At 67.5% G+C, this 48,734-nt stretch carries 37 protein-coding genes, 1 tRNA gene and 2 pseudogenes; 31 read left to right on the top strand and 9 right to left on the bottom strand.

Features of this window, described 5'->3' with window-relative positions; all coding sequences use genetic code 11:
* The 8 genes from ACU0BR_RS08795 to ACU0BR_RS08760 all read left to right on the top strand — a co-directional run.
* A partial coding sequence (locus ACU0BR_RS08795) for a metallopeptidase TldD-related protein (protein ID WP_446156464.1) occupies positions 1 to 345 on the top strand: 345 nt, incomplete at its 5' end.
* A 189-nt stretch (positions 346 to 534) separates the two neighbouring features.
* Positions 535 to 1,746, top strand: a complete 1,212-nt coding sequence (dprA, locus tag ACU0BR_RS08790) for a DNA-processing protein DprA (protein WP_446156463.1) — start codon at positions 535 to 537, stop codon at positions 1,744 to 1,746.
* Positions 1,747 to 1,835: 89 nt separating this feature from the next.
* Positions 1,836 to 4,559, top strand: coding sequence for a type I DNA topoisomerase (topA, locus tag ACU0BR_RS08785; protein WP_446156462.1), 2,724 nt, complete (start codon positions 1,836 to 1,838; stop codon positions 4,557 to 4,559).
* A 139-nt stretch (positions 4,560 to 4,698) separates the two neighbouring features.
* Entirely contained in the window at positions 4,699 to 5,394 is a 696-nt protein-coding gene (locus tag ACU0BR_RS08780) for a CoA transferase subunit A (protein ID WP_446156461.1), read from the top strand.
* 68 nt (positions 5,395 to 5,462) lie between these two features.
* Entirely contained in the window at positions 5,463 to 6,092 is a 630-nt protein-coding gene (locus tag ACU0BR_RS08775; RefSeq protein WP_446156460.1) for a 3-oxoacid CoA-transferase subunit B, read from the top strand.
* A 223-nt stretch (positions 6,093 to 6,315) separates the two neighbouring features.
* The gene (locus ACU0BR_RS08770) at positions 6,316 to 7,248 is read left to right on the top strand and encodes a lysylphosphatidylglycerol synthase transmembrane domain-containing protein (RefSeq protein ID WP_446156459.1); all 933 of its coding nucleotides are present in this window, start codon (positions 6,316 to 6,318) and stop codon (positions 7,246 to 7,248) included.
* A complete protein-coding gene (locus tag ACU0BR_RS08765; RefSeq protein ID WP_446156458.1) occupies positions 7,238 to 8,551 on the top strand; it encodes an FAD-binding oxidoreductase in 1,314 nt (437 codons plus the stop codon). Before ACU0BR_RS08770 ends, ACU0BR_RS08765 begins: the two co-directional genes overlap by 11 nt.
* Entirely contained in the window at positions 8,548 to 9,300 is a 753-nt protein-coding gene (locus tag ACU0BR_RS08760; protein ID WP_446156457.1) for an SDR family NAD(P)-dependent oxidoreductase, read from the top strand. The genes ACU0BR_RS08765 and ACU0BR_RS08760 overlap by 4 nt, the downstream gene beginning before the upstream one ends.
* A gap of 121 nt (positions 9,301 to 9,421) precedes the next feature.
* Here ACU0BR_RS08760 and ACU0BR_RS08755 read toward each other — a convergent pair whose 3' ends face one another.
* Entirely contained in the window at positions 9,422 to 11,617 is a 2,196-nt protein-coding gene (locus ACU0BR_RS08755; protein WP_446156466.1) for a primosomal protein N', read from the bottom strand.
* A 94-nt stretch (positions 11,618 to 11,711) separates the two neighbouring features.
* Between ACU0BR_RS08755 and fsa the strand changes: the two genes are divergently transcribed.
* From fsa to ACU0BR_RS08735, 4 genes and pseudogenes are all read left to right on the top strand, one after another.
* Positions 11,712 to 12,365, top strand: a complete 654-nt coding sequence (gene fsa, locus ACU0BR_RS08750) for a fructose-6-phosphate aldolase (RefSeq protein WP_446156456.1) — start codon at positions 11,712 to 11,714, stop codon at positions 12,363 to 12,365.
* Between the two features lie 41 nt (positions 12,366 to 12,406).
* Positions 12,407 to 13,117, top strand: a complete 711-nt coding sequence (locus ACU0BR_RS08745) for a DUF484 family protein (protein WP_446156455.1) — start codon at positions 12,407 to 12,409, stop codon at positions 13,115 to 13,117.
* Entirely contained in the window at positions 13,114 to 14,043 is a 930-nt protein-coding gene (locus ACU0BR_RS08740) for a tyrosine recombinase XerC (protein WP_446156454.1), read from the top strand. The genes ACU0BR_RS08745 and ACU0BR_RS08740 overlap by 4 nt, the downstream gene beginning before the upstream one ends.
* 39 nt (positions 14,044 to 14,082) lie before the next feature.
* Positions 14,083 to 14,783, top strand: a pseudogene (locus ACU0BR_RS08735) (CDP-alcohol phosphatidyltransferase family protein).
* A gap of 51 nt (positions 14,784 to 14,834) precedes the next feature.
* Here the strand turns inward: ACU0BR_RS08735 and ACU0BR_RS08730 are convergent.
* From ACU0BR_RS08730 to ACU0BR_RS08715, 4 genes are all read right to left on the bottom strand, one after another.
* Positions 14,835 to 15,557: a Crp/Fnr family transcriptional regulator gene (locus ACU0BR_RS08730; RefSeq protein ID WP_446156453.1), complete on the bottom strand. Its 723-nt coding sequence runs from the start codon at positions 15,555 to 15,557 to the stop codon at positions 14,835 to 14,837.
* Positions 15,558 to 15,908: 351 nt separating this feature from the next.
* On the bottom strand, positions 15,909 to 18,911 hold the full coding sequence (ileS, locus tag ACU0BR_RS08725) for an isoleucine--tRNA ligase (RefSeq protein WP_446156452.1): 3,003 nt from the start codon (positions 18,909 to 18,911) through the stop codon (positions 15,909 to 15,911).
* A 339-nt stretch (positions 18,912 to 19,250) separates the two neighbouring features.
* Positions 19,251 to 20,345: a YcjF family protein gene (locus ACU0BR_RS08720; RefSeq protein ID WP_446156451.1), complete on the bottom strand. Its 1,095-nt coding sequence runs from the start codon at positions 20,343 to 20,345 to the stop codon at positions 19,251 to 19,253.
* A complete protein-coding gene (locus ACU0BR_RS08715) occupies positions 20,342 to 21,757 on the bottom strand; it encodes a YcjX family protein (RefSeq protein WP_446156450.1) in 1,416 nt (471 codons plus the stop codon). Before ACU0BR_RS08715 ends, ACU0BR_RS08720 begins: the two co-directional genes overlap by 4 nt.
* A gap of 116 nt (positions 21,758 to 21,873) precedes the next feature.
* On the opposite strand from ACU0BR_RS08715, the gene truA reads away from it, so the two are divergent.
* Positions 21,874 to 22,641: a tRNA pseudouridine(38-40) synthase TruA gene (gene truA, locus ACU0BR_RS08710; protein ID WP_446156449.1), complete on the top strand. Its 768-nt coding sequence runs from the start codon at positions 21,874 to 21,876 to the stop codon at positions 22,639 to 22,641.
* Between the two features lie 37 nt (positions 22,642 to 22,678).
* On the opposite strand, the gene ACU0BR_RS08705 is transcribed toward truA, so the two are convergent.
* Positions 22,679 to 23,398 (bottom strand): arylesterase, encoded by a 720-nt coding sequence (locus ACU0BR_RS08705; protein WP_446156448.1) that lies wholly within the window; start codon positions 23,396 to 23,398, stop codon positions 22,679 to 22,681.
* Here ACU0BR_RS08705 and ACU0BR_RS08700 point away from each other — a divergent pair.
* The 8 genes and pseudogenes from ACU0BR_RS08700 to ACU0BR_RS08665 form a co-directional block, all read left to right on the top strand.
* Positions 23,397 to 24,080, top strand: a pseudogene (locus ACU0BR_RS08700) (ABC transporter ATP-binding protein); the annotation flags it as partial. The gene ACU0BR_RS08705 and the pseudogene ACU0BR_RS08700 overlap by 2 nt on opposite strands.
* Positions 24,081 to 24,190: 110 nt before the next feature.
* The gene (locus tag ACU0BR_RS08695; RefSeq protein ID WP_446156447.1) at positions 24,191 to 26,725 is read left to right on the top strand and encodes an ABC transporter permease; all 2,535 of its coding nucleotides are present in this window, start codon (positions 24,191 to 24,193) and stop codon (positions 26,723 to 26,725) included.
* 92 nt (positions 26,726 to 26,817) lie between these two features.
* Positions 26,818 to 27,243 (top strand): globin domain-containing protein, encoded by a 426-nt coding sequence (locus ACU0BR_RS08690; RefSeq protein ID WP_446156446.1) that lies wholly within the window; start codon positions 26,818 to 26,820, stop codon positions 27,241 to 27,243.
* Between the two features lie 135 nt (positions 27,244 to 27,378).
* Positions 27,379 to 28,740: an FIST signal transduction protein gene (locus tag ACU0BR_RS08685; protein WP_446156445.1), complete on the top strand. Its 1,362-nt coding sequence runs from the start codon at positions 27,379 to 27,381 to the stop codon at positions 28,738 to 28,740.
* Positions 28,741 to 28,758: 18 nt separating this feature from the next.
* The gene (locus ACU0BR_RS08680; protein WP_446156444.1) at positions 28,759 to 31,575 is read left to right on the top strand and encodes a hybrid sensor histidine kinase/response regulator; all 2,817 of its coding nucleotides are present in this window, start codon (positions 28,759 to 28,761) and stop codon (positions 31,573 to 31,575) included.
* A gap of 4 nt (positions 31,576 to 31,579) precedes the next feature.
* Positions 31,580 to 32,197 carry a response regulator transcription factor gene (locus tag ACU0BR_RS08675; protein WP_446156443.1) on the top strand — a complete coding sequence of 206 codons (618 nt, stop codon included), beginning with the start codon at positions 31,580 to 31,582 and terminating at the stop codon, positions 32,195 to 32,197.
* Positions 32,198 to 32,751: 554 nt separating this feature from the next.
* A complete protein-coding gene (locus ACU0BR_RS08670; RefSeq protein WP_446156442.1) occupies positions 32,752 to 34,389 on the top strand; it encodes a long-chain-fatty-acid--CoA ligase in 1,638 nt (545 codons plus the stop codon).
* Positions 34,386 to 34,823, top strand: a complete 438-nt coding sequence (locus ACU0BR_RS08665) for a PaaI family thioesterase (protein ID WP_446156441.1) — start codon at positions 34,386 to 34,388, stop codon at positions 34,821 to 34,823. Before ACU0BR_RS08670 ends, ACU0BR_RS08665 begins: the two co-directional genes overlap by 4 nt.
* Before the next feature lie 34 nt (positions 34,824 to 34,857).
* Here the strand turns inward: ACU0BR_RS08665 and ACU0BR_RS08660 are convergent, their stop codons facing one another.
* Complete coding sequence (locus tag ACU0BR_RS08660; RefSeq protein WP_446156440.1) at positions 34,858 to 35,700, bottom strand: SseB family protein; 843 nt, start codon at positions 35,698 to 35,700, stop codon at positions 34,858 to 34,860.
* Positions 35,693 to 36,316 carry a uracil-DNA glycosylase family protein gene (locus tag ACU0BR_RS08655; protein ID WP_446156439.1) on the bottom strand — a complete coding sequence of 208 codons (624 nt, stop codon included), beginning with the start codon at positions 36,314 to 36,316 and terminating at the stop codon, positions 35,693 to 35,695. Before ACU0BR_RS08655 ends, ACU0BR_RS08660 begins: the two co-directional genes overlap by 8 nt.
* A gap of 173 nt (positions 36,317 to 36,489) precedes the next feature.
* Between ACU0BR_RS08655 and ACU0BR_RS08650 the strand changes: the two genes are divergently transcribed.
* From ACU0BR_RS08650 to ACU0BR_RS08630, 5 genes are all read left to right on the top strand, one after another.
* Positions 36,490 to 37,752 carry a Na+/H+ antiporter NhaA gene (locus tag ACU0BR_RS08650; RefSeq protein ID WP_446156438.1) on the top strand — a complete coding sequence of 421 codons (1,263 nt, stop codon included), beginning with the start codon at positions 36,490 to 36,492 and terminating at the stop codon, positions 37,750 to 37,752.
* A gap of 270 nt (positions 37,753 to 38,022) precedes the next feature.
* Positions 38,023 to 38,682, top strand: coding sequence for an ABC transporter ATP-binding protein (locus tag ACU0BR_RS08645; RefSeq protein WP_446156437.1), 660 nt, complete (start codon positions 38,023 to 38,025; stop codon positions 38,680 to 38,682).
* Positions 38,666 to 40,393 (top strand): capsule biosynthesis protein, encoded by a 1,728-nt coding sequence (locus tag ACU0BR_RS08640; RefSeq protein WP_446156436.1) that lies wholly within the window; start codon positions 38,666 to 38,668, stop codon positions 40,391 to 40,393. The genes ACU0BR_RS08645 and ACU0BR_RS08640 overlap by 17 nt, the downstream gene beginning before the upstream one ends.
* A 2-nt stretch (positions 40,394 to 40,395) precedes the next feature.
* Complete coding sequence (kdsA, locus tag ACU0BR_RS08635; RefSeq protein WP_446156435.1) at positions 40,396 to 41,229, top strand: 3-deoxy-8-phosphooctulonate synthase; 834 nt, start codon at positions 40,396 to 40,398, stop codon at positions 41,227 to 41,229.
* A gap of 15 nt (positions 41,230 to 41,244) precedes the next feature.
* Positions 41,245 to 42,780 carry a phosphomannomutase/phosphoglucomutase gene (locus ACU0BR_RS08630; protein WP_446156434.1) on the top strand — a complete coding sequence of 512 codons (1,536 nt, stop codon included), beginning with the start codon at positions 41,245 to 41,247 and terminating at the stop codon, positions 42,778 to 42,780.
* Here the strand turns inward: ACU0BR_RS08630 and ACU0BR_RS08625 are convergent.
* Complete coding sequence (locus tag ACU0BR_RS08625; RefSeq protein WP_446156433.1) at positions 42,772 to 43,260, bottom strand: GbsR/MarR family transcriptional regulator; 489 nt, start codon at positions 43,258 to 43,260, stop codon at positions 42,772 to 42,774. The two genes, ACU0BR_RS08630 and ACU0BR_RS08625, sit on opposite strands and share 9 nt — an antisense overlap.
* Before the next feature lie 159 nt (positions 43,261 to 43,419).
* Between ACU0BR_RS08625 and ACU0BR_RS08620 the strand changes: the two genes are divergently transcribed.
* The 5 genes from ACU0BR_RS08620 to ACU0BR_RS08600 all read left to right on the top strand — a co-directional run bounded on the left by ACU0BR_RS08620 (position 43,420) and on the right by ACU0BR_RS08600 (position 48,648).
* Complete coding sequence (locus ACU0BR_RS08620; protein ID WP_446156465.1) at positions 43,420 to 44,490, top strand: efflux RND transporter periplasmic adaptor subunit; 1,071 nt, start codon at positions 43,420 to 43,422, stop codon at positions 44,488 to 44,490.
* Positions 44,487 to 44,834 carry a hypothetical protein gene (locus ACU0BR_RS08615; protein WP_446156432.1) on the top strand — a complete coding sequence of 116 codons (348 nt, stop codon included), beginning with the start codon at positions 44,487 to 44,489 and terminating at the stop codon, positions 44,832 to 44,834. The genes ACU0BR_RS08620 and ACU0BR_RS08615 overlap by 4 nt, the downstream gene beginning before the upstream one ends.
* Positions 44,831 to 47,881, top strand: a complete 3,051-nt coding sequence (locus ACU0BR_RS08610) for an efflux RND transporter permease subunit (protein ID WP_446156431.1) — start codon at positions 44,831 to 44,833, stop codon at positions 47,879 to 47,881. Before ACU0BR_RS08615 ends, ACU0BR_RS08610 begins: the two co-directional genes overlap by 4 nt.
* Positions 47,882 to 48,049: 168 nt before the next feature.
* Positions 48,050 to 48,124, top strand: a tRNA-Gln gene (locus ACU0BR_RS08605).
* 311 nt (positions 48,125 to 48,435) lie between these two features.
* Positions 48,436 to 48,648, top strand: coding sequence for a hypothetical protein (locus ACU0BR_RS08600; RefSeq protein ID WP_446156430.1), 213 nt, complete (start codon positions 48,436 to 48,438; stop codon positions 48,646 to 48,648).
* Positions 48,649 to 48,734 lie beyond the last annotated feature (86 nt).

Genomic DNA, 48,734 nt, shown 5'->3' with positions numbered 1-48,734 from the left:
CTGGGCGGCGACAGCGCGCCCGCCGACATCGTGGCGGATCTGAAGGACGGGATCTATGCCGTGGGCTTTGGCGGCGGGCAGGTGGACATCACCAATGGCAAGTTCGTCTTCAGCTGCACCGAGGCCTATCGCGTCAAGGACGGCAAGATCGGCGCGCCGGTCAAGGGCGCCACGCTGATCGGCGACGGGGCAACCGCGCTCCAGCAGATCCGCGCCATCGGCAACGACATGGCGCTGGACCCGGGCATCGGCAATTGCGGCAAGGCGGGCCAATGGGTGCCGGTGGGCGTGGGCCAGCCGACGCTGCTTATCGGCGGGCTGACGGTAGGCGGCAGCGCCACCTGACAGCGCGCCGGTCGAGCGGGGACGCGCGCCCGTCCCCCTCGGCCCGAGACTCAGCGACAAATCCGCGCTCAACTGGAATTATCGACAACAAAACCAACAGCTTGCCTGCACATTAACTTTTCGCAACCTTTGCTTCATGCCTGATTAACCAGTGGCGTGCCAATTTGAGACGACTCACCTGGCGGGCACATGACCGAAGACCTCTTCCCTCGTCCCCCTCTCACCCCCCCTCGATCGGAGGAGGAGCATATCAGTCAATTACGGCTGTTCCGGTCCCGCCGGGTGGGTCCCTCCACTTTCTTCCGACTGCTGCGCGAACATGGCAGCGCCACGGCCGCGTTGGCCGCCCTGCCCGAGCTGGCACGCCGGTCGGGCGTTCGCGGCTACGCCCCCTGCCCACCGGACCAGGCGGAGGCGGAATACCGCGCCGGGCGCAGGGCGGGCGCGCGATTGCTGCTGTACGGCGCGCCGCCCTACCCTGCGATCCTGCGACAATTGCCCGATGCGCCGCCGCTGCTGTGGGCGCGCGGGCGGATGGACCTGCTGGAGCGGCCCGCCATCGCGCTGGTCGGCGCACGCAACGCGTCGTCGCTGGGGCGGCGCATGGCGCGGCGGCTGGCGCAGGATCTCGGGCAGGCGGGCTATGTCGTCGTCTCGGGGCTGGCGCGCGGCATCGACGCCGCCGCGCATGACGCCGCGCTCGCCACCGGCACAATCGCCGTGGTCGCCGGCGGTGTCGACGTCCACTACCCGGCGGAAAACGCCGCGCTGGCGGAGCGGATCGCCGCAACCGGCCTTTGCCTCTCCGAGGCCGCGATGGGCTTGCAGCCGCAGGCGCGCCATTTTCCGCCGCGCAACCGCATCATATCGGGGCTGGCGCATGTGCTCGTGGTGGTCGAGGCCGCCGCCAGATCGGGCAGCCTGATCACCGCGCGCATGGCACTCGATCAAAACAGGGAGGTGCTGGCCGTTCCCGGCCATCCGTTCGACGCGCGCTCGGCGGGCGCGAACATGCTGATCCGCGACGGCGCGCTGCTGGTGCGCGATGCCGCCGATGTGATCGAGGCGCTGGCGCCGCTGTGCCCTGCCCCGCACGGGGCCGCGCCCCCCGCCCCGCCCGGCGCAACGACGTCAGCGTCGGCGCCCCCCGCATCCTCGTCACCGCAGGCGTCGCCGGCACCATCGCCCCCGGTTCCCGCCACCTGCCCACCGCAGGGGCGCGGCCAAGACGGCCGCGTCGAAAGCACTATCCTCAAGCATCTCGGCCCCTCCCCGGTGGCGGAGGATGCGCTGATCCGCGATCTGGGACTGCCCGCGCATCAGGTGGCCTCCTGCCTGCTGGATCTGGAACTTTCGGGACGCGTGCAGCGCCATTCCGGCGGGCTGGTCTCGCGGCCCTGAGGGCGTGCAAAAATCGCCGGCCATTGACATTCCTCCCCCGGCGCTCACATCTAGCGCCGCCCAGACCCCTGATCGTTACGAGGAATTTCATGCCAGTCGTTGTCGTCGAGTCGCCGGCCAAAGCCAAGACAATCAACAAGTATCTTGGAAACAACTACACCGTCCTTGCCTCCTACGGCCATGTGCGGGACCTGCCGCCCAAGGACGGCTCGGTCGATACCGACAACGCGTTCGACATGAAATGGGAGGTTGCCAGCGACAGCAAGAAGCACGTCAAGGCGATCGCCGACGCGCTCAAGGAAGACGGCGAACTGATCCTCGCCACCGACCCCGACCGCGAGGGGGAGGCGATCAGCTGGCACCTGGAGGAGACTCTGCGCAACCGCAAGGCGATCAAGAAGGACACGCCGGTCAGCCGAGTCGTGTTCAACGCGATCACCAAATCCGCCGTCACCAAGGCGATGGGCGAGCCGCGCCAGGTCGACATGGAACTGGTGGAGGCCTATCTGGCTCGCCGCGCGCTGGATTACCTGGTGGGTTTCAACCTCAGCCCCGTGCTGTGGCGCAAGCTGCCGGGCGCCAAGTCCGCCGGGCGGGTGCAATCGGTCTGCCTGCGCCTGATCGTCGAGCGCGAGATGGAGATCGAGGCCTTCGACGCCCGCGAATACTGGACCGTCAAGGCGCTGCTCAGCACGCCGCGCGGTCAGGAGTACGAGGCGCGGCTGACCGTGCTGGGCGGCGACAAGCTGGACAAGTTCGATCTGGCCAATGAGACTGCGGCCGAACTTGCGGTGCAGGCGATCAGCTCCCGCGATCTCAAGGTCAACTCGGTGGAGGCCAAGCCCGCCAGCCGCAACCCCTCGCCGCCGTTCATGACCTCGACCCTGCAACAGGAGGCCAGCCGCAAGTTCGGCATGGGCGCGCGCCAGACGATGAGCGCGGCGCAGCGCCTCTATGAAGCGGGGCACATCACCTACATGCGGACCGACGGCATCGACATGGCGCCCGAGGCCGTGACGGCTGCGCGCGACGAGATCAAGTCGCGCTACGGGGCGGAATACGTCCCCGCCAGCCCGCGCATCTATAAGAACAAGGCCAAGAACGCGCAGGAAGCGCATGAATGCATCCGCCCCACCGAGATGGGCGCGAGCCCGGACAGCCTGCGGCTGGAGCCCGAGCAGCGCAAGGTCTACGACCTGATCTGGAAACGCACCCTCGCCAGCCAGATGGAATCGGCCCGGCTGGAGCGCACGACCGTCGAGGTGGGGTCGTCCGACGGGCAGGTCGGCCTGCGCGCGACCGGACAGGTCGTCGTGTTCGACGGGTTCATCAAGGTCTATGAGGAGGGCCGCGACGACAGCGCGACGGACGAGGACGACAAGCGCCTGCCCCAGATCAGCCAGGGCGAGCCCGCCGCCAAGAAGTCCGTCACGCCCGAGCAGCATTTCACCCAGCCGCCGCCGCGCTACACCAAGGCCACGCTGGTCAAGAAGATGGAGGAGCTGGGCATCGGGCGGCCCTCCACCTACGCATCCATCGTCACGACGATCCAGGACCGCGAATATGTGCGCAAGGAAAAGAACCGCCTGATCCCCGAGGACAAGGGGCGGCTGGTGACGATCTTCCTGCTGGAATATTTCCAGAAATACGTGGGCTATGAGTTCACCGCCAATCTGGAGGAGGAGCTCGACGACATCACCGCCGGAGAGCGGGAGTGGAAGGACGTGCTCGACCGGTTCTGGCGCGATTTCTCCGCCGCGATCGCCGAGACGTCGGAGCTGCGGATCACCGAGGTTCTGGACAAGATCGACGAGGCGCTGGCGCCGCATCTCTATCCCCCGACCGAGGATGGCAGCGACCCGCGCGTCTGCCCCAACTGCGGCGCGGGGCGGCTGTCAATGCGCACCGCGCGCTCGGGCGGCGCCTTCATCGGCTGTTCCAACTACCCTGAGTGCCGGTTCACCCGGCCTTTCGGCCCCCCCGGCGCGGGCGACAATGAAATCGGCCCCGACGGCAAGATGCTGGGCGAGGATCAGGGCGATCCCATCACCCTGCGCAAGGGCCGCTTCGGCCCCTATGTGCAACGTGGCGAGGCGACGGAGGAACAGCCCAAGCCGCCGCGCGCCAGCCTGCCCAAGGGCTGGGCTGTCGACGAGATCGACCTGGAAAAGGCCGTGACGCTGCTGTCGCTGCCCCGAGAGGTCGGCCATCACCCCGATGACGGCGAGCTGATCGAGGCCGGGATCGGGCGCTACGGGCCTTACGTCAAGCACGGGCGCACCTATGCCAACCTGCCCGAGGTCGATGAGGTCTTTACCATCGGCATGAACCGCGCCGTCGAGGTTCTGGCACAGAAGGCCAGTCGCGGAGGGCGCACCCCCGCCAAGCCGCTGCGCGAATTGGGCGAACACCCCGAAAGCGGCGGTCCGGTCAATGTGATGGCGGGCCGCTACGGGCCCTATGTCAAATGGGAAAAGATCAACGCCACCCTGCCGAAAGAGACCGAGCCGGAGGCGGTGACGATGGAACTTGCCGTGCAGCTGATCGCCGAAAAGGCGGCCAAGGGCGGCAAGAAGAAGGCGGCGCCGAAGAAGACCGCCGCGAAAAAGGCACCGGCGAAAAAGGCGGCGGCGAAAAAAACGACCGCAACGAAAGCGCCTGCGAAAAAGGCCGCGGCCAAAAAACCGGCAGCGAAGAAACCGGCGAGCGAAAAGGCGGCCTCCGCGAAGACGACGACCGCCAAGGCCGCGGGCAAGACCACCGCCACGAAGGCGGCCGCAAAGACGCCCCCGGCGGAGGATGGCGCTGAATGAGCGGACCCCTTCGACGGGGCTGCTCAAGGGGCGCGCCCGCTGCGGGGTGCCGCGCACCTGCTGCACCGCAGCATTGATTGGACGCTGACGCCTGTTTGTGCTTAACAGGCCGCAGCGAACTGAAGCCGGGGGAGACCGCATGAAAAAGATCTACGACAACGCCGAGGCCGCGCTGGACGGGCTGCTGTTCGACGGCATGTTCATCGCCGCGGGCGGGTTCGGCCTGTGCGGCATCCCCGAGCTTCTGATCGACGGCATCAAGGCGGCGGGCACCAGCGATCTGACCGTCGCCTCCAACAACGCGGGCGTGGATGACTTCGGCCTCGGCAAGCTATTGCACACGCGGCAGGTCAAGAAGATGATTTCCTCCTATGTGGGGGAAAACGCCGAATTCATGCGGCAGTATCTGTCGGGCGAGCTGGAGCTGGAATTCAACCCGCAGGGCACCCTGGCCGAGCGGATGCGCGCAGGCGGTGCGGGCATCCCCGGTTTCTACACCAAGACCGGCGTGGGCACCCAGATCGCCGAGGGCAAGGAGCACAAGGATTTCGACGGCGAGACCTATATCCTGGAACGCGGCATCGTCGCCGATCTGTCCATCGTCAAGGCGTGGAAGGCCGACGACACCGGCAACCTGATGTTCCGCAAGACCGCGCGCAACTTCAACCCGCCCGCGGCGACCTGCGGCAAGGTCTGCATCGTCGAGGTCGAGGAGATCGTGCCGCGCGGATCGCTGGACCCCGACAAGATCCATCTGCCCGGCGTCTATGTGCACCGCATCATCCAGGGCCAGCACGAAAAGCGGATCGAGAACCGCACCGTGCGCGCCGCCTGAGCCATTCGCCCCCTGCGGGCACCCATTCCACCGGCCCCGCGCCGGACCCGACATGAAGGAGGCGTCACATGCCTTGGGATCGCAATCAGATGGCCGCACGTGCGGCGCAGGAACTCGAAGACGGGATGTATGTGAACCTCGGGATCGGCTTCCCGACGCTCGTCAGCAACTACATCCCCGAAGGCGTCGACGTGACGCTGCAATCGGAAAACGGCATGCTGGGCATGGGCCCCTTCCCGACCGAGGATGAGGTCGACCCCGATCTGATCAACGCGGGCAAGCAGACCATCACCGAGCTGGAGCGCACCAGCTATTTCGACAGCGCGCAGTCGTTCGCGATGATCCGCGGCGGCAAGATCGCGATGGCCATCCTGGGCGCGATGGAAGTGGCCGAAAACGGCGATCTGGCGAATTGGATGATCCCCGGCAAGCTGGTCAAGGGCATGGGCGGCGCGATGGATCTGGTCGCGGGCGTGCAGCGCGTGGTGGTGGTGATGGACCACACCAACAAACACGGCGACAGCAAGGTTCTCAAGGCCTGCACCCTGCCGCTGACCGGCACCGGCGTGGTGCACCGCATCATCACCAACCTCGGGGTTCTCGATGTGATCGAGGGCGGGCTGAAGATCGTCGAGACCGCCGAAGGCGTGTCCGAGGACGACCTGCGCGCCGCCACCGAGGCCACGATCGTCAACTGATCCTCTGGCGGATCCTCTGGCCCCCGAATTGTCGCCGACCGGGCGACAATTCCACAATCTCGCCCCAATCTGTCGCTATCCGCGACGGATGCGCGCGCCCTCACCTCACTCTTCTCGCCTCTCCTCCGCCGCCGCACGCCCCGCGATCCCCTGTGCGTCGCGACCGGGGGGGCTGATCCCGGATCGATGTCTCATTGCCGCGCGTCGGCTGCGCGCCAATCTCGTGCCGCTGGGCCTGGGCGCGCTCTTTCTGGGCGGGCTCGCGGGATTGCTGACAGCGCCCGGATGGCAGGCCGCCGCCGCCCATCTTACGGATCTACACCTCGACCAGCTTGCGCTGCTGCTGGGGCTGTCGGTGGTCAACTACCTGTTGCGCGGGCTGCGCTGGCATCTTTTCGTGCGACGCTTGCGCCTGCGCAACTCGCTGACGCTCGACATGGTGCAGTTTCTCGGCGGTTTCGCGATGACCGTCACCCCCGGCCGGGTCGGAGAGCTGGTGCGCATGCGCTGGCTGCACCGGGCCACCGGCGCGCCAGCGGCGCGCACGCTGGTGCTGGCGCTGGTCGATCGGGCCGCGGATCTGGCGGCGCTGGCCCTGGTGTTGCTGCTGAGCTTCGCGTTCGGCGCGGTCGGGGGCAACGGCGCGCTGCTGACTGCGGCGGGCGCGCTCGGCGTGGCGGCGCTGGCGACACGCCCGGGCGTGCTGGGCGCCGTGGTCACCACGCTCTGGCGCATGACGGGCCGGGCACCACGGCTTTTCGCCCGCGCGCGCCGCGTGGCGCGCAGCCTGCGCCATTTCGCGGCCCCGCGCCTCGCGCTGGCCGCCCTCGTGCTGGGCGCGCTTGGCTGGCTGGCGGAGGGCTGGGCCTTTTTCCTGCTGCTCGACTGGTTCGATGCCGGAATCGGGGCGCCCGCCGCGGTCTCGATCTTTCTCTTCGCCACGCTGGCGGGCGGGCTGACCGGCGCGCCCGGTGGCCTTGGCGGTGCGGAAGGCGCGATGATCGCCCTGCTGGGCCTGCAAGGCATCGGGCTGGAACTGTCGGTTCCCGCCACCGCGGTGATCCGCCTGACCACGCTTTGGTTCGCCATCGCGGTGGGCTGCGGCTTCTTCGCGCTGGCGGAACGTCTTTCGCCGAGGAACCGCCATGCGCGCTAAGCCCATCATCGCCACCGGCTGGGGCCGCGTGCTGCGCGCGCGCGAAGACAGCTTTCGCCCCGAACGCATCTCCGCCCTGCGCGCCGAATTCGAGGCCGCGCCCGCGCCGGCATTCGGCAACCGCCGCTCCTACGGGGATGCACCGCTCAACGACGGTGGGCGCAGCTATGACATGACGCGGCTTGACCGGCTGCTTTCCTTCGACCCCGCAACCGGAGAGCTGGAGGCCGAAGCAGGCGTCACGCTGGGGGACATCCTGCGCCATTTCGCCCCGCTGGGCTGGATGCCCGCGGTACTGCCCGGCACGGGGCATGTCACGCTGGGCGGCGCCATCGCCGCCGATGTCCACGGCAAGAACCACCAATGGGCGGGCAGCTTTGGCCAGCATCTGCTGTCGGTCGATCTGCTGACGCCGCAAGGCCTGCGCCAGGTGCCGCCCGCCGATCGCGATGTCTTTCGCGCCACGCTGGGCGGCATGGGGCAGACCGGGCTGATCCTGTCGGCGCGGCTGCGGCTGGCCCCCTGCCCCGGCGGCATGGTCGAGGTGACGGAACGGCGCATGCGCGATCTGTCGGCCTTTCTGGCGGCATTCGAACAATCGAACAGCCCCTACAGCGTGGGCTGGATGGATCTTTCCGCCGACGGCCCCGCCCGCGGCCGCGGCATATTGGAGGAGGCCACGATCCTGCCCGCCAGCGGTTTTGCCCGCACCACGACCCGGTGGCGCGTGCCGCGCGACGCGCCGGGAAAACTCCTGTCGCCCGCGGCCGTGCGGCTCTTCAACCGCGCCTATTTCAACCGCATCCCCCGGGCGGGCCGCAGCAGACGCCGCCCGCTGCCCGCCTTCTTCTTCCCGCTCGACCGGGTGGCGCAATGGAACCGGCTTTACGGCAAAGCGGGCTTTCATCAGTTCCAATGCGCGGTGCCGCGCGACGCCGCCGATGCGCTGGACGGCATGATCCAGAACATCGCCGATCACGGCGCGGCCTCCCCGCTCGCGGTGCTCAAACGCCTGGGTCCGGGGCGCGCGGGCTTTCTGTCCTTCCCGATGGAGGGCTACACCCTCGCCGTCGATCTGCCGCAACGCGCGGACACCCGCGCCCTGCTGGACCGGCTTCACGACCGCACCGCCGAGGCGGGCGGGCGCGTCTATCTGGCCAAGGACGCCTGCCTGGCGCCGCGACGGCTGGGGGCGATGTATCCCGAGCTCGATCACTACCGCCGTGTGATCGCCCAATGCGACCCCGATGGCGCGATGCAGACCGACCTGAGCAGGCGGCTCAACCTGCGGGGCATGCCATGAGCGGCGAGACCTGGCTGATCCTCGGCGCAAGCTCGTCGATGGCGCGTGCATTTGCCCGCGCGCTGGCCGAGCGGGGCGCGGCGCTCCACCTCGCCGGGCGCGATGCGGAGGACCTGTCGCGCAGCGCATCCGACTGCCGCCTGCGCGGCGCGCCCCTGGTTGAGGTTCTGCCCTTCGACGCGCGGCGCGACAGCGATTCGGTGGATATCCTGGCGCTGATGACGACACGAATGGCAGCCGCAGGCGGCACATTCAACGTCGCCTGTTTCGTCGGCGCCATGCCCGCCCAAAGCGACGTGGATGCCGACCCGGCCCTGCTGGATGGGCTCATCAGCGACAATTTCACCGGCCCCGCGCGGCTCATCCACAGGCTGGCCCCCCTGATGGAGGCCCGCGGCGCGGGCGCCGTGGTCGGCGTGGGCTCTGTCGCGGGCGATCGGGGTCGGCTGGACAACTATGCCTATGGCGCCGCCAAATCCGCCTTTCACACGTATCTGTCGGGGCTGCGCAACCGGATGGCGCGCAGCGGCGTGCATGTGATGACGGTCAAACCCGGTTTCGTCGATACGGCCATGACCTGGGACGTGGAGGGCATGTTCCTCGTGGCCGCGCCCGACCGGGTCGCGCGGGACATGCTGAAGGCGCTCGAAAAGCGGCGCAACGTGATCTACACCCCGGGCTTCTGGCGGCTGGTGATGACGATCATCCGCCTGATCCCCGAAGCGATCTTCAAACGGATGAAAATCTGAAATCCGCGCACCCTTCGCCGCTGCCGCCGCCGGTATTTCGCCGTCCGTTCCGTGCTCCCGTTTCCTTCATTGTCGCGAAAATATCCTCGCCGAAGGCATCCCGGCCCCGCCGCGCGCCGCGTCAGTAGAAACTTTGCGGATCGATGTCGATCGACAGGCGCAGCTGCGCGGGCAGACGAAACTGCGCGGTCCATTCCAGCAGCGCCGCCTGCAACGCCGCGCCCTTGTCGGCCTTGACCAGCAGACGCACGCGGTGGCGGCCGCGGATGCGCGCGATGGGCGCGGGCGCGGGGCCGAAGACCTGCGCGCCGATCCGGCGCAGAGGCGCGTCCATCCGCGCCAGCCGCCCGCCCAGATCGAACGCCTGCTGCGCATCGGGAGAGCTGATGACGATGCCCGCCATGCGCCCGTAGGGCGGCACACCCGCGCGGCGGCGTTCCTCCGCCTCGGCGCGCCAGAACGCTTCCTCGTCGCCGCCCAGGATCGCGCGGATCACCGGGTGTTCGGGCTGATAGCTTTGCAGATAGGCCACGCCGCGCCGCGCGGCACGGCCTGCGCGGCCGGCCACCTGGCGCACCAGCTGGAAACTGCGCTCGGCCGCGCGCAGGTCGGACCCCTGCAGGCCCAGATCCGCGTCGATCACCCCCACCAGCGTCAGCAGCGGAAAATTATGGCCCTTGGCGACCAGCTGCGTGCCGATGACGATGTCGGCCTGCCCTGTCGCGATGGCCTCGATCTGCGCCTTCAGCGCGCGGGCGGACCCGAACATGTCCGACGACAGGGCCGCGACGCGGGCATCGGGAAACAGCGCCGCCGCCTCTTCGGCCAGACGCTCCACCCCCGGGCCCACGGCGGCCATCCTGCCCTCGACCTGACAGGACGGGCAGGCCTCGGGGAGGGGTTTGCTCTCGCCGCATTGGTGGCAGACCAGCCGCTTTTGGAACCGGTGTTCGACCATGCGCGCATCGCAATGGTCGCAGCCGACCTGCTGGCCGCAGGCGCGGCAGAGCGTGATCGGCGCATAGCCGCGCCGGTTGATGAACAGCAGCGACTGCTCGCCCGCCTCCAGGCGTTTCGCCACTTCGGCCTGCAAGCCGCCGGATATCCAGCGGTTGGCGGGCAGCGCCTCCGCGCGCATGTCGATGGCGCGCATCTCGGGCAGTTCGGCCGTGCCATAGCGCGCGGCCAGCTCGACCTTGCGGTATTTGCCCGCCTCGGCATTGGCCCAGCTTTCCAGCGAGGGCGTGGCCGAGGCCAGCACCACCTGCGCCGCGTTCAGCGAGGCGCGCAGCACCGCCATGTCGCGCGCGTTGTAGAGCACCCCGTCCTCCTGCTTGTAGGAGGTGTCGTGTTCCTCATCCACGACGATCAGACCCAGATCCGCATAGGGCAGGAACAGCGCGGAACGCGCCCCCACCACCAGCTGCGCGCCGCCCTCGCCCACCATGCGCCAGCAGCGGCGGCGTTCGGTCATGGTGACGCCTGAATGCCACTCGGCGGGCCGCGCGCCGAAACGCGCCTCCACCCGGGTCAGGAATTCCGCCGTCAGGGCGATCTCGGGCAGCAGCACCAGCGCCTGCCGCCCGGCGCGCAGGCAGGCGGCGACGGCCTCAAGATACACTTCCGTCTTGCCCGAGCCGGTCACGCCCTTGAGCAGGGTCGTGCCATAGGCCCGCGCACCCATGCCCTCGGCGATGGCGCTTGCCGCGCGGGCCTGATCGTCGGTCAGCGGCTTGCCCGGCAGCGCGGGGTCGAGCGCCGGATAGGGCTGATCGCGCGGCGTGTCCTGCTCGGCCACGACGCCTTGCGCGACCAGCCCCTTGACGACGGAGGTGCCGGTGCCCGCCATTTCCGCCAGCTCCTTGAGGGTGAAGGACAGCCCGCCGAATTCCTCCAGCACGGCGAGCACCCTTTCGCGCGCGGGCGTCATGCGGTCGGGCATCCCCTGCCCCATGCGATAGATCTTTCGCATCGACGGCGGATCGCCCAACCCGGGCGAGCGTGTGGCCAGCCGCAGCATCGCGGGCAGGGGCGTCAGCGTGTAATCGGCGGCGCGGGTCAGAAACCGGCGCATTTCCGCGCGCATCGGTCGGGCATCCAGCACCCGGCTTACCGGGCGCACGCGGGCCGCGTCGAAATCGCCCTGCCCCGGTCCCCAGACCACGCCGAGCACCTTGCGCGGGCCCAGCGGCACCTCGACGAAGGCGCCTTCATGACAGCCGCCCTCGGGGGCCTTGTAATCCAGCGGCCGGCCCAGCGGCTGCGTCGTCAGCACGCCCACCAGCGTACCTTGCGGAAAGAAGCTCTGCTCTGTCATCTCTGTCATCGGGGCGCAGTCATAAGGGGTTCCGGGTACGCCCGCCATAGGCTATGACGGCGCCAAATTCCGCCAGCCCCCAAGGAGAATGGCCATGAAGTTTTTCGTAGACACCGCAGAAATCGACGCCATCCGCGAATTGAACGAGCTTGGCATGGTGGACGGCGTCACCACCAACCCGTCGCTGATCATGAAATCGGGCCGCGACATCAAGGAAGTCACCAAGGAGATCTGCGATCTGGTCGCAGGCCCCGTCAGCGCCGAAACCGTCGCGCTGGACGCCGAGGGCATGATCGCCGAGGGGCGCGAGCTGGCCAGGATCGCCGAGAACATCGCCGTCAAGGTGCCGCTGACCTGGGACGGGCTGCGCGCCTGCAAGGTGCTGTCGGACGAGGGCCGCATGGTCAACGTCACCCTGTGCTTTTCCGCCAATCAGGCGCTGATCGCGGCCAAGGCGGGCGCGACCTTCATCAGCCCGTTCATCGGGCGGCTGGACGACATCAACCTGGACGGGATGCAGCTGATCGCCGACATCCGCGAGATCTATGACAACTACGGCTTCGAGACGCAGATCCTCGCCGCCTCGATCCGCACCGTCAACCACGTCACCGAGGCCGCCAGGATCGGTGCCGACGTGATGACCGCCCCGCCCGCCGTCATCAAGAAGCTGGCCGAACACCCGCTGACCGACAAGGGACTGGAAAGTTTTCTGAAAGATTGGGAAAAAACCGGTCAGAAAATTCTCTGACCTGAGGTAGACTGCCGCAAAACAACAATACCGGAGGCAGAATGAGCGATACCGCGCTTGAGATGGAGGATCTGCGGGAACGGATCCTGTCCGATCCCGAGATGATCCTGGACGATCGCGATCTGATGAAGGCGCTGATCGCGGCCAATGAAAAACAGCTCGGCAACAACATCGTCGATCTGCGCGGCATCGCGATGGAACGGCTCGAGGCCCGGCTCGACCGGCTGGAGGACACGCATCGCAGCGTGATCGCGGCGGCCTATGAAAACCTCGCGGGGACCAATCAGGTGCATCGCGCGGTTCTGCGCCTGCTCGACGCCATCAAGTTCGAGGATTTCCTGCTCAGCCTGCGCACCGATATCGCCGAGACGCTGCGCGTGGATTCCATCCGGCTGGTGCTGGAAAGCCCCCACGCCGAGGAAGAGGAGGCGACCGTGCAACGGCTGGAGGATGTGCTGGTCGTCAAGGCGCCGGGCTTCGTCGACGATTATGTCACGCGCGGGCGCAACGCGCCGCCGCGCCAGGTCACGCTGCGCCAGGTCGCCGAGGCCTCCGAAGACATCTATGGCGAGGCGGCGGGCTGGATCCATTCCGAAGCGCTGCTCAAGCTCGACTTCGGCACGGGCCGCCTGCCCGGCCTGCTGGTTTTGGGCGCGGAGGATCCGCATCAGTTCAAGCCGAGCCAGGGCACCGACCTGCTGACCTTCTTCACCGGCGTGTTCGAACGGGCGATGCGACGCTGGCTGGCTTGAGCTCCATCTCACCTGCGGCGCGGGATGCCGTGCAGGACTGGCTTGCCTCGATGCGGGCGCTGCACGGCGCCGCGGACAAGACCGTGGAAGCCTACCGCGCCGATGTCGTGGGGTTCCTGTCCTTTTTGACCAGCCATTTCGGTGCGCCGCAGGGGCTGGCGCCGCTGACCCGGATCAGCCAGTCCGACATGCGCAGCTGGATGGCGCATGAGCGCGGCACCGGAATCGGCGCGCGTTCGATGGCGCGGCGGCTGTCGGCGGTCAAGACCTTCTACCGCTGGCTGGGCGAACGCGAAGGGTTCGAGCCGACCGCGGTTCTGGCCGCACGCTCGCCCAAGTACCAAAAGAAGCTGCCCCGCCCGCTGGCGCCCGACGCCGCGCGCGCGATGCTGTCCACGGTCGAGCTGCAATCGCGCACGCCCTGGATCGGCGCACGCGACGTGGCCATCGTCACGGTGCTTTACGGCTGCGGGCTGCGCATCTCCGAGGCGCTCGCGCTGACGGGCGCCGACAATCCCCTGCCCGAGGTGCTGCGCATCCGCGGCAAGGGCGGCAAGGAGCGGATCGTGCCGGTGCTGGACATCGCGCGTCGCGCAGTGGCCGACTATGTCGCGTTATGCCCGCACGAGCTGACCCGCGACGCGCCGCTCTTTCGCGGATCGCGCGGCGGCAAGCTCAACCCGCGCATCCTGCAAAAGACGGTGCAATCCACGCGGATGCAGCTGGGCCTGCCCGCCACCGCCACGCCGCACGCGCTGCGCCACAGCTTTGCCACGCATCTGCTCGAAGCGGGCGGCGATCTGCGCAGCATCCAGGAGCTTCTGGGCCATGCATCGCTGTCCACCACGCAGGCCTATACCGCGGTCGACAGCGCGCGGCTGATGGACGTCTACGATCGCACCCACCCCAAGGCCTCGATGTCCTAACGGTTTGCGCAGCGTCCGATTTTCATTCAAAGGTAAGTGATGACCCCTAAGTTGCACGCCCTTGCCGTTCATCTTTTCACCGCCACCGGCGCGGTCTTTGCCATGCTGGCGATGCTGGCCGCCACCGAAAAGGAATGGAGCCTGATGTTCCTGTGGCTGGTCGTCGCCTTTTCGTCGACGGGCTGGACGGGCCGCTGGCGCGCAAATACGACGTCAAGCGCAACGCGCCGGAAATAGACGGCGTGCTGCTGGATCTGATCATCGACTATCTGACCTATGTGTTCATCCCCGCCTTTGCGCTGTTCAGCTCCGACCTGTTGCCGGGCTGGACCGGATGGCTGGCGATCATCCTGATCACCTTCACCAGCGTGGTCTATTTCGCCGATACCAGGATGAAGACCGGGGACAATTCCTTTTCAGGCTTTCCGGGCTGCTGGAACATGGTGGTTCTGGTGCTGTTCGCGGTGGAGCCGAATTTCTGGCTGATCCTTATCATCATCGCGGTGCTGGCGGTGGCCATGTTCCTGCCGCTGAAATTCATTCACCCCGTCCGCACCGAGCGCTGGCGCGCCGTCAGCCTGCCCATGGCGCTGGCCTGGACCTTTTTCGCAGGCTGGGCCGCATGGGTCGATTTCGACCCGCAAAGCTGGGCGCATTGGGGGCTGATCGTGACCAGCCTTTATCTGATCGTGGCGGGTGTCGCGCAGCAGCTGATCCCCAGGCGTGCGTCGAAGATCTGATCCGGCGCCGCGCGCGCACCCCAGCTTGACGCGCCGCAAGGGCACGGCGCTTTAGACGGAGGCTTCCTTTTTCGAGAGCGGAACGCCGATCAGCCGCAGGTATTCGCGTTCGGGCACGCTATAGGACGCGGTCGCCATGTCCTCCAGACTGTCGCGATCCAGCACGGTGATCTCGCCCCGGCGCGCGCGGATCAGGCCCTTGCCTTCCAGAAGATGCGTGCCCACGGTCACGCCGGCCCGGCGCACCCCCAGCATCACGGCCAGGAATTCATGGGTGAGCTCCATCCGGTCGCCGTCGATCCGGTCGTGGCACATCAAGATCCAGCGCGCCAGACGCTCCTCCAGCTTCGCCTGCCCGTTCGACAAGGCCGTCTGTGCGGTCTGCATGAACAGTACCTGAAGATAGCGCAGAAAATGGCCGCGCAACGTGGCACTGGATTGCAGAAACGCGTCGAGCATCACGGATTCGATCCGCAGCCCCGCGCCCGAGACCTGCACGAAAACCCTGTTGGGCGTGCCGCTGCCGCCGGTGAGAACGGACAGGCCCGACATGCCTTCGCGTCCGAACAGCCCGATCTCGATGCGCCTGCCGCCCTTTCCGGCGGCAACCATGGACCCGACCCCGCTGATCGGGAAATAGACGAATTCCGGCGGCTCTCCCGGCTCCTCCAGCGCGGAGCCGCGTTCAAGCTGCACCTCTTCCAGATGGGGGTCCAAAAGCTCTCGGTCGTTTTTCGCAAGCATGCACAGTAGGTTGTTCTGCTGCGCAGTCATCGGGAAACATTTTGGCATCAGGGCACTCACGTCTGAGAAAAGAACTTTGTCTACGGTTTTCCAGCCAACCGTGCCCCTTCCGAGGTTGTTCAGTGGAGAGGAAGTTCACATAAATCGACGCGAGTGTCGAACCCTGCTTTCGCTTTGTGCGAATCCGCACCTGATGTAGTTGCAGGCACCGCGATGGAACCCGACATATAGATGGACAAAGACCGCGGCGGCCGCGAGCGAGCCCTGCAAGTTCGGGGCGCGGGCGGGCAGCCGCCCTGCCCTGCGAGCGGGCGGAAAGCGTGCTGCCTGCCCGCCATCCGCCCGTCACCCCGCGCGAGGCATCGAGCCGCGCGCGCCGGGCTAGAGCGCCGCGTCGCAGCGCCCGCAGACGCCCGCGTGATCCTGCTGGCCCACTTCGGGCAGGATCTTCCAGCAGCGTTGGCACTTCTCGCCCTCCGCCGCGTCGAAGACCACGGCGACGCCGGGCACATCCTGCAGGGTGAAGGCGCCTTCGGGCGCGGGATCGGTGGTCAGGGTCACGCCACTGGTGATGCACAGATCCGCGAAGGTGTCGGGGTTGGTGATGAGTTGCGCCAGATCCTCGCTCAGATGGACCACCGGCGCGGCCTCCAGGCTCGACCCGATGGTCTTGTCGCGGCGCTTCTCCTCCAGCGCGCCGGTGACGACGCGGCGCACGGCGCGCAGCTTCTGCGCGCGCTCGGCCAGCGCGTCGTCGCGCCAGGCGTCGGGCGTCGCGGGCATGTCCGTCAGATGGACCGAGGCGTCCTCCTCCCCGTGGCGTTCCAGCCAGACCTCTTCGGTGGTGAAGACCAGGATCGGCGCCAGCCAGCGCGTCAGCCGGTCGTAGATCGCCCCCAGCACCGCCTCGCAGGCGATGCGGCGCGGGCTGTCGGGCGCGTCGCAATAAAGCGCGTCCTTGCGGATATCGAAGTAGAAGGCCGACAGATCCAGCGTGGCGAAGTCGAAGACCGTGCGCCAGGCCTTCTGGAAGTCATAGGCGTCATAGGCCGCGCGGACCTTGCCGTCGATCTCCCACAGGCGGTGCAGCATCAGACGCTCCAGCTCCGGCAACGCGGCGGGCGCGGGCATCTCGGGCACCTGGTCGGGCAAGCTGCCCAGCACGAAGCGCAGCGTGTTGCGCAACCGGCGATAGCTGTCGGCGGCCCCCTTCAGGATCTCGTCCCCGATGCGCAGATCGGCGGTATAATCCGACTGCGCCACCCAGAGCCGCAGGATGTCGGCGCCATATTGCTGGACGACCTTGTCGGGCGCGACGGTGTTGCCGACGGATTTGGACATCTTGTTGCCCTTGGCATCCAGCGTGAAGCCATGCGTCAGCACCGCGCGATAGGGTGCGCGCCCCTGCGTGCCGCAGCTTTGCAGCATCGAGGAATGGAACCAGCCGCGGTGCTGGTCGGTGCCCTCCAGATAGAGGTCGGCCAACCCGTCGTCGGACCCGTCCGCGCGGTCGCGCAGCACGAAGGCATGGGTGGAGCCGGAATCGAACCACACGTCGAGAATGTCGAAGACCTGTTCCCACGCCTCCGCGTCATAATCCGCCCCGAGGAACCGCGCCTTCGCGCCCTCCTTGTACCAGGCATCCGCACCCTCGGCCTCGAACGCTTCGAGGATGCGTGCGTTCACGCCCGCGTCGCGCAGCAGGTAATCCTCATCGGTGGGCAGCGCGCCCTTCCTGACGAAACATGTCAGCGGCACACCCCAAGCGCGTTGCCGCGAAAGCACCCAGTCCGGCCGCGCCTCGATCATCGAATGCAGCCGGTTGCGCCCGCTGCGCGGCGTCCAGGTCACCAGCTCGTCGATGCTGGTCAGCGCCCGGCTTCGGATGGTCTTGCCGTAGGTGTCGAGCCCGTCTCCGACCTCGCGGTCGATGGCGGCGAACCACTGCGGCGTGTTGCGAAAGATCACCGGCGCCTTGGAGCGCCAGGAATGCGGATAGGAATGCTTGATCTTGCCGCGCGCCAGCAGGCCGCCGACCTCCACCAACTTGTCGATCACCGCCTTGTTGGCATCGCCCTCGCCGCCTTTGCGGTTGAGGATGTACCTGCCGCCGAAGAACGGCAGATCCGCCCGGAAGGCGCCGTCGTCCATCACGTTGTAGGTGATGACCTGCTCGAGCATCCCGAGGTCGCGGTAGAGCTCGTATTCCTCCATCCCGTGGCTGGGCGCGCAATGCACGAAGCCCGTGCCCTCCTCGTCGGTGACGAAATCGGCGGCGCGAAAATCACGCGGATCGTCCCATTCGCCCTGCGCGCCCTCGGCGCCCGCCAGCGGGTGGGCAAGCTTCATCCCCGACAGCAGCTGCGGGCCGACGCCGCGCAGGCGGCGATACTGGCCTTCGGCCAGCCGCGCGCGCTGGAACACGTCGGCCGCCAGCTTGTCGGCCAGCACGAAGCGATCGCCGACCGAGGCCCAGCTTTCTGCGGGCGTGCCCGTGACCTCATAAAGCCCATAGGCGATGTCCTGCCCGTAGACCACGGCCTTGTTCGACGGCAGCGTCCAGGGCGTCGTGGTCCAGATCACCACATGCGCGCCGATCAACTCATGGGAGAGCTTCTCCTCGGCCTCCACGATCGCGCGACCTTCCTCGATCCCCGTCTCTTCTCCGGCCAGCGTCAGGTCGGGGAAATCGACGTCGGTGACGCGGAACTTGACCCAGACGGTGAAGCTTTCCTTGTCGTGGTATTCCACCTCCGCCTCGGCCAGGGCGGTCTTTTCGATGGGCGACCACATCACGGGCTTGGACCCCTGATAGAGCGTGCCGTTCATCAGGAATTTCTGGAATTCCTCCGCGATCACCCGCTCGGCGTGGAAATCCATCGTCAGATAGGGCGCATCCCAGCGGCCGGTGATGCCCAGCCGCTTGAACTCATCGCGCTGGATGTCGACCCAGCCATCGGCGAACTTGCGGCACTCCTGCCGGAAATCGACGATGTCGACCTTGTCCTTGTCCATGCCCCTGGCGCGGTACTGCTCCTCGATCTTCCATTCGATGGGCAGGCCGTGGCAGTCCCAGCCGGGGATGTAGCGCGCGTCGCGCCCCATCATCTGCTGGGAGCGCACGACCATGTCCTTGAGGATCTTGTTGAGCGCATGGCCGATATGCAGATGCCCGTTGGCGTAAGGCGGGCCGTCGTGCAGCACGAAGGGCGCGCGGCCCCGGGCGCGCTCGCGCAGCCGGTCGTAGACCCCGATCCGCGCCCAGCGCTCCAGCCAGCCGGGTTCGCGCTTGGGCAGGCCCGCGCGCATCGGGAAATCGGTCTGCGGCAGGTTCAGCGTCGTCTTGTAATCAACGGGGGTCTGGTTTGTCGTATCGGCACACATTTCGGGCAGTCCTGGGTCTGGAAAAGGAATATCGGCGATGAACGGCGCGGCAGGCAGGCGCCTTGTCCCGGCGGCTCGAACAGATCAGAGCGCCGGGCCGCTAATTCGCAGAATGCATGCGGCACAGTATGACATGATGCGGCTTATAGGCCGGTCGCGCGCGGGCGTAAAGGCGGCGTAAAGACAGGCGTAAAGACGGGCGCAAAGCATGCCGCTGCGGGCTTCGCCCGCGCCTCCGGCGGGAGTATTGCGCGCCAAGAAGAAACCAGCCCACGACCGAAGCGCCCGCGCGAAGAACACCCGTGTTTCTTCTTGGTCCAAATACTCTCGCCGAAGGCGTCAGTCGCGCCCGAAAAGGCCGGTCAGCGCGCGCTGGATCACCCGCACCACCGAAGGCCGCGGCGTGCCGTGGAACGGCAGCGGGCGGCAGACCTCCATCGCGGCGACGCCGACGCGCGCGGTCAGGGCGCCGTTCACGATCCCCTCGCCGAAGCGGCGCGACAGTTTCGACAGGATGTTGCCCCCCGCGACAGATCCGATCAGATCGTCGCCCACCGCCACCGCGCCCGTCGCCACCAGATGCGCCATCACCGCCTTGGTCAGCCGCCAGGATCCCAGCGTGCCCGAGCGGCCGCCATAGATCTCGGCGATGCGGCGGATCATGCGCAGGTTGGCCGTCAGAGCGGTGGCCACATCGGCCAGCGCCAGCGGCACCACCGCGGTGACCGTCGCCACCTGCCGCGCCGCGCCTTCGACCTCGCGCAGGGCGGCCTTGTCGAGCGGCGCCAGCAACTCGGCCTCGGCCAGATGCAGCAGCCCTTCGGCGTCGAAGACATCTTCGCGGCGGGTGGCGAAGCGGTCGCGGCCCCAGCGCAGGTCATCGCGGGCGGCGTAAAGCGATGTGACCTGCGCGGTCGCCGCGCGCGCATCGCTCAGCACGCCGGTCGCCAGCGCGTGTTCGGCGGCGATGCGCGTGCTGTCGATGCGCCGCAGCCGCGACAGGGCGATCAGCTCGCGACCGGCCAGCCCCAGCAGCGCCAGCAGCAGCGCGCCGATCAGGCCGGTGGCGATCCAGCCCAGCAGCGGCGCGCGCGCCATCAGATCGGCCGCGAACCGCCAGGCCGCGATCGACAGCACAAAGCCCAGCAGCGCCGAAAATGCCGCCCAGAAGAACCTGCCCAGCGCCGAGCGGGGTCGCGCCGCCAGCGTCGCCGCATGCTGGAACGCCGTGGGCCCGTATGGCCCGTCGGCGCTGTCGGGCACGGCAGGTGCCGTGGCGGGGTTCAAGGGCTCTGCCCCCGGACCCGCGCCGCCGGGTGTCTCCTGCTCGCCGCCGGGAGACGTGCGCGGCGCGCGCTGGGGCTGCGTCGCCTCCCCGTCGAGGTCGATCAGGACAGGGCCGCGCCGCGGAGCGCCGTCTTTCGGGTCGGTCATGTCAGCTTGTCTCCGAGCAGGAATTCCGCGGCCCGGTCCAGCCGGATGTGCGGCGGCCCTTCGCCGGGGCGCAGGGTCAGCGGCGCAGGCGCGAAACGCATGATTTCATAATCCTCGTCCAGCCATTCGGTGCGGCCTTCGCTTGCGGGGGCCAGCAGGCGCGCGGGATCGTCGGGCAGATCGCCGGGGTGAAAGGCCGCGCGGCGCCCGCTGTCGAGCAATGTGCCGCGCACGCAATCCAGGCTGCGGCCCTGATGCGTCATCGTTTCCTCCACCGTGGCCCGCAGCGCGGCGATCGACATGGCCGCCGTCTGTGCGCCCGCGAAATCGGCGCGGCTGCGCGCGTCCTTGACCAGCGCCTCCATGATGGCGGTCAGCCGCGCGTGCTGGCTGTGGTGCAGGTGGTCGGCCTTGGTCGCGGCAAAGAGGATCTTTTCGATGCGCCGCCCCAGGATCGAGCTGAGCCAGCTGTTGCGCCCTGGCCGGAACGCCCCGAGGATCCCGGCCATCGCGCCGCGCAGGTCGGCCACCGCCTGTGGCCCGCTGTGGATCGCGCCCAGCGCATCGACCAGCACCACCTGCCGGTCGATGCGGGAAAAGTGATCGCGGAAGAAGGGTTTGACGATCTGGCTTTTATAGGCCTCGAACCGTCGTTCCATTTCGCGCCGCAACGATCCGCGCGGCGCGCGATCGACGGGCGGCAGCGGCGCGAAGGTCAGCGCGGGGCTGCCCTCCATTTCGCCGGGCAGCAGGAAGCGCCCCGGCGAGCAGTCGGAAAACCCCGCCTCGCGCGCCTCGCGCAGATAGTGGGTAAAGCTTTCGGCAAGCGCCTGGGCGCGTGTTTCCGACAGCGGCTCGGCCGGGTCGGCGGCGGCGATCAGCGCGGCGGCCTGCTGCCCCTGCGGGCGGGTGCGCATCGCGGCCAGCGCGGCCTGCGACCAGCTGTCGTAACTCTGATCCAGCAGGGCGAGATCCAGCAGCCATTCGCCCGGATAATCGACGATATCCAGATGCACCGTGCGCGGCCCCGAGAAGGACCCCAGCAGCCCGCCGGGCTGAACCCGCAGCGACAGGCGCAGCTCGCTCACGGCGCGGGTGGAATCGGGCCAGCGCGGTTCGGTGCCGGTCATCGCGGCCAGGTGGCGTTCGAAATCGAACCGGGGCACGGTGTCGTCGGGCTGTGGTTGCAGATAGGCCGCCTTGATCGCGCCGGTGGCGGCGGCGCGCAGCTGCGGCATGCGGCCCCGGTCGATCAGATTGGCCACCAGCGAGGTGATGAACACCGTCTTGCCCGCCCGCGACAGCCCCGTCACGCCCAGCCGGATCGCAGGCGCCTGGAACACGCCCGTCACGCTGGCGCCCATGTCCCCGACGCCGCGGCTGACCGTTTCGGCAATGTCCGTCAAAATCAATGTGCTGTCCCCTTGGCCTTGAGGCAGAAGATAGGGCAGTGGCGCGGCGCTGTGTAGGGTCTGCGGACAAATGCGTTTCGATTGCCTTCGGACGGGCCGCGCGGTAGCAGGCTGACATGCCGAGATACGCGCTCAAGATAGAATATGACGGCGGCCCCTTTTCCGGCTGGCAACGCCAGAAGGGCCTGCCCACCGTGCAGGGCGCGCTGGAAGCCGCGCTGCGCAGGATCGACCCGTCGGGTCCGCTGGTGCAGGGTGCCGGGCGCACCGATGCGGGGGTGCATGCGCTGGGACAGGTCGCGCATGTCGATCTGGCGCGCGACTGGCCGGCCGAGCGTCTGGCGGGGGCGGTGAACTTTCACCTCAAGCCCGCGCCCGTGGCCATCGTCGCCGCCGCCGCCGTAGATCAGGATTTCCACGCGCGGTTCAGCGCGCTGGAACGGCAGTACCGCTATCACCTCCTGTCGCGCCGCGCGCCGGTCGTGCACCGGCGCGGTCAGGTCTGGCAGGTGCCGCACGCTCTGGCGCTGGAGCCGATGCGGCACGCGGCCCGGCATCTGCTGGGCACGCATGATTTCACCACCTTCCGATCATCCACCTGTCAATCGGCCTCGCCGCGCAAGACGCTGGATCTGCTGGACATCACCGAGGAACCTGCCGATCACGGCCATGCGGTCCGCTTCGATGTCCATGCCCGCAGCTTCCTGCACAATCAAGTGCGCAGCTTCGTCGGCACGCTGGAGCGTGTAGGCGCGGGCGCATGGCAGCCCGAGGATGTAGCGCACGCCCTGCAGGCCGCCGATCGCACGGCCTGCGGCCCCGTGGCCCCGCCGCAGGGCTTGTTTCTCACGGCGGTGATCTATCCCGACGACCCGTTCGCGTAAGCTAAGGACGGGCGGACCGATTTCCCCCCGGCTCAGGTCACTGCGTCGCGGGCGCCTTTCTAACGGCCTCGGCCAATTCCATCACGCGCGGGCCGAGGGCATCGACGATCAGCGCCACGCCCTGCGCGTTGGGATGCAGACGATCGCCCTGCAGATATTTCGCCAGCAATCCGGCCGTGTCCGTCTTTGCGGTGATGGGGCCCAGGAAATCACGCTGGTAGAGCACGCCGTATTGTTCGGCCAGCGCCGGGTACATCGCGTCGAAGGCGGCCTTGTAATCGCGGCCGAAATTCTTCGACGCGACCAGACCGACCAGCAACACCTCGACCCCGCGCTTTTGCGATTCCGCCAGGATCTTGGACAGGTTCTGCTTGGCGAAGGCAGGATCGATGCCGCGCAGCAGATCGTTGCCGCCCAGCGTCACGATCATCCCGCCCACATCGGGCGTCAGGGTCCAGTCCAGCCTGCGCAGCCCGCCGCGCGTGGTGTCGCCCGACACGCCCGCGTTCACCAGCTTGATGTCGGCGCCCTTGGCATCCAGCCAGCGCTGAAGCTGCGGCACGAACCCGTCCTGCGCGGGCAGGCCGTAGCCCTGCGTCAGACTGTCGCCCAGCGCGGCGATGGTGACGGTCTGCGCCGTCGCGGCCAAGGGGGAAAGCGCCGCCAGCAGCACCAGCAGCCCGACCGCCGCGGCCTTGCGCAGCGCCGCGCAGGCCCCATATCCACAACGAAACACCACCGACAGGAGCCCGCCCATGCCAGACCCGATCCTTCGCCTGTCCGGCGTGGCACTGACGCTGGACGGCAACGCGGGGCCGGTGGACATCCTGCGCGACATCACGATGGATGTGGCTGAGGGGGAAACGCTGGGGCTCATCGGGCCTTCGGGATCGGGCAAATCGTCACTCCTGATGCTGATGGGCGGGCTGGAGCGCGCCACCGCCGGCAGGATCACGGCGAAAAGCCACGATCTGACGTCGATGAACGAGGATGCGCTGGCCCGGTTCCGTCGGGATCATATGGGCATCGTTTTTCAAGCCTTCCACCTTATTCCGACGATGACGGCGCTGGAAAACGTGGCGACCCCGCTGGAACTGGCCGGGGCGCGCGATGCCTTCGACCGGGCGGAGGCCGAATTGCGCGCCGTCGGGCTGGAGGGCCGGATGCACCACTACCCTGCCCAGATGTCGGGCGGCGAGCAGCAGCGCGTGGCCCTGGCGCGCGCCGCCGCGCCGCGCCCGCGCATCCTTTTGGCCGACGAGCCGACGGGCAACCTCGACAGCACCACCGGGCAGACCATCATGGACCTGCTGTTCCGCCTGCGCGACCGCGATGGCGCGACACTGATCCTGGTGACCCACGCGCGCGAACTGGCCGCGCGCTGCGACCGCATCCTGCGCCTGCGCGACGGCCGGATCGAAGGCGAAGCCGCCGAGGCACAGGAGGCGCAACGCGCGGAAACGCTTTCGCCCCCCGTTCCTGACACGCCAGAGGGGGCCGCGCACACGCCAGAGGGGGCCGCGCGCGACGGCCGTGCGGGGGCCGCTTCGTGAGGCTTCCCGTCTCGCTTCGGATCGCGCGAAGGGAACTGCGGGCGGGGATGGGGGCGTTTCGCATCCTGCTGATCTGTCTGGCGCTCGGCGTGGGGGCGATCGCCTCTGTCGGGACGGTGCGCGACAGCATCCGCGCCGGGCTGGCTGTGGAAGGCGCCGCGCTGCTCGGCGGCGACGCCGAGATGGAGTTCACCTATCGCTTTGCCAGCGAGGCCGAAAAGGCGTGGATGGCGGATGTGGCCACCCGCGTCTCGGAAGTGGTCGACTTCCGTTCGATGGCGGTGGTGGATCGGAATGGACAACAGGACAGGGCGCTGACCCAGATCAAGGGCGTCGACGACGCCTATCCGCTGGTCGGGTCGGTCGGCCTGTCGCCCGCGATGCCGCTGGAGCGCGCGCTGAGCGGCGATGGCACCCGCCCCGGCGCGGTGATGGACCGTGTCCTTGCGGACCGGCTGGGGTTGAAGACCGGCGACGGCTTTCGCCTGGGCGAGCGCGATTTCGTCCTCTCCGCCCTGCTGACGCGGGAACCCGACAACGCGACGGGTGGCTTTTCGCTGGGCCCGCGCACGCTGGTGCGCACCGCCGATCTGCGCGGCTCCGGCCTGCTGGAACCGGGATCGCTGTTCGACAGCGCTTACCGGCTGGCCCTGCCCCCCGGCACCGATCTGGAGGCGGTGAAGACCCGCGCCGAGGCGCGCTTTTCCGACAGCGGCCTGCGCTGGCACGATGCGCGCAACGGCGCGCCGGGGATCAAGCGGTTCGTCGACCGGATCGGCGCGTTTCTGGTGCTGATCGGCCTGGCCGGTCTGGCCGTCGGCGGGATCGGCGTGTCGGCGGCGGTGCGCGCCTATCTGGGCGGCAAGATCACCACGATCGCCACGCTGCGCTCGCTCGGGGCGGGCAGCGGCACGATCTGGCGGGTGTATCTGGCGCAGATCTCGGCGGTCAGCGCGCTGGGGATCCTGGCGGGGCTGGTGCTGGGAGCGCTCTTGCCGGTGCTGGCCGGCCCGCTGATCGAGGCACGTCTGCCCATCCCCGCCGATATCACCTGGCGCTGGTCCGCGCTGGGCGAGGCCGCGCTTTATGGGGTGCTGGCGGCGATGCTGTTCACGCTCTGGCCGCTGGCCCGCACAGAGGACGTGCAGGCGGCGGCGTTGTTCCGCGACGGGTCGACCGGCGGGCGCCGCCTGCCCCGCATGCGGTTCGTGCTGGCCACGGGGGTATTGCTGGCGGCGCTGGTGGGCGCGGCGGCGGTTCTGTCGGGGCTGCCCAGGCTGGCGCTTTATACCGCGGGCGGCATTCTTGTGGCGCTGGCGGTTCTGGCGCTGGTCGCGCTGGGGCTGCGGCTGTTGGCGCGACGGCTGGCGCGCAGCCGGATGCTGCGCGGCCGCCCGTCGCTGCGCATGGCGATGGGCGCGATCGGCGGGCCGCGCGAACAGGCGGCCTCGGTGATCCTGTCGCTGGGGCTGGGGCTGGCGGTGCTGGCCACCGTCGGTCAGATCGACGCCAACCTGCGCAACGCCATCGACCGCGAACTGCCCAAGATCGCGCCCTCTTATTTCTTCGTCGACATCGGCGACGACCAGCTGCCGGGCTTCATGGCGCGGCTGCAGGGCGACCCCGGCGTCAGCCGCATCCAGACCGCGCCGATGCTGCGCGGGGTCATCGCGCGCATCAACGGCGTCGATGCGCAAAAGGTCGCGGGCAATCACTGGGTGGTGCGCGGCGACCGTGGCCTGACCTTCAGCGCGCGCCCGCCCGAAAACACCACGATCACCGCCGGCAAGTGGTGGCCCGAGGGCTATGACGGCCCCCCGCAGGTCAGCTTTGCGCAGGACGAGGCCCGGGAAATCGGCCTGAAGCTGGGCGACATGCTGACGCTGAACGTCCTTGGCCGCGACATCGAGGCCGAAGTCACCAGCTTTCGCAGCGTCGATTTTTCCACCGCCGGTATCGGCTTCGTGATGGTGCTGAACCCCGGCGCGCTGGCGGGCGCGCCCTATACCAGCATCGCGACGGTCTATGCCTCGCCGCAGTCCGAGGTGGCGATCCTGCGCGATCTGGCGCGGCAATTTCCCAATATCACCGCGATCCGCGTGGCCGACGCCATCGAAAAGGTGGCGCAGATGCTGCGCGGGCTGGCGGCGGCGATTTCCATCGGCGCGGGGGTGACGCTTCTGACCGGTTTCGTGGTGCTGATCGGCGCCGCTGCCGCCGGGGAACAGGCGCGCATCTATGAGGCGGCGGTGCTCAAGACGCTGGGCGCGGGGCGTGCGCTGGTGCTGGGCAGCTTCGCGCTGCGCTCGGCGCTGCTGGGTGCGGCGGCGGGGGCGGTCGCGCTGTTGGCGGGCACGCTGGCGGCCTGGGGGGTGATGCGTTTCGTGATGAACGCAAGCTTCCAGATCGCCTGGGGGCCGGCGCTGCTGATCGTCACGCTGGGGGTGCTGGCGACGCTGCTGGCGGGGGCCGCCTTTGCCTGGCGCCCGCTGTCGCGCAGGCCGGCCGCGGTGCTGCGCAGCCGCGAATAGCCCGCGCGACAACTGCGGGCTTGCGGGGTACCGTCATCCTCGCGCATCCTTAGCCATCTCAAGGCGGCGGCGGTCGGAAAGGGCTCAGGGCGTTGAACGAAGAACAGATCACGCGCATCCGGCGCAGCTGGGCGCTGGTGGCCTCCGACCGCCAGACATTCGCACGCGTCTTCTACGCGGAGCTCTTTCGCCTCGCCCCCGAGACCCGCGCCCTTTTCAAGCCCGGGATGGAGCAGCAGATCGACAAGCTCAGCCTGACGCTGGCCTTCATCGTCGATCACCTGGACCAGCCCGACCCGTTGAACGCCGAGGTCCGCAAACTGGGGGCGCTGCATCGCGACCTGCATGTGACGCCCGCGCAATACGGCCCCGCCGGGCAGGCCCTGCTGGCCGCCTTCGGCGAAATCCTCGGCCCGGTTTTCTCCGCGCAGGATGCCCGCGCCTGGGCCGCTGCCTATGAGCTGCTGGCGCGGGAAATGCAGCATGAGCCCCCGCCAGGAGGCGCAACAGGTGGCTGAGCCTGAACCCGACGGGATCGAGCCGCAGGGCTGAAGGCCTATACTTTAGTCTAGGCCGCTGGCCCGATGCGCGGGGGCGGCGGCAGGCAGAGGTGCTAAGATGGAGGCGTAACAGCAAGGACAGCCATCAGAGACATGAAAATCCACGTCCATGACACCACGGCCGATACCGCCGCAGATGCGGCGGCGGCGCTCAGGCGCGCCATCCTGACAGCGGCCGCGCGTGACGGCACCCCCGCGCGATGGCCCGATTTCGTGGCGCTGCATTTCAACAGCGACTATGTCGCGGATGTGCTGCGCGAGGGTTTGATGCGGGATGGCGACCAGGCGGACGATCGGGCGTGCGACGATGGGGGGGACGATTCGCAGCACGCCGCGCCGCGTGAGGCCCCCCACGGGGGATCGGCGCCCGGGGATACACCGACCGCAGGCGCACCGGCCGAAGCCCCCCCGCGCGCGACATCGCCCGGCGCGCTGCACGGCGCCAGCTCCTGCCGGGGCGTGATGAGCGGGCGCGGCGCGCTGACGGAAGCGGCCGTCAGCGCCGGGGCCTTCTGCATCGACGACCCGCTGGGCGATTACGGCACCGCGCTTTGCGCCATCTCGGCGGACTGTCCGGCCGCACAGGCGGCCGCCAGCGCGCTCAACCGCGCCCTTGTCGCGGCGGGCCGGGTGGGCGAGGCGCCCGATCTGATCTGGCTCTCCCCCACCCCCGGGCAGGAGGAGCAGGTCCTCGCCGGGATCGAAAGCGTCGTCGGCCCCGGCGTGCCGGTGGTGGGCGGCAGTGCCGCGGACAATACCGTCGCGGGGGGATGGCAGATCTTCGATGCCGCGCAGTGCGCCACGGAGGGGGTGCTCGTGTCGGTGCTGTTTCCGTCCGGTACGATCTCGCTGGCCTACCAGAACGGCTACGCCCCGGCGGGGCCGCGCGGCGTGGCCACGCAGGTCGAGGGGCGGCGGCTGGTGCGCATCGACGACCGACCGGCGGCGCAGGTCTATGACGAATGGTCCGGCGTCGGCATCCTGAACGACGGGGCGTCCGCGCAATCCAACATATTGGCGGCCAGCACCCTGCGTCCGCTGGGCCGTCCCGTGGCCGCCGACGACCGCAGCGACACCTACCTGCTGGCCCACCCCAGCACGGTGCACCCGGATGGCGCGATCGAGCTTTTCGCCGATGTGCATGAGGGCGAGGTGCTGGTGCAGATGCAGGGCGATCTGGACGGGCTTGCCAGCCGCGCGGGCCGCGTGGCCGATCTGGCGCGCACCGCGGCCGACCTGCGCCCGCAGGACATCGCGGGCGCGCTCATGGTCTATTGCGGTGGATGCATGCTGGCGACGCAAGACAGGATGGACAGCGTGGTGAGCGGCATCGCCGTCGCCCTGCCCCAGGTTCCGTTTCTGGGGATTTTCACCTTCGGCGAGCAGGGAAATATCATGGGGGTTGGCAACCGGCACGGGAATCTCATGATATCATGCGTCCTGTTTTCGAAATGACCGGCCAATGATCGCCCGATGACCCACGAAGAGCAGCTTCGCGAAGCATTGCTGGAAGTGCAGCTGCTTCGCCGCCGCGAGGCCAAGGCGCTGCGCGAGACGCGCGCGCTGCTGCATGGGCTGGAACTCATCCCCGCGGCGGGCGACGTCGATTCGGCCTACCGGCGGCTGCTGGAAACCGCGCGCAACGCCACCAGCGCCGACGCGCTGTGCATCGCCTCGCGCGGCGAGCACGGGTTCACGCTGTCGCATGGCGATACGCCGGGGCTGGCGGATGAGGCGCCGGCGCTGCCCGCGCCCCTGCTCGAAAAGGCGCGCAACATCGTCGATCTGCACGCGGCGGGTGGCTGGGCCGAAAAGCTGCCTTGCCGGTTGCGCGGCTTTCGCAGCCTGCTGGTGGTGCCGATCGGGGCCTCCGGCGCCAACGCCGCTGCCGTATTGGCGCTGCACCGCGACCGCGCGCGCTTCAGCGCCGATGAGATGGCAGCGCTGCGCCGGTTGGCGGCCCTGACCGCCCAGACGGTCGAGGCGCTCGACCTCAACGAGCAGAACCGCCTGCTTGCGGCGGTGATCTCGGGCTCCTCCTCGGGGTTCGCGATTTCCGATTGCACCCGCGCGGGCGAGCCGCTGATCTACGTCAACCCGGCCTTCGAAAAGCTTTCGGGATACCGTGCGTCCGAGGTGCTGGGCAGAAACTGCCGGTTTCTGAGCGCGGAACCCGAGGACGCGCCCGAACGCCGCAAGCTGCGCCGCGCCGTGGCCGACGGCAAGGGCGGACGGTTCCTGCTGCGGAACAGGCGCAAGGACGGCAGCCTGTTCTGGAACGCATTGACGCTGTTTCCGGTCAAGGACGCGCAGGGCCGCGTGCGCAATCTGGTCGCCACCCAGGTCGACGCGACCGAAAAGGTCGACGCCCAGGATGAGCGCGATCGCACCCGCAAACGGATGAGCGAGGCACTGGCCAACACGCAGGATGCCTTTCTGCTGCTCGATGATCGCAAGCACATCCTTTTTGCCAATCCGGCCGTGCGCAACCTCTTTCCCGCACCATCGGCCGACTGGCGCATCGGCACCACCTTCGACGACAGCTGGGCCGCCTTCATCACCGGCTATGCGCCGCATACCTCCACCCTGCCCGAAGCCATGCGCACCCCGGACCTCGACACGCTGGCCCGCGCCGAAAGCGGAACGGAACTGCGCCTGCCCGACGGGCGCAGCGTGCTGGTCCGCGCGCGCAGCGCCAGCGACGGCGGGCTGGTGCTGCTGGCGACGAACATCACGCCGATGAAGACCGCGGAACGGATGCTGCGCCAACGCGCGGCCGCCATCGACGCGGCGCAGGACGGCATCGCCATCGCCGACGATGCCGATCGCCTGTTCTATGTGAACCCGAACTTCGTCTCGATGCTCGGCGAAAGCGACGAGACGCTGCTTTTCGGGCGCCGCTGGCCGCAATTCTATCTGCCGGAGGAGCGCGACGCCTATCTGCGCGACATCCGGCCCGCGCTGCTGAACCGGGGCACCGCCAAGACGCTGCTGCAACTGCGCACCCCCGGCGGAGAGCTGCGCCATCACGAATATTCGCTGAGCGTGGTGCAGCGGGTCGGCACCGTCATCGTCGCGCGCGACGTGACCGACCGCATCCACTACGAGGAACGTCAGGCCGAATTGCAGGTACAGCTGGAACTCTCGCGCAGGCAGGAAACGATTTCGCAACTGGCCGCCGGGGTTGCGCATGATTTCAACAACCTGCTGTCGGCCATCAACATTTCGGCCGATCTGATCGCGACGGACGGCGACACCACCCCGCCGCTGCGCGATTACGCCCGCCGCATCGGCACCGCGGGCAATCGCGCGGCGCGGCTGGTCAACCGCCTGCTCGATCTGGGCGCAAGTCCGCGCGATGCCGGAGAGATCGACCTGCGCGACGCGCTGCGCGAGGCCAAGGATCTACTCAACAGCAGCATCGGCGCCTCGGCGCGGTTGACGCTGGACTGTGGCCCGAGACCCGCGGTGATCCGCGCCAGCGCCACCGATGTGGTGCAGATCGTGCTGAACCTCGTTCTGAACGCGCAGGATGCCCTGCCCGAGGGCGCCGGGGCGATCGCGCTGTCGCTGTCCTGCGTGCCAGGGTCCGATCTGGCGATGCCGCTGCTGGGAACGATCACCCCCACGGCGCATTACGGCACGATCACCGTGGCCGATACCGGCGTCGGCATTTCGCGCGCCCAGATCCCGCGGATCTTCGATGCCTATTACTCGACCAAGGGCGACCGTGGCACCGGCATGGGCCTGGCGATGGTCGCCTCGATGGTGGAGACGGCGGGCGGAGCGCTGCTGCTCGACAGCACGCCGGGCGCGGGCAGCGTGTTCACGGTGTGCTACCCGCTGACCCGGACCGAGGCGCTCTCGCCCTCTTCCGCCGCCGCCCTTGAGACCCCGTCCCCGGTCGATCTGACCGGCACGACCGTGTTGCTCGTCGATGACGAACCCGCCGTGGCGGAGGTCATCGGCTCCTATCTGGAGCGTCACGGCGCCGAAGTGTCGGTCTGCGCCGCGCCGGAGATCGCGCTTGAATCGATCACCGAGGACCCGCACGCCTGGACGGTGATGGTCACCGATTACGACATGCCCGGCATGAATGGCGGCGCACTGGCCGAATCTGCGCGCCAAGTTGCACCGCATTTGCCCGTCATCGTCGTCACCGCCCTGGCGCGCCGCCTTTCCGACCCGCGCGTCAGCCGCGACAAGGTGCACGCGGTAATTGCAAAGCCCGTGAACATGCGCCAACTTTTAAAAGCAATTTCTGAATTGATCACGATAAAACAGGATTAGGATAATGCAGCTGCTGATTGCAGACGATCACGAACTGGTACGCGACACGCTGGCCGCATTTCTGGAACGCGAGTCCGACCTGACGCTCGACACCGTGGAAAATCTGGATCAAGCCTGCACCAGGATAGAAAGCGAAGGCCCCTATGATCTGGTGATGCTTGATTACACCATGCCAGGCATGAAAGGGCTGGAAGGACTCAAACGCGCGCTGGCGCTGAACGGCGGCAAACCCGTCGCGCTGATGTCGGGCACTGCCAGCAAGGCCGTCGCGCAGGAGGCGATGGACGCCGGGGCGATCGGCTTTCTGCCCAAGACGATGGCCGCGCGCTCGCTGATCAACGCGATCCGCTTCATGGCCGCGGGCGAGACCTTCATTCCCGTCGCCTTCATGACCCAGGAGGAGCCGCAGGAGCCTCTGAACGAATTGGCGAAAGGGCTTTCCCCGCGGGAATTGCAGGTACTCGGCGGGCTTTGCCGGGGTCAGGCCAACAAGGAAATCGCGCGCGATCTGAACTTGCAGGAAGTGACGATCAAGCTCCACGTCAAGACGCTGTGCCGCAAGCTCGACGCCAAGAACCGCACCCATGCCGCGATGATCGCGAAGGAGGCCGGGCTTTTCTGAGAGCCCGCCGACGACTGTGCCCGACAGTTCGCTGCGCGCGGTCGCCGAAAGGCGCCGCGCGGGGGCATCGCACGGGACGCCGCCCACCTGCGCGCGGCGCGGCGCATAAATTTCCGGCCCGCGCGCGGCCATGTGCCCAGGCCCCTTTGCCGCGCGCTTCGTCGAGGCGGCTTGCTTGCCGGATGCTCCGTCGGCGGCCTCCATGGCGCGCCCCCGGGCGGCGCGTTCTGATCGTGCAGATCGGGGCGATACCGCAGGAAAACGACCCGCCTTGCCCAGTCGGGGCAAAGCGGGTCCAGTCGGCGTCGTCAGGTTTCTTTTTGTTGGCCGATGGAGGAGATGATCGGCTGCTTACCTGTCCCTGAACTCACTGTCGCATATCGCGCGCCGACCGTCGTGCCCGCAAAGGGTGAGCGGGCGCAGCCAAATGGGCACCCTGCCCTACCCTTACGCCTAGGTGCTGCGAGGGGCGCCCCGTGCACGCTGCATGAATTAACCATTGTGCCCACCCCCATGTGCGACAAACATGGGGCCGCCACAGGGAGGAACGCCACATGCTGGGATTGATGATGGATCGGCCGTTGCAGATCATAGATCTGCTGAAGTTCGCCGCCGATACGCATGGTGAAAGGCCGATCGTGTCGGCCACGGTGGAGGGGCCGATCCACCGGACCGATTACGCCGCCACCATGACGCGCGTGTCCCGGCTGGCGCATGCGCTGCGCGGCCTGGGCATCGTCACCGGCGACCGGGTGGCGACGCTGGCCTGGAACGGCTACCGCCACCTCGAGCTTTACTATGCGGTTTCGGGCATGGGCGCGGTCTGCCACACCATCAATCCCCGGCTTTCGGCGGATCAGATGAGCTTCATCATCAACCACGCCGAAGACAGCCTTCTGTTCACCGACCTGACCTTCGTGCCGATGATCGAGGCGCTGCGCGACCGCCTGCCCGCGGGGCTGCGCGTGGTGGCAATGACCGATCGCGCCCATATGCCCGATTCCGAGCTGGATCTGCTGTGTTACGAGGATCTGCTGCACGACGCGCCGGACAGCTATGACTGGCCGGAGCTGCCGGAAAACACGGCCTCCGGGCTGTGCTATACCTCGGGGACGACGGGCAGGCCCAAGGGGGCGCTCTACACGCACAGATCCAGCGTGCTGCACGCCCTGATGACGGGTGTGTCGTTTCAGCGCTGCCTGAATCCGGCCTCCAGCGTGCTGCCGGTGGTGCCGCTGTTCCATGTCAACGCCTGGGGGCTGCCCTATTCCGCGCCGTTGACCGGCACGGCGATCGTGTTCCCCGGCCCGGCGCTGGACGGGGCGTCGGTCTATGATCTGCTGGAGCGTGAGAGAGTGTTCTCCGCCTGGGGCGTTCCGACCGTCTGGCAGGGGTTGCAGGCGGAAATCGGCAAGCGCGGGCGCCCGCCGCAGGGGTTCGGACATCTGGTGGTCGGCGGCTCCGCCGCGACGCGCTCGATGATCGCGGGGTTCGAGGGCATGGGTGTGGAGGTCTGCCACGCCTGGGGCATGACCGAGATGAGCCCGATCGGCACCCAGGGCGGTCTCGACGGCGCTCTGAACGACCAGCCCGAGGAAGAACGGATCGAGATGAAGTCCCGCCAGGGTCGGCGCATTTTCGGGGTGGAGCTGAAAATCACGGATGAGGCGGGTCACCCCCTGCCCCATGACGGCCGGGCCAGCGGCGAATTGCATGTGCGCGGGCCGGCGGTCATTTCCGCCTATTACAACAACCCCGACGCGAGCCGGGATGCCTTTGACGCCGACGGCTGGTTCGCCACGGGCGATGTGGCGCGGATCGACCCGCAGGGTTTTCTGACAATCACCGACCGCGCCAAGGATCTGATCAAGTCGGGCGGCGAATGGATCAGTTCGCTCGAGCTTGAGAACATCGTGATCGCCCACCCCGATGTCGCCAGCTGCGCCGTGATCGCCGTGCCGCATCCCAAGTGGGATGAACGCCCGCTGCTGATCGTGGTGCCTGCCGAGGGCCGCCGACCGCAGGCCGCCGACCTGCTGAAGGCGCTTTCGGCGCAGGTCGCCCGCTGGCAGCTTCCCGATGATGTGGTCTTTGTCGACACGCTGCCGCTGACCGCGACCGGCAAGGTGTCCAAGCTGACGCTGCGCGAGCAGTTCCGCGACCATGTGCTGCCCCCGGACGGTGGATCTTGAGCGCGGAGGATTTCCTCCGGCACGATGCCTCACGGCGGGCGGCGGGCCGGACGCCGCCCGCGCCCTATGCCTTTCAAAAGCTGCTGGGCTTCGAAATCGGAGAATGGCGCCCCGATTACTGTCGTCTGCGGCTGGAGCTGCGTGCCGAGCATGGAAACCGCAGCGCGTTGCCGCACGGCGGGCTGCACGCCACGCTGCTGGATTCGGCCATGGGCTTTGCCGGGTGTTTCAGCCCCGACCCAGACCACGACATTCATGCGATGACGTTGACGCTCAACGTGAATTTCCTGTCACGGCCCGAAGGCGGCATCCTGATCGCGCAGGGCTGGCGCATTGGCGGCGGCAAGCGCACCTTCTTTGCCGAAGCCCGCATCGCGGACGAGACCGGCCACCTTGTCGCGACGGGAAGCGGCGCGTTCCGCTACCGGGGCTGATGCGTCGGCCCAGCCAGAGGCAACACGGCCGATGTCAGCGCAAGATCGGCGGGCGGGCCGGGTCGCTGCCGGGGGCCGCGACGGGCCGCGCCACGCGGGCCGCGCGTTGCGGCAGGTCGAACCGCAGCCCCGCACGGGCCAGCAGCGCGCAGATCGGATCGGCGGCATCGAAAAACGCCACATCCATCACGCCTTCTTCCACGCCGCTGAAGATCAGCGCCTCGCCCGCCGCCTGCGCCAGCGCCTGTTCCGCGCCCGGGGCCGCATCTACAAAGGCCAGCAGGTGGCCGCGCCCCCCGTCGCTGTAGCGCACGGCCGCCAGATAGGCTGCACGGGCCATGCCCTCGGCCATGCCCAGCTTGGTATCCAGCCCCTGCAACAGCGATCGGGGCAGATCGCGCGGGCGCTCGACCTCCACCGGGCGGGCCTCTGCCACGGCGGGAGCATGGCTAAGCGTCCGGGCGAGCCAGGCCACCGCGCCCGGCGGGATCAGGATCGAGGAGGGCGCGACCTCCAGGTTGACCCCCATGCCCAGTCCGGCGCGCGCCAGCATCGCCACCAGCGCGCGCCCCGATAGCGCCGCATAGGGCGCGGGCGCGCCGACGAACCGGCTCAGGCGGTGTTCCCGGTCGAAAACCAGCACATAGTCGTCTTGCTCCACCGGAAAGACGCGGGGGTCTATGCGCCGGTCGTCCGCCCCCTCTTCATCGGCGCCTCTTGCGGCATCATCCTCGGCGCGGTGCTCGGGGTCTGCATTCAGCAACAGGTGCAGCTCGGTATCTGCCAGCCGTTCGTAGAACCGCAGCCGCCGCGCGGCATCGTCGGGCGCGGCCTGCATCTCGGCGTGGGCCGCATCCAGCGCGGTCGTTTCAGTCATCGGCCATCACCTCTTTCACGCGTCGACGCAACTGCGGCAGCAGATCCTCGGCGAACCACGGATTCTTCTTGAGCCATCCGGTATTGCGCCAGGACGGGTGCGGCAAGGGAAAGACGCGCGGCGCGAAGGATTGCCACGCCTCGACGGTGCGCGTCACACCCGCCCGGGCCGGGGCGCCCAGGTGCCATTTCTGCGCATAGCCGCCCACCAGCAGCGTCAACGGCACATCGCTCAGCGCCGCCATCACCCGCCCGCGCCAGATCTGCGCGCAGAGCGGCGGCGGCGGCAGATCGGACCCGGCCGCGTTGTAGCCGGGAAAGCAAAAGGCCATGGGAACGATCGAGACGCGTTCGCGGTCATAGAACACGGCGTCGTCCAGACCCAGCCAGTCGCGCAGCCGGTCGCCCGAGGGGTCGCTGAACGGCACGCCCGCCGCATGTACGCGCGCGCCCGGGGCCTGCCCCGCGATCAGGATGCGCGTGCCGGGCCGGAACCAGACCACCGGCCTGGGGGCGTGGCGTGTGGCCGTCGCGGCAAAGCGGTCACGGCACAGATCGCAGGCACGGATCTGCGCGGCGAGATCCCCGGGCGCGGCGCTGGCATCTGTGTTTCCCATGGCGCCCAGATAGGAAGTTCGCCCGGTTTCGCAATAGCCAGTGCGACCGTGCGCGCGGCAGCGCGCAAAGTCGCATCCGAACGGGTCCTTTCCGCGCGAATTACGGCACCCCGACTGTTGCCCGATGATAACCCATTCAATAGGATGCGGCTGAAAAAAATGAGGAGGTATCGGTGTATCGCGTCTGGAACTTTATAACGAACTATTCGTTACTGCTGATCTTTGGGGCGTTGATCGCGCTGATTTGGGCGAATACCGACCCTGCCAGCTATCACGCCTTCGTGGAATTTCCCCTGATCGAGGACTTTTTCTTCGGGGCGCTGCACGATGACGGCCAGGGGCATCTGGTGCGCACGCTGACGCTGCACTACCTCGTCAACGACTTGCTGATGGCGTTCTTCTTCGCGGTCGCGGCCAAGGAAGTCTGGGAAGCCGTCATCCTCGAAAACGGCTCGCTGCGCGGCAGCAAGGCGCTGACGCCGCTGTTCGCGACGGCGGGCGGCATGGCGGGGCCGATCCTGGTGTATCTGGGTCTGGCCGCCTTTCTGGGCTCAGACGTCTATGACGCCGTTTCGCGCGGCTGGGCGATCCCGACCGCCACCGATATCGCGTTTTCCTATCTGGTGGGCCGGGTCGTGTTCGGCGCGGGCCACCCCGCAGTGCGTTTCCTGCTGCTGCTGGCGATCGCCGATGACGCGGCCGGGCTGATCATTCTGGCGGTCTTCTATCCGTCGGCGGCACTGGTGCCTGCCTGGCTGCTGGTGGCGCTCGCGGCCTCGGTCACGGTATATGTGCTGTTCAACTGGTTGCCGCGGCGCATGGATGCGGGCAAGCAGCATCGCCCGAATTCGACCTGGGTGCGCAACAAGCTCAGCTTCTGGCCCTATCTGGTCGCGGGCGCGATCAGTCTTTACGCGTTTCAGGAAAGCGGTCTGCATCCCGCGCTCGGCCTGCTGCCGATCGTGCCTGCCATTCCGCACGCCGACCGCGCCTTCGGCATCTTCGCCGAAGCGGAGCAATATCTGACCGACCTGCTGAACCATATCGAGCATCTGCTGAAACACCCGGTCGAGGTCATCCTGTTCTTCTTCGGCCTGATGAACGCCGGGGTCGAGTTCTCGGCGATCGGCGCGCCGACCTGGCTGGTGCTGGCGGGTCTGCTGGTCGGCAAGCCGGTGGGGATCTTTCTGTTCGGCTGGTTCGCCGCCCGCCCGATGAAGCTGGGCCTGCCCGCCGGCATGCGCGTGCTCGATCTGATCGTGGTCGGATTCGTGGCGGCGATCGGCTTTACCGTCTCGCTGTTCGTGGCCTCCGTCGCCTTCGAAAGCGGGCCGGTGCAGGATGCCGCCAAGATGGGCGCGCTGTTCAGCTTTGCCGCGGCACTGTTGTCGCTGGTCGCCGGTGTCGTGTTGCGCGTCGAAAAGCAGAAGGACTGACAAAGGCGCATCTGACCCTCAATGCCCGGACCGGCCCGTCGTGCCGGTCCGGGACCCCCGCCTTTCCGGCCGGATCGGGGGCATCGGCCCCGATGCTGTTTCCGTCAGGGGATCAATCGACCGGCCGGGACAAGATATCGTCGCGCTTTGGCCGCATATCGTCCGCCCTGCTGGTGCCGCAGACATATTACCGCCCAATTGCCTATTTATGTTACCGATTGACACATAGCTCCATATCAAGTGGACGTCAGCAGTTAGTACGAGGCACCGATGTTAGAGTTCAGTGACGTCAGCAAGTCGTTCTGGACCGGCAAGCAGCACAAGATCATCCTAGATCGTGCGTCTTTCCGGGTGGAACTGGGCAACAGCCTGGGCATTCTCGCGCCCAACGGAACCGGCAAGACGACATTGATCAACATGATGTGCGGCCTGGAAAAACCCGATGAGGGGGTCATCCACCGCGACTGCCGCGTTTCCTTTCCGCTGGGCTTCATGGGGGGGACAAACAACAAGCACACCGCCCGAGAGAACGCCCGCTACATTGCGCGGATGTATCAGCTCGACCCCGATTACGTCGAAGCGTTCTGCCGGTATGTCTGTGGCTTGAAAGAATATTTTGACATGCCCGTCGGCACCTACAGCCAGGGCATGCGCGCACGATTTTCCTTTGCGCTGTTGCTGGCGCTGGAATACGACATTTATCTGATCGACGAGGGGATGCCGTCCACCACGGACAAGGAATTCAACAAGCGCGCCGGTTCGATCCTGCGCGACCGGCTGAAGAATTCAACCGTGGTGATCGTTTCGCATCAGGCCAGCACGCTGGAGAAATTCTGCAATTCCGCAGCCGTCCTGAGCGACGGTCAGTTGCATATGTTCGATTCTTTGCAAGAAGCAAAAAGGCTCTATGATTATGAAACCCAGAGCTAAGAAATTTCGGATCCGCCGCAGCCCCGCCTCCGTGGAGCTTGCAACGGTCCAGCATTCGACGGACCGCCCCGCCGCGGCGGGGCAGGCCTCCGCCACGCGCCAGGGCGCGGCTCAGGCGCGGGCGGCCGCGCCGCAGCCCCGGCGCGGCGAGGAAGAAACCGAGGACGGCTTCGGCAACCGCCTGTTCGCGACGGCGCGCGGCAACAGCGCCGCCGTTGTGTCCGCCCGCCGCGGCGGCACGGAACCCGCGCGCGGCTCGCAGGGCGGGGCCGCCCTGCCCGCCGCGAACCTCACCACCGCCGCCGACGATATCGCCTCCATCCGCAACGAGGGGCTGACGGGCCGACAGCTGCGCATGGCCCGGCGCATCGCGCAGAAACACGGGCTGCGCCCGTCCTCGGATTACGACGCGGTGCATCAGCTGCGCCGCCAGGGCATCGACCCGTTCGAGAAATCCAACATGCTGGAGCTGGTGGCCGATCAGAACCAGGTCCGCAACCTGCCGCAGACCATTCGGCGCACTCCCCTGCCCGCCGAGATGGAAACCGACCGGCCCGAACAGTCGCGCGCGTCGGAGATCATGCGCATCCAGCGCGACATCGCCCGCCGCCGCAAACGGCGCATCGCGCTCCTGATCGCCCGCCTGGCGTTCTTCGTCTTCCTGCCGACGCTTGTGGCGGGCTACTACTATGCGGTGATCGCAACGCCGCTCTATGCGACCGACACGCAATTCGTGATCCAGAAGGCGGAATCGCAGGGCGCCAGCCCGTTGAGCGGGATGTTCTCGGGCACCAGTTTTGCCACCTCGCAGGATTCGATTTCCGTGCAGAGCTATCTTCAGTCACGCGATGCGATGCAGCGGCTGGACCAGGATCTCGGCTTCAAGGCGCATTTCCAGGATCCCGCGATCGACCCGATCCAGCGGCTGGACGCCAATGCCACCAACGAGGACGCCTACAAGGTGTACCAGCGCAACGTGAAAATCGGCTATGACCCGACCGAAGGTGTCGTGCGGATGGAGGTGATCGCCACCGATCCCGCCACATCCGTCGCCTTTTCGCGCGCATTGATCACCTATGCGGAGGAGCAGGTGGATCATCTGACCCAGCGCTTGCGCCGCGACCAGATGGCGGGCGCCAACGAAAGCTACAAGGACGCCGAAGCGAAGATGCAGGCGGCCCAGCTGAAGGTCGTGCAGCTTCAGGAAGCCCGCGGCGTCTTGAGCGCCGAGGCCGAAAGTTCCATGGTCATGGGCCAGATCAACACCTATGAGATCGAATTGCAGAACGAACGCCTGCGCCTGGCGGAGCTGGAGGCCAACCGCCGTCCCAACGAAACCCGCGTGGCGGTATCCAAGGGAAATATTCAGCGTCTCGAACAGGTCATCGCGGATCTGCGCACGAGCCTGACCGAAGGTGGCGAGGGGTCGGGTTCGCTGGCGCGGATCACCAGCGAACTGATGGTCGCCCAGACCGATCTGGAAACCCGGCAACTGATGTTGCAGCAGGCCCTGCAACAGATGGAAACCGCCCGGATCGAGGCCAACCGCCAGACGCGCTATCTGTCGATGGCCGTCAATCCTGTGGCCCCCGACAAGCCGACCTATCCGCGCGTCTTCGAGAACACGTCGCTGGCATTCCTGATCTTTGCCGGGATATATCTCATGGCCTCACTCACCGCATCCATTCTGCGCGAACAGGTCACGAGCTAGACATGAAGACACTCGATATCGCCGGGATAAAGGTCGGAAACGACCTGCCCCTCACCTTCATCGCGGGCCCCTGCCAGCTGGAAACGCGCGACCACGCGCTGATGATCGCCGAGGCGATGCAGGCGATATGCGAGCGCGCCGGGGCCGGTTTCATCTTCAAGGCCTCCTACGACAAGGCCAACCGGACCTCGCTGTCGGGCCGACGCGGGCCGGGCATGGATGAGGGGCTGCGCATCATGGCCGACATCCGGGACACGCTGGGCGTGCCGGTGCTGACCGACGTGCATGATCCCGCGCATTGCGACACGGTCGCACAAGCGGTCGATGTTCTGCAGATCCCCGCCTTCCTGTGCCGGCAGACCGATCTGCTGCTGGCGGCGGGCCACAGCGGTGCTGCGGTAAACGTCAAGAAGGGCCAGTTCCTGGCGCCCTGGGACATGCCCAATGTCGTGGCCAAGATCGAATCCACCGGCAATGAGCGGATTCTGCTGACCGAACGCGGATCATCCTTCGGCTATAACGCGCTGGTTGCGGATATGCGCGCGTTGCCCGAGATGATGAAAACCGGGTACCCGGTGGTGATGGACGCCACCCATTCGGTGCAACAACCCGGCGGGCTGGGCGGCGCCAGCGGCGGGCAGCGCGAATTCGCGCCCGTGATGGGGCGGGCGGCGACGGCCATCGGCGTTAGTGCAATCTTCATGGAAACGCACGAAGATCCCGACAACGCGCCCTCCGACGGGCCGAACATGATACCGCTGGATCGCATGGACGATCTGGTCAAGGGTCTGATGCGCTTTGACAAGGTCGCAAAGGACGATCCCATCCGCCTGTAACAAAAGGCCCCGCGCATGTCCGACCCGAAACTGAACGATCTGTCGGATGCGGCCCCGCCGGTCCCGCTGGCGCAGGTTACGGCGGACAGCTGGGATTTTCTGGACTACCCGATGATCGCGCCTTCGGGGTTTCGCGAGTACGATGCGCGCTGGCGGTACCCGGCGCAGATCAACCTGCAAGGCTTCATTGCGCTGGGTCTGGGCATCGGCACCCAGATGCACCGCGCCCGCATCGCCCCGCGCATCCTGGTGGGCAATGATTTCCGCGAATATGCCCCGGCGGTGAAACATGCGCTGATGCTGGGATTGCAGCAGGCGGGGATCGCGGTGACCGATATCGGCACCTGCGTGACGCCGATGGCCTATTTCGCGCAGATCCGGCTGGGCATCGCGGCCGTGGCGATGGTGACCGCATCGCATAATCCCAACGGCTGGACCGGGGTAAAGCTGGGGTTCGCAGCCCCCCTCACCCATGGCGTCGAACAGATGCGCGAGCTGCGCGACATCGTCATGCAGGGAGGCGCGCGCGCGCGGGCGGGCGGGCAGATCACACGCGGACCGGCCCTGCGCACCGCCTATCTGGCCGATGCGGCGCGCGGGCTCCGGCTGACGCGCCCGCTGCGCATCGTCTGCGCCACCGGAAACGGCACCGCATCGCATTTCGCCCCCGAGCTGCTGGAAACGCTCGGCGCGCAGGTGGTGCCGCTGCATACGCGGCCCGATTTCAGCTTTCCGCATTACAATCCGAACCCCGAATCGCTGGTCATGCTGCGCGACATGGGCGCGCAGGTGAACCGCAGCGGGGCCGACCTGGGCATCGGCTTCGACGGCGATGGCGACCGCTGCGGGGTGGTGGATCATCGGGGGCGGGAAATCTTCGCCGACAAGCTGGGGCTGATCCTGGCGCGTGACATCGCGCTGCGGCATCCGGGCGCGCATTTCGTCACCGACGTCAAATCCACCGGGCTTTTCGCCAGCGACCCGGTGCTGCGCCGCGCCGGGGCGACGGTGGAATACTGGAAAACCGGGCACAGCCATATGAAACGCCGGGTGCAGGAAACGGGCGCGCTGGCGGGGTTCGAAAAATCCGGACATTTCATCCTGGCCCCGCCGCTCGGCCACGGGTTCGACTGCGCGTTTCGCGCGACGGCGGAACTTTGCGCTCTGCTGAACCGCCACCCCGGCAGGAGCATCGCCGATCTTTACGCCGAGCTGCCTGAAACCTGGTGCAGCCCGACGTTGTCGCCCGCCTGCCCGGACTGCGAGAAATACGGCGTCACCCGGCGCATCGCCGAAAAGCTCGCCGCCCGGATGGCAGCCGGAGAGGGCCTGGCGGGGCGCGCCATCGTGGACATCAACCGGGTCAACGGCGCGCGTGTCAGTCTGACGGATGGCAGTTGGGTGCTGGTGCGGGCTTCCTCCAACACCCCCAATCTGGTGGTCGTCTGCGAAAGCACGCAAAGCCGGGCAGATCTCAAGGCGCTGTTCGAGGCGATAGATGCGCTGCTGCGGCACGAACCCGAGGTCGGCCCCTATGACCAGTCACTCTGAGCGCCCGGTTCCCTCGGGCGCGCCCGCGCGCAGACGGTCGACCGCCATCGCCAGACTATCGGCCACCGCGCCGTAGAGCGACGCGTAGCCAAGCAGGCGGGATGCGACGTCGGGCCGATCCTGAGGCAGCGTGCCAACGATCTGCCGGATGTTCCGGCTGGTCGCCTGGGCCCGGCGCCCGACCCCGTTCAGGATGCTGTCGTAAGGGTCGGAAACCATCTGGAAGTAATCCTGACGGTCGCCCGGCTTGGAAATCCGCTCGATCATGCCGCGTTCGACCAGCAAGCGCGCGTTGGAACTGATGCTGCCGCGGCTGACCTGCAATTGCGTGGCAAGTTCGCTGAACGAATAGGGCCGACCGTCGAATATCAGCAGGCCCATCAACCGCCCCGAGATCCGGGGCATCCCCTCGGCCTGAGTGACCATCCCCATCATCTCGATAAACCGTTCGCGCGTCCGTTCGAAACCTTCCTCGGCCATCCATTTTCCCAAAGCTGGTGATGCGGTGTTCGTCTGGCGCGACCCAATCAAATTCATTACGTTCAGTCAATACTGAAACTAATCGTTGACGTGTCGGCGCCCAGGCTCTAATTCGCGTTCAGCCATTTCTGAACAGACGGGATTGATGCGGTGGACAGGATGATTTTCTTTACGGCACGAAAATTCCTTGTGGCAGGCGGGCTTGCGATCGGATTGGCGGCCGGTGCCATGGCCTCGCCGGAGGGCGCGCGGGCCCAATCCGGCCAGCCCGCCGCCGCGGAGTCCCCCGCCCCGGAGCCCCCCGCCTCGGAGCCCCCCGCCCCGGAAAACCCCGCGCTCCCGCAGGCGCAGCCCGATCCGAAGCCCACCGCCCAGTCCGCGCCGCCGCCGAGCGTCACCGCCGCCACCGCCGAGAGGCATGAGATGATCGGCCGGGTGCCGGTTTCCGGCACGCTGGTCGCGCGGCGCGAGATCCTGGTCTATCCGCAGGTCAGCGGCTATACGATAGACAGTATCGCGGTCGACGAAGGCGATTTCGTCTCCGAGGGCGATGTGCTGGCACAGCTGAACGACACCACCCTTCAGGCCCAGTATGCCCAGGCGCAGGCCGAAGCCGCGCGCGCGCAGGCCGCGGTCAGTCAGGCCTCCAGCCAGATCGCCTCGGCGGATGCGTCGAAGACCCAGGCCGATGCGGCGCTGTCGCGCACCTCGCGGCTGCGGGCTTCGGGCAACGTGTCGCAGGCCACGCTGGACGATGCGCAGGCCAAGGCCCAGACGGCCGCCGCCGCCGCGCAATCGGCGCGCGACGGGCTTGCGGTGGCGCAGGCCCAGATGCAGCAGGCGCAGGCGCAACTGCGGATCGCGCAGCTCAACCTCGATCATGCGACCCTGCTGGCCCCTGCCTCCGGCCTCATCTCGCAGCGCAACGGCCAGATCGGCGCGATCGCGGCCTCCGGCGGGGAACCCATTTTCCGCCTGATCCAGGATGGCGTGGTCGAGGTCCGGTCCGAGGTGATCGAAACCGCCCTCGCGCAGATTTCCGACGGCGACCCCGCGCAGATCGATATTGCCGGGATCGGCCGGGTCAACGGCAAGGTCCGCCTGATCGCGCCCACGGTCGACCCGGTCAACCGGCTGGGCACGGTGCTGATCTCGCTCGAGTCCACGGACAGCCTGCGCTCGGGCTGTTCGCGGGCGGCTGGATCATCACCGACCGGCGCGACAGCGTGACGGTGCCCGCCACCGCGGTGCTGACCGACGGCACGCAGAATTACGTGCTGCGCCTACAGGACGGCGTGGTTGAGCGGCGCGAGGTGGCGGCCGGGCTGATCTGGGACAACCGGCGTGAGATCCTGACGGGCCTGGCCGAAGGCGACGCGGTCATCGCCAAGGCCGGCGCGTTCTTCGGGGATGGCGACCGGGTGAAACCGGTCTTTCCCGATCAACCCGGAGTCAGCGGCGCCGCCCCGACCCCGCCTGCCCCCCCAGCGCCCGCCGCTGAAACCGGCGCGGCCCCGGCCAAGGCCGCCCCCCCCGCCGAAGATGCCGCCGCCGCAGCCGGAGACGTCAAATGAACATGTCCACCTGGGCGATCCGCAAGCCGGTCCCGACGCTCGCGCTGTTTCTGGTGCTGTGCATCGTGGGCCTGGTCAGCTTTCTGCGGCTGCCGGTGACGCAGTTTCCCAACATCGACATTCCGATCATCACCGTGACGATTTCCCAGCCCGGCGCCGCCCCGTCGGAAATCGCGAGCCAGGTGATCAAGCCGCTCGAAAGCGCCGTGTCCGATGTAACCGGGGTCAAGCATGTCACCGCGGTGGCGTCGGATTCCGCGGCCTCCATCACGGTCGAATTCTCGCTGGAAACCGACACGGACCGGGCGCTCAACGATATCAAGGATGCCGTGGCCGGCGTGCGCGGCGATCTGCCCGATTCCATCACCGAGCCGGTCATCAAGCGCGTCGACGTGACCGGCCGCCCGATCCTGACCTACGCGGTGTCGGACCCGACCCGCAGCATAGATGCGCTGTCGTATTTCGTGGATGAGGTCGTCGCGCGCGACTTGCAGACCGTCGAGGGCGTGGGCCAGGTTTCCAGGATCGGCGGCGCGGACCGCGAAATCAGGGTCGATCTCGATCCGATGCGGCTTCAGGCGTTGCGATTGACGGCGGCGGATGTGAACAACCAGCTGCGCTCGGTCAATATCGACCTGGGCGGCGGGCGCGGCGATCTGGCGGGACAGGAATACAGCATCCGCGCGCTTGGCAGCGCCGACAGCGTCGAGCAGCTGGCCGCGACGCCGCTGACGCTGCCTTCGGGGATGACAGTGCGGCTGGACCAGCTGGGCACCGTCACCGACGGCGCGGCCGAGGTGCGCAGCTTTGCACTGTTCGACGGGCAGCCTGTCGTGGCCTTCGGCGTGTTCCGCGCCACCGGCAAGAGCGACCTCGTGGCCGGCGACAACGCCAAGGCCGCGCTGGAAAAGCTGATCGCAAAATATCCCAACGTGCGGGTGTCGCTGATCGACGACGCGACCGTCTATACCCAGGGCAATTACCAGAGCGCGATGGACACGCTTTACGAAGGGGCCGCGCTCGCGATCATCGTGGTGTTCCTGTTCCTGCGCAACTGGCGTGCCACGCTGATCACCGCCGTGGCCCTGCCGCTGTCGATCATCCCGACCTTCATCGTGATGAACTACCTGGGATTTTCGCTGAACACGGTCAGCCTGCTGGGCATCACGCTGGTCACCGGGATCCTGGTCGACGACGCCATCGTCGAGATCGAGAACATCGTGCGCCACATCCAGATGGGCAAACCCGCCTATGAGGCGTCCGAGGAAGCGGCGCGCGAAATCGGCACCACCGTGATCGCCATCAGCTTCACCATCGTCGCGGTCTTTGCGCCCGTCAGCTTCATGTCCGGGATCGCCGGGCAGTATTTCAAGCAATTCGGCCTGACCGTCGCGGTGGCGGTGCTGTTTTCGCTGCTGGTCGCACGGCTGATCACGCCGATGATGTCGGCCTATTTCCTGCGCGACGGGATCGAACCCGAGGTGGAAAAGGACGGCTTCCTGATGCGCCGCTACATGGGCATCCTGCGCTGGACGCTGCACAACCGCACGATCACCCTGCTGCTGGGGCTGGGGATCTTTGCGGGGTCGATCTATTCGGCGACGCTGCTGCCGACCGAATTCGTGCCGTCTGCCGATACCGGGCGGGCGACCATCTCCGTCGAGCTGCCGCCGGGGTCCACGCTGGCCGAAACCCGCGAAACCGCGCGCCGGATCTCGCAGGATGTGATGCAGGTCCCCGAGGTGCAGAACGTATTCGTCGACGGCGGCTCGGGCGGCATCACCAAGGCGCAGATCGTGGTGAACATGGGCCAGAAAAGCACGCGGGACAGATCCTCGTTCGCCATTCAGGACGAGCTGGAAAAGCGCCTCGCGGATGTGCCCGATGTGCGGTTGAACTTTCTCAAGGAAAACGGCCAGCGCGATATCTCGGTCAATGTGCTGGGCGACAGCGAGGCCGCCGCCGCCGCCGCGGCGCGCACCCTCGCCCGCCAGATGAATGCGCTGCCCAGTGTGCAGAACGCCTCCAGCAGCGCATCGCTGACCCGCCCCGAGATCCAGATCACCCCCAAGCCCGAACTCGCGGCGGAAATGGGCGTGACGGCAGCGGCGCTGGCCAGCACCATCCGCATCGCCACGATCGGCGACAGCGGCTCGAACGTGGCCAAGTTCAACACCGGCGAGCGTCAGATCCCGATCACCGTGCGCCTGAACGAGCAATCGCGCCGCGATCTGCTGCAACTGGCCGGACAGCGGGTGCCCAGCACCACCGGCCAGCCCGTCCCGCTGGAAGTCGTGGCCGACATCGCCCTGTCCACCGGCCCCAGCACGATCGAACGCTACGACCGGCAGTATCGCACCGCCGTCGAGGCGGACCTGGCCCCCGGCGCGTTGCTGGGCCCCGCGACGCAGGCGGTCGCCGAGCTGCCCGTCGCACGGAACATGCCGGAAGGCACCTCGGTGCAGAGCGCGGGCGACGCCGAGGTGATGGGAGAGGTCTTCACCTCCTTCGGGCTCGCGATGGGCGCGGGCGTGCTGCTGGTGTATGTCGTTCTGGTCCTGCTGTTTTCCAGCTTCATCACGCCGGTGACGATCCTGATGTCACTGCCGCTGGCGATCGGCGGGGCGATCTTCGCCCTCTACCTGAACGGGTCGGCGATCGGACTTTCGGTGGTGATCGGCTTTCTGATGCTGATGGGGATCGTCACCAAGAACGCCATCATGCTGGTCGAATTCGCGAGCGAGGCGATGGGAAAGGGCGTGCCCCGCGACGAGGCGATGCTGGACGCGGGCCACAAGCGCGCGCGCCCCATCATCATGACGACGATCGCGATGACCGCGGGCATGGTTCCCAGCGCGCTGGCGCTGGGCACGGGCGGCGAGTTCCGCGCACCGATGGCGGTGGCGGTGATCGGCGGGCTGCTGCTGTCGACGCTTCTGTCGCTGCTGTTCGTCCCCTCGCTGTTCAGCGTCATCGACGGGCTGAAAACCCGCCTGCGCCGCGCCATGTTCACCGTCCTGGGCGCGAACAGGCCGCAAAGCACCTGAGCCCGTCGAAACCGCGCGCGCCCGGCCCTCATCGGCCGGCCCTCACCGGCCGGGCACGCGCGATATTCCCGCCCGGCAGAGCGCCGAAACCGGACCGCCGACAAGTGACAATTTTTTAATTTTCGCCCTTGAAGCGCTGAGCCGCACGCAGTAGTTACCGCCCTGCGTTGGGGTGTAGCCAAGTGGTAAGGCATCGGTTTTTGGTACCGTGTATCGTAGGTTCGAATCCTACCACCCCAGCCATGATCCAGAAAAATCCCTCCCTTCCAATGGGATAGCCGTTGATCAAGCGGCAATCCTCTCGTTTCCACGTCGCGGAGGTTCACAAACTGGTTCACATGGGCCGCACGCGACCTCGGAACTCAGGACGTAGATGGGGTCTTCATCTCGTCCGCAGGAACGGAATCTTCCACTTCCGCCGCCGCTGACCCAAGGCGCTGCGTGACGTCGGGGCATCCGAATTTCTCTCCATCTCGCTTCGGACACAGGTCCTGTCCGAAGCGGTAAAGAGGTCGGCTGACCTCCTTGCCGCGACGGAGGCAGGAGAAGAGAAGATGATTTCCGAATTGGCAGATGGACCCGTCAGCGAGTGGCGAACCAAAGCGCTGATACGCGAACACGTGCGCGGCGCCATGGCTGAGATGAGGGCCCGTCAAGAGGCACCCGCCGATGAAACGGAGAGCAGAGCCTATCTGGACGACCTGGAGGGGAAGAAGGCCAGGATCGTGGTGAGCTACTCCCCGTCTCTTGGACAGGATCTGGCATGATTTAAGCTACTCGTTGCACCTGCTGACCGGGTTGGTTGCTATCATTTCTCTGCCAATAGACCAGCGCCGGAGGCTGGCCGCCCAGG

The organism is Brevirhabdus sp. (assembly GCF_052826345.1).
The sequence above is the reverse complement of the archived record's forward strand: the minus strand, read 5'-3'. Positions and strand labels throughout refer to the sequence as shown.

What these genes read in the sequence shown, in the direction of transcription:
- ACU0BR_RS08670 (WP_446156442.1), top strand. Translation starts at nt 32,752, where the DNA reads ATGCTGGGATTGATGATGGATCGGCCGTTGCAGATCATAGATCTGCTG.
- ACU0BR_RS08685 (WP_446156445.1), top strand. Translation starts at nt 27,379, where the DNA reads ATGAAAATCCACGTCCATGACACCACGGCCGATACCGCCGCAGATGCG.
- ACU0BR_RS08765 (WP_446156458.1), top strand. Translation starts at nt 7,238, where the DNA reads ATGCGCGCTAAGCCCATCATCGCCACCGGCTGGGGCCGCGTGCTGCGC.
- ACU0BR_RS08645 (WP_446156437.1), top strand. Translation starts at nt 38,023, where the DNA reads ATGTTAGAGTTCAGTGACGTCAGCAAGTCGTTCTGGACCGGCAAGCAG.
- ACU0BR_RS08640 (WP_446156436.1), top strand. Translation starts at nt 38,666, where the DNA reads ATGAAACCCAGAGCTAAGAAATTTCGGATCCGCCGCAGCCCCGCCTCC.
- ACU0BR_RS08745 (WP_446156455.1), top strand. Translation starts at nt 12,407, where the DNA reads ATGAGCGATACCGCGCTTGAGATGGAGGATCTGCGGGAACGGATCCTG.
- ACU0BR_RS08755 (WP_446156466.1), bottom strand. Translation starts at nt 11,617, where the DNA reads ATGACAGAGCAGAGCTTCTTTCCGCAAGGTACGCTGGTGGGCGTGCTG.
- ACU0BR_RS08660 (WP_446156440.1), bottom strand. Translation starts at nt 35,700, where the DNA reads ATGACTGAAACGACCGCGCTGGATGCGGCCCACGCCGAGATGCAGGCC.
- ACU0BR_RS08680 (WP_446156444.1), top strand. Translation starts at nt 28,759, where the DNA reads ATGACCCACGAAGAGCAGCTTCGCGAAGCATTGCTGGAAGTGCAGCTG.
- ACU0BR_RS08730 (WP_446156453.1), bottom strand. Translation starts at nt 15,557, where the DNA reads ATGACTGCGCAGCAGAACAACCTACTGTGCATGCTTGCGAAAAACGAC.
- ACU0BR_RS08775 (WP_446156460.1), top strand. Translation starts at nt 5,463, where the DNA reads ATGCCTTGGGATCGCAATCAGATGGCCGCACGTGCGGCGCAGGAACTC.
- dprA (WP_446156463.1), top strand. Translation starts at nt 535, where the DNA reads ATGACCGAAGACCTCTTCCCTCGTCCCCCTCTCACCCCCCCTCGATCG.
- ACU0BR_RS08760 (WP_446156457.1), top strand. Translation starts at nt 8,548, where the DNA reads ATGAGCGGCGAGACCTGGCTGATCCTCGGCGCAAGCTCGTCGATGGCG.
- truA (WP_446156449.1), top strand. Translation starts at nt 21,874, where the DNA reads ATGCCGAGATACGCGCTCAAGATAGAATATGACGGCGGCCCCTTTTCC.
- ACU0BR_RS08705 (WP_446156448.1), bottom strand. Translation starts at nt 23,398, where the DNA reads ATGGGCGGGCTCCTGTCGGTGGTGTTTCGTTGTGGATATGGGGCCTGC.
- ACU0BR_RS08600 (WP_446156430.1), top strand. Translation starts at nt 48,436, where the DNA reads ATGATTTCCGAATTGGCAGATGGACCCGTCAGCGAGTGGCGAACCAAA.
- kdsA (WP_446156435.1), top strand. Translation starts at nt 40,396, where the DNA reads ATGAAGACACTCGATATCGCCGGGATAAAGGTCGGAAACGACCTGCCC.
- ACU0BR_RS08625 (WP_446156433.1), bottom strand. Translation starts at nt 43,260, where the DNA reads ATGGCCGAGGAAGGTTTCGAACGGACGCGCGAACGGTTTATCGAGATG.
- fsa (WP_446156456.1), top strand. Translation starts at nt 11,712, where the DNA reads ATGAAGTTTTTCGTAGACACCGCAGAAATCGACGCCATCCGCGAATTG.
- ACU0BR_RS08780 (WP_446156461.1), top strand. Translation starts at nt 4,699, where the DNA reads ATGAAAAAGATCTACGACAACGCCGAGGCCGCGCTGGACGGGCTGCTG.
- ACU0BR_RS08610 (WP_446156431.1), top strand. Translation starts at nt 44,831, where the DNA reads ATGAACATGTCCACCTGGGCGATCCGCAAGCCGGTCCCGACGCTCGCG.
- ACU0BR_RS08630 (WP_446156434.1), top strand. Translation starts at nt 41,245, where the DNA reads ATGTCCGACCCGAAACTGAACGATCTGTCGGATGCGGCCCCGCCGGTC.
- topA (WP_446156462.1), top strand. Translation starts at nt 1,836, where the DNA reads ATGCCAGTCGTTGTCGTCGAGTCGCCGGCCAAAGCCAAGACAATCAAC.
- ACU0BR_RS08655 (WP_446156439.1), bottom strand. Translation starts at nt 36,316, where the DNA reads ATGGGAAACACAGATGCCAGCGCCGCGCCCGGGGATCTCGCCGCGCAG.
- ACU0BR_RS08675 (WP_446156443.1), top strand. Translation starts at nt 31,580, where the DNA reads ATGCAGCTGCTGATTGCAGACGATCACGAACTGGTACGCGACACGCTG.
- ileS (WP_446156452.1), bottom strand. Translation starts at nt 18,911, where the DNA reads ATGTGTGCCGATACGACAAACCAGACCCCCGTTGATTACAAGACGACG.
- ACU0BR_RS08720 (WP_446156451.1), bottom strand. Translation starts at nt 20,345, where the DNA reads ATGACCGACCCGAAAGACGGCGCTCCGCGGCGCGGCCCTGTCCTGATC.
- ACU0BR_RS08620 (WP_446156465.1), top strand. Translation starts at nt 43,420, where the DNA reads ATGATTTTCTTTACGGCACGAAAATTCCTTGTGGCAGGCGGGCTTGCG.